This window comes from Synechococcus sp. M16.1, from assembly GCF_014279895.1.
Classification (GTDB): Bacteria; Cyanobacteriota; Cyanobacteriia; order PCC-6307; family Cyanobiaceae; genus Parasynechococcus.
In genome coordinates, this window is record NZ_CP047954.1 from 707,232 (window position 1) to 761,960 (window position 54,729).

Genomic DNA, 54,729 nt, shown 5'->3' on the forward strand with positions numbered 1-54,729 from the left:
AGAAGAAGACGCTGTCGGCACAGCTGTTGCGCACCAGCCAGCTGGCCAGCTCTTCCTGTTCCGGAATCCGATAGAGGTTGGACACATGCTGGAGCCGTCCCAGCTGCTTGCGCAGAGCCCGCTGCATGGCCCTGTCGCTGTGGCCCAGGGTGCAGGTGGCAATGCCAGCAACAGCATCCAGGTAGCGCCGCCCCTGGGTGTCCTTGACCCAGCAGCCCTTTCCCTTGGCCAAAGCCAAAGGGAAACGGCCGTAGGTGTTCATGACGGCGGAGGGATGGGAGCCGGGGGACTTGAACCCCCAAGACCAGTGGCCGGCTGATTTTGAGTCAGCTGCGTCTACCAATTCCGCCAGGCTCCCGCAAAGGGATTGTATTGATTGAAGGGCCCCTCTTCAGAGGATGTTGCGCTTCACCTCAGCGCCGGCCGCGCTGAGCTTGGCTTCGAGGTCGTCATAGCCCCGATCAAGGTGCTTCAGACCAGCCACTTCGGTGATTCCTTTGGCGGAGAGGCCAGCCAGCACCATGGCAGCGGCTGCACGGAGGTCGGTGCCGGTGACGGGCGCCGCGCTCAGCTGAGCCACGCCTTCAACGATGGCTGTGCTGCCCTTGAGCCGAATCGATGCCCCCATGCGCTGCAGCTCGGCCACATGTTGCAGCCGGTTTTCATAGATCTTCTCGCTGATCACGCTGGTGCCCTTCGCGGTGCACATCAGGGCCATGAACGGTGCCTGAAGATCGGTTGGAAACCCGGGAAACGGTTGGGTGGTGATGTCCACGGCAGTGATCTCGCCGGGGGTGATCGTCACGGCTCTCCCCTTGATCTCGATGGAGCAGCCGCAATCTCGAAGCTTTTGGATCACAGCGCTGAGATGCTCGGGAATCACGGGCTCCACCACCAGTGGTGAGCGCGTGATGGCGGCCGCCATCAGGAACGTTCCGGCTTCGATGCGATCCGGGATCACCGGATAGTTGGTGCAACCACGGAGCCGCTCCACCCCTTGAACGGTGATCACCGGGCCGCCAGCGCCGCTCACCTGGGCGCCCATGCTGTTGAGCAGGTTGGCCAGGTCCTGCACTTCAGGTTCCTGAGCAGCGTTTTCGATGGTGGAGACCCCATCGGCCAGCACCGCTGCCATCAGAATGGTTTCGGTGGCGCCAACGCTGGGGCAGTCGAGCACGATCTGAGCGCCTGTCAGGCGTTTTTTGCTGCCGGGCACTGAGGCCGTGACAATTCCGTGCTCCACGTTGACGACGGCGCCGAGGGCTTTGAGTCCGCGGATGTGTTCGACAACGGGACGAGCCCCGATGCGGCAACCCCCTGGAAGGGGGACCCGCGCATGTCCCAGGCGTCCGAGCAGGGGGCCAATACTGAAAAAACTGGCGCGAAGGCTGTTGACCAGCTCGTAGGGAGGTGCCGAGCCATTGAGCTCAGCGGAGGTGAGGCGAATGCAGTCCGACTGCCTGTCGACCTGAACCCCCAAAGCTTCAAGGATGGCGCTCATGCCATCGATGTCTGTGAGAGAGGGAATGTTGGTCAGCTCAATGGTCTCCTCACTCAGGAGGCTGGCTGTCATCAGCACCAGGGCGGAGTTCTTCGCACCGCTGACACGAAGTGTTCCCTTCAACGAATGTCCGCCGCTGACATTGAGGCGTTGCTTGAGACTCTCCTGAGACGCTTCTGCAACGGCCATCATTGATGAGCTGATCCCCTATGTCCGGATTTTGGCAACAGTCTTTGAGACCGTCTAGACGGCCGGCGTCCAAACTGGACAGTTTGTTGCGGGGCCGGGGCAGCCACTGATCGGCGATGCCCTATGTTCAACCGGTCGAACACGACACGCCAGCGGATGTGGCGGAATTGGTAGACGCGCTAGTTTCAGGTACTAGTGGTGGCAACATCGTGGGAGTTCAAGTCTCCCCATCCGCACTAACTTTGTCGGGTAGCAGCTCTCGACAACCATGATCGTTCTCAAGATCTCCAACGCTTCGGAAGTTGTTGCTTCCAAGGTTGGCAAGTTCCTTGAGCTGCTTACTCCTGATTCCATCGATCACACCACCGTTGAGGATCAAGTGATCAAAAAGATGATCGAAAACCTTGCGGCGGAGGGAATCAAGGGGGAGATCGCAGCCATCAACGGCCTTGAGTTGGATGGCGAAAATCTGAGCGTTCACAAAGGCCTGAACGTGCGCAAACACGCAGCGTTCTGAGTCGTTCTCTGGATTCCTCCTCTCCCCTGATCAGCAGCCGACGCAATCCCCTGGTCAAACGGCTGCGAACCCTGGCCACCCGTGCGGGGCGAGAGGCCGAGGGGGTGTTGCTTCTTGAGGGCACCCACCTGTTGCAGGAAGTTCTCAGGCAGGGCAACGCGCCCGAGGAAATCATCGCGACCGAAGCCTGGTTGCAAGGTCATTCGGCCTTTGCTGCACGTTGTTCCCAGACGCGGTGGCGGATCGTCACCGATGAGGTGTTGCGGGCTGCGCTCACAACGGTCACACCCGATGGTGTTGCCTGCCTGAGCCCCCTGGATCGACTGCCCACTGTCCCTCCAGAGCTGGATTTTCTCCTTGTCCTGGATCGGATTCAGGATCCTGGAAATCTGGGCACATTGCTGCGCACAGCCCTGGCGGCTGACGTCAACGCGGTCTGGATGGGAGCTGGTGTTGATCCCCTCGGCACGAAGGTGTTGCGGGCCTCTGCCGGTGCTCTGCTTCAGCTGCCGCATCAACGCTTTGGCCCGAGCGAAGCGATGGCGATTTCACAGCTTCAGCAGGAACTGAAGCGGCTGGTGGCCTTGGGTGTGCAGGTGGTGGCCACCCTTGTGCCCGATGCGACCAAGGCTGACCCCCCTATTCCCTACTGGGATCTCGACTGGACGCTGCCGACGGCGCTGGTGCTGGGAACCGAGGGTGCAGGTCTGCATCCGGACCTGCAGGCCTGCTGCACCCATGCCGTCACGCTCCCCCACAGCGCACGGGTGGAATCCCTGAATGTGGCGTCTGCCGCTGTTCCTCTCCTTCTGGAGCGGCGAAGAGCGACAATGACCGCCACATCGCAGCAGTTCGGGTGAGCGACGCCAGCTTCGACTTCGACGTCATTGTTATTGGAGCCGGCTACGGCGGCTTCGACGCTGCCAAACATGCCGCCGAACACGGCCTGAAGACGGCGATCGTTGAATCCCGCGATATGGGTGGCACCTGTGTGAACAGGGGCTGTGTTCCCTCCAAGGCGCTGCTGGCTGCCAGTGGAAAAGTGCGGGAACTGGCAGACGACAAGCACCTCGCGAGCTTCGGAATTCATGCTGCTCCTGTGCGGTTCGAGCGGCAGAAGATCGCCGATCACGCCAATCAGCTGGTTCAGACCATTCGCACCAACCTCACCAAAACCCTTGAGCGGGCAGGGGTGACGATCCTCCGAGGCCACGGCCGTCTGGAGGGCAGCCAGAAGGTGGGGCTACGGGAGCCCAGCGGGGTGGACAGGGTGCTGACCGCCAAGGATGTGATCATCGCCACAGGGTCTGATCCCTTTGTGCCGCCAGGCATCGAAACCGATGGCCGCACGGTGTTCACCAGCGACGAAGCCATCAACCTGGAATGGCTGCCCCGTTGGATCGCCATCATCGGCAGCGGTTACATCGGCCTTGAATTCGCTGATGTGTACACCGCCCTCGGTTGCGAGGTGACGATGATCGAGGCCATGGACAAGGTGATGCCCACCTTTGATCCCGACATCGCCAAGATCGCTGGGCGTCATCTGATTGATGGTCGCGATATCGATGCGCGTTCCGGTCTGCTGGCCCGCAAGGTCACCCCGGGTTGTCCCGTGCAGATCGAACTGGCTGATTTCAACAGCCGTGAACTGGTGGAGACCCTTGAGGTGGATGCCGTTCTGGTGGCCACAGGGCGTGTTCCCAGCAGCAAGGGCCTCAATCTGGAGTCGCTCAATGTGGAGACGAACCGTGGCTTTGTTCCGATCGACGACGCCATGCGCGTTCTGGTGAACGGCCAACCTGTTCCCCATCTCTGGGCCGTCGGCGACGTGACCGGCAAGCTGATGCTGGCCCACACGGCTGCTGCCCAAGGCACCGTTGCGGTGGACAACATCCTTGGCCATGGGCGCGAGATCGATTACCGCAGCATTCCGGCAGCCACCTTCACCCATCCCGAGATCAGCTCTGTTGGGCTGACCGAGGCGGATGCCAAAGCTTTGGCGGAGAAAGATGGCTTCCAGCTTGGTTCCGTTCGCAGCTACTTCAAGGCCAATTCCAAAGCTCTGGCTGAGCTGGACAGCGATGGCCTGATGAAGCTGCTGTTCAACAAAACCAGTGGTGAAGTGCTTGGCGCCCACATCTATGGACTACACGCCGCCGACCTTATCCAGGAGGTGGCCAATGCCGTTGCCCGGCGCCAGAGCGTGCGTCAGCTCGCCACCGAAGTGCACACCCACCCGACCCTCAGCGAGGTGGTGGAGGTCGCGTACAAGCAAGCTGCCGCCCAGCTGGCGGCCTGATCCCGTCCCAATTTTTCGTTCCAGTCTTTTCCCTCTTCCATGGAGATCCGCCGTCGTCCCCCCAACCCCAAGGTGCGGGTGGCCCATCTCGAATATGCGGTGCCCCACGACGACGAGGAACCGCGTCACATCCTGGAGAAGATTGTCTGGGAAAAAGATCGTGAGATCGATGCCGCCCGCGACAAGGTTCCCCTCGACAACCTGAAGCAGCAGATTGCCAAGCTTCCCCCCACCAAGGATTTCCTGGGGGCGCTTCAGGCGGCCGCCACGAAACCTGCGGTGATCGCTGAGGTGAAAAAAGCGAGCCCCAGCAAAGGGGTGATCCGTGAGAATTTCGACCCGGTGGCGATCGCCAAGGCCTATGCCGCTGGCGGTGCAAGCTGCCTCTCGGTGCTCACCGACAAAACCTTCTTCCAGGGTGGCTTTGATGTCCTGGTGCAGGTGCGTCAGGCCGTAGACCTGCCTCTGCTCTGCAAGGAGTTTGTGCTGAGCCCCTATCAGCTGTTCCAGGCCAGGGCGGCCGGGGCTGACGCGGTGCTGCTGATTGCTGCCATCCTTTCGGATCAGGATCTTCGTTATCTCAACAAGGCTGCGGCGGCTCTGGGCCTCACCGTGTTGGTGGAGGTTCACGACGCCACCGAAATGGACCGTGTGCTGAGCATTGGTGGCTTCCCCCTGATTGGAATCAACAACCGTGATCTCACCAGCTTCGAGACGGATCTGGCCACGACCGAACGGCTGCTGGTCGACTTCAACGATCGGTTGAAGCAACAGGGGGTGCTGCTGGTGAGTGAATCGGGTCTGTTCAGTCGGGCCGATCTCGACCGTGTGCAGGCCGCCGGTGCCGGGGCTGTGCTGGTGGGGGAAGCCCTGATGCGGCAGCCGGATGTTGAAGCTGGTCTGTTGCAGTTGATCCAGCCCGGTTAAGGCCGTTCCTCTTTCACTGCTGATGCACAATTGCAACATTCAGGCGGTTCTTTGTGCTGATTAGCGTTTTGACCGGTGTTGCAGCCGGGGCCGTTCATGTGGTGGGTGGTGCTGATCACCTGGTGGCAATGGCGCCCTTCTCACTGAGCAAGCCATGGGCCGCCTTTCGTCATGCCCTGGCTTGGGGCGTTGGTCATTCCACAGGAGTTGTGGTTCTGGCGTTGATCGCCATCGGTCTGAAAGACCTGGCCCATGTGGAGGCCATGTCGTCTTGGGCAGAATTCCTCGTGGGCGTGGCCCTGCTTGTGGTGGGTGCCCTGGCCGTGCGCACGGCGTTCGGGCTTGAACTGCACACCCATGAGCACCGCCACGATGGTGCCGCCGAGCATCGTCATCTCCATCTGCATGTGCGCGGCGCCAGCAACCACCGTCGCCACGTCCATGCCTCCTCGGGCCTGGGCTTGCTGCATGGACTGGCGGGGGCCAGTCACCTGCTGGCCGTGATCCCTGCTTTGGCCCTGCCGCCCCATGCCGCTGTGGGCTACCTCGTGGCTTACTTGCTTGGATCCATCGGCGCCATGGTGGCCGTTGTATCGGTTGTCTCGTTTCTCACCCTCCGCAGCGGTGCCCGGCTGATGCCCTTCCTCGTGGGCGGTACGGGTGCTCTCTCAATCATCACCGGGGCCATCTGGCTGCAGAAGACTTCACCGGCTCTGTTCTGATTCCCCGAGCGGGAGCCGGCCCACCACCTCACCAATCAACAGGTTGGCTGGCACCGCTCCGAGTTGGCGGCTGTCGGTGCTTTCAGCGGGGTTGTCTCCCAACAACCAAAGCCCTGTGCTGTCCATTCGGCTGAGGCGCTTGATTAGGCGCAGCCCGCTTCGCTTGGGATGCCAGGTCACGACCACGGATCCCAGGCTGGGTGCGGCCGTCTGTCCCAGCCGTCTGACTAGAACCCGGTCTCCCGGTTCAAGGCTGGGTTGCATCGATCGTCCTTCGATGCGCAGCAGCAGACGTCGCCCACAAAAAAGCAGCAACAGGTCGCGAAGACCTGCTGCTGCGATGGGGGGATTGGTTCTGTTTGAACTCAGGATGCGGTGACCCAGGCGTCGGAACGGCCCTTGGACTGCCAGAACATGCCGTGGATTTTTTCAACGGCGGCCATCAGTTCCTCAGCCTTGGCCTGATCGATGTTCACCTTGCAGGCGCTGCAGAGCTTGGCTGCTTTCCAGAAGGTGTCGTGCAGGTCGGGGAAGGTGGCCAGGTGATCGGGCTTGAAGTAGTCGGTCCAAAGGATCAACAGTTCTTTCTTGGTCTTCTGTGCTTCCTCTTCCTTGATGGCCACGTAGCGGCCGAAGGTGTTGTTGTAAGCAGCCAGGGCAGCGGCGTCACCAGCTGCGGGAGCTTCCATCGCCTTCAGCTTTTTGGTCATCGAAAGCACGGCTTCGGCTGCCACGCGAGCGGAAGCCGGGTCGTACACGCCACAAGGACCGTCGCAGTGGGCTTCTGCCACGGGGGCAGGGAGGGCACATGCAAGGGCGGAAAGGGCCGAGCGCAGCATCGGTTCAGAGCGGAATTGGCTTGAGATGAGCCTAGCTTCCGCTTACTTCCTCACGTCGAGCAGTTCCACCTCGAAGATCAAGGTTGCGTTGGGGGGAATCACACCACCGGCGCCACGGCTTCCGTAGGCGAGGTCGGAAGGGATCACCAGCTTGCGCTTGCCGCCCACTTTCATCCCGGCGACGCCTTCATCCCAACCCTTGATCACCCGGCCAGCCCCGAGGGGGAAGCTGAAGGGGGTTCCCCGGTCGTAGCTGGCATCGAACTGCTGCCCATCTTCCAGGGTGCCGCGGTAGTGCACCACCACCGTTTGGCCGGGGTTGGCCTCGTCGCCGCTGCCCACCTCCAGCTCGATAATTTTCAGACCACTGGCGGTGATGGTGGGGTCTGGTGCATCGAGGGGGCCGCCGAGGGCTGAGGCGTCGGCAGGAGCGGAATCGTTGGCCATGGCGAAAAGAGTCGGGTTGGGGTCGTCAGGGTCGAGTTCGAAGCTCAACGCCTTCTGGGGTTTCGAAGCCTCGCTGCGAACGGCAGCAGGCTGCGCCGGTGCTGCGGAAACGGTGGAGGGGGCCACGATCTGGCTGACCAGGGCCAGGAGCAGGCAGGCCACACAGACCGTTGTGCTGATGATGATGTCGCGCACGGAAAGGCTTCTGTTGCGCTGATTCTGACCCCCGGTCCGCGGCGTCGGCGTTCATTCAGGCCGGTTCATCTGCCGCAGCTGTTGCTCGAGGCGATCAATGCGGCCGCGCAGCTCATCCACTTCCTTCTGGCTTGGAACGCCGAAGTCCTGGAGAAGGTTGTCGCGGTTGCGTTCCAGGTTGCGCCCCATCTGCTGTTCCAGTTCGGGGGTTTCCCCGCGCAGGGCCTTGAGCACGTCGTCCACCAATGCGGACGCTTCGTTCGGATCCAGCCGGCCACTGCTCACCCAGTTCTGGGTGACGCCGCGCAGACGCTCAGCAACGAGGGTGGTGGTGCCCAGGCCGCGGAGCAGCAGTTGCTGAAGAGGATTCGCGGCATCCATGGCGACAGGTGGGCGGGTCCGATCCAGGATGCCTTTGGCCGGGACTGCTGACCATGGGCAATCACCAACTGCAGGCCGGATCGCGGGCCCTGTTGGGCGGCGTCCTGGCCGGCGTGGCTCCCTCCCTCGGCGGCCCCCTGCTGATGGTCCCTGCCCTGGCGCTGCTCTGGTCCGTGGTGGAGCGTCCCCGCTGGTCGGCGGCCTGGGGACTGCTGGCCGTTTTGATCAGCCACCGCTGGTTGCTGGCCCTGCATCCACTCACCTGGATGGGCGTTCCCGCCTGGCTCAGCCTGCCTGTGGCACTGGCCCTCTGGTTGGCCTGCGGGAGCCTTGCCGCTCTGCTCCTGGCCGGATGGTCTGTGCTGTCGCGGCGTCTGCCTCGCCGTTGGCCGCGTCCAGTGCGGCTGATGCTGCTGGCCGGGCTCTGGGCCCTGGCTGAACTGGTGCTGTCGGGGTCGCCGTTGTTCTGGATCGGCGTTGGCGGCACAACCCTTCCCTGGGACCGCCCCCTGGCGGGATTGGCCCGCTGGTTCGGTTCCGGAGGGCTGACCTGGCTGCAGTTGTGCTGGGGCTGCTGCCTGCTGGCGCTGTTCGAGCAACCCGCAGCCTGGCGTCGCTGGGGCCTGTTCGGATTGGCCAGTGTGCTTCTGGCCCATGGCTTGGGCAGCTGGCTGTTGTTGGCGCCGCCGCCGCCGGTCGGTTCCGTTGCTCTGGGGGTTTGGCAACCCGCTGTTCCCACGCGAGAAAAGTTCGATCTGGAGCGTCAACGGGCGCTTCCCCAAGCTCTGGTGGAGGCGATGCGTCAGCTGGAGCCCACCAGTCCGGCTGCTGTGGTGGCTCCGGAAGGAGCGCTGCCGGCGCGTTTTCAGCCGCCGGTTGAGGCTCCAGCGATTCCTTTGATCAGTGGCGGATTTCGTTGGGTGCGGGGTCAGCAACGCAGTTCTCTGTTGCTGTACGAGCCGCCCGACTGGTTTCCCGTGCCTCTGGCTGACAAGCACCGTCTGGTGCCGATCGGGGAATGGATTCCGCCCCTGCCCGCCGGGCTGAAGGCAGGACTGTCTGCGGTGGGTGGGTTGACCCCCGGTCCGGCCCCGAGAACGATGGCGGTGGTTGAACCCCCTGCGGCCGTCGCGATCTGCTACGAGATTGCCGATGGTGTGGCTCTGGCCCGTGCCGCTGCCGATGGCGCCACCTGGCTTCTGGCCATTGCCAATCTCGACCCCTATCCGCTGCAGCTGCAGAAGCAGTTCCTGGCCCTGGCGCAGTTACGGGCGATCGAGACAGGACGGGATCTGCTCAGCGTCGGCAACACAGGCCCCACGGCGCTGATTTCGGCCAACGGGTCGGTGCAGTGGTTGCTTGCACCTGAGGCTCCAGGCGTCGCTGAGGCCCTCGTTCAGGTGCGCCAGCGCGTCACGCCCTATTCCCGTTGGATCAGCCCCCCACCCAGAACGGTGTCGCCGTCGTAGAAGACCGCCGCCTGGCCTGGCGTGATCGAGAACTGCTCCTCCTCAAAGCTGAGGCGGCAGCGGTGGGGCCGCTGCCGCTGCTGATCGGCCTCAGTGGCCGGGAGGGGTGAAAGCTCCGCACGCACCGGCGCACTCCGGTAGCGCACTTGCACCTCAACGGTTCGTAGCGCCTCGATCGGGGCAATCGACACCCAGTTCACCGCACCCACCACGCAGCTGTCTCGGCCGGCTTCGGCCCGGGGTGCGACGACCACTCGATTCATCGCAGCATCAAGGCGGATGACGTGAAGCGGTTCGCGCCAGGCCACACCGAGCCCTTTGCGTTGGCCGATGGTGAAGTGTTCGATGCCGTCGTGCTCGCCCACAACAGTTCCGTCCGAAAGCACGATTTCCCCCTGCCGCGGGGGCAGATAGGCATCCAGGAACGCCCGCATCGATCCGTGGTGGTCGGCCAGGCAAAGATCCTGGCTTTCCGGTTTTTCTGCGGTGCGCAGACCGTGGCGGGCGGCTTCGAGCCTTGTGTCGGGTTTGGTCAGTTCCCCCAAGGGAAAAACGATGCGCCCCAGAACCTCCTGGGGCAGGTCGTAGAGGAAATAGCTCTGGTCCTTGCGGGTATCGAGGCCCCGCAACAGCTGATGGCGCCCTTGATCGCCGCCATGGCGGATCCGGGCGTAGTGGCCGGTGGCGATGCGGGGCAGCTTGCGCTCCTGCAGGGCCCAATCAAGCATCGGTCCGAATTTCACCGATCGATTGCACTGGGAGCAGGGCAATGGCGTGATCCCATCGCGATAACCATCCACCAGCCGTTGCACGATCTCCTGCTGGAACGTCTCCCGTGTGTCCACCACGTGATGGGGAATGCCGAGCTGCTCACAGATGCCGGCTGCATCCACCAGCCCCTCGGCGCAACAGGCCCCTTTCCCGCTCATCAGCCAGAGGGTCAGGCCTTCCACCTGCCAGCCCGCTTCCACCAGCAGTGCCGCCGTCAGGGAACTGTCGACGCCTCCAGAGAGACCAACGGCCACGCGGTGCTCCCCGGGCCATTGCCGCAGGCGCTCAAGAGCAGCCTCTCCAGCGCGGGTTGTGGTGGATCCAACGGCCATGGGCGGCGCAGGGAGTTCTCTCCATAGTGAGGTCCCGGCAACGCAACTGGTGTGGCCTCCCGCTGATTCTGATCATCTGCTCGTGGATGCCGCGTCCATGGCCGCCTGCGAACAGAGGTTGTTCGACAGCGGCATGCCTGTTGCGGCCTTGATGGAGAAGGTGGGGCTGGCCATGGCGGCTTGGCTGCTGGCGCGCCGGGATCTGCTGCGCCATGGCGTGGTTGTCCTGGTGGGGCCCGGTCACAACGGTGGCGATGGTTTGGTGGTGGCTCGGGAGTTGCACCTTGCTGGCGTTGAGGTGTCCTTGTGGTGTCCCCTGCCGATTCGCAAGCCCCTCACCGCTGAACATCTGCGCCATGGCGAGTGGCTTGGTCTGCAGCGCCTGGCTGACGAGCCCGAACCCGGCGGAGCCGCACTTTGGCTTGATGCGGTGTTCGGTCTCGGCCAGAGTCGGCCGCTGCCTGAGTTCTTGGCGGATTTGTTCCGGCGTCGGCAGCAGCTGCAGCCTGGGTCGTTGATCAGTCTGGATCTGCCGTCAGGCCTTTGTTCCGACCAAGGAACCGTGCTGGGCGAGCAGGCAGCCTGTGCCTCGGTCACCCTCAGCGTTGGCTGGATCAAGCGCGGGTTGTGTCTGGACCCGGCCCGTCCCTGGGTGGGTGCGCTGGTGCGGATCGATCTTGGCTTGCCGCCTTCGGTGATGAGCAACGCCGCTGCGGTCTTGCCGCGCCGCCTGCCGGTGACAGAGGCCTGCTCGGCCCCGTTACCGCCGCTGCCGCCCACGGCGATGAAGTACGAACGCGGCCGCTGCCTGGTGGTGGCGGGCAGTGATCGTTATCCCGGCGCAGCACATCTGGCGCTGCGGGGGGCCATGGCCAGTGGCTGCGGCTGTGTGCAGGCCGTTGTGCCGCCCCGTCTGCAATCCGGCTTGTGGCAGGTGTTGCCGGAGGTGATGCAACTGGAGGACGCGGTGATTCCAGAGCGGCTGGATGCGGTTTTGGTCGGTCCCGGTCTGGGGGAGTCCAGCCATTGGTGGAGCCAGTGGTCGGAGCAGATGCTCAGCGTCGCCGGTTTGCTGGTGCTCGATGCCGATGGCATCAACGGTCTGGCGGCCAGTCCGGAGGGGTGGCGTTGGTTGTTGAAGCGGCGGGGGCCCACCTGGCTCACGCCCCATGCGGCCGAGTTTGCGCGGTTGTTTCCAGACTGTGGAGCAGGTGACGCGCTGGTAAGGGCGATCTCCGCAGCCCGCTGCAGCGGTTGCTGCATTTTGCTGAAGGGGGCGCATTCGGTGCTGGCGGATCCATCGGGTGCAGCCGTGGTGCTGACCGGCACGACCCCACGGGTGGCCCGCACCGGCCTGGGTGACGTGCTGGCCGGTTTTGCCACCGGTTGGGGTGCCCAGGCGGTGGCAGCACAGCAGCAGCCTGGGCTGGAAAGCTTGACGGCCGCTGCGGCTTTGCACGGTTTGGCGGCCGTTCGTGCTCGCTCCAGTGATGCTTCTGCGATTGCGGATTGTTTGAAAATCAATACAGCGCGGTGTCAGAAAAAGCAAACAACGATGTTCAACGAAGTCTGAACAAATGATTCGTTTTGATTGCCTCGGCTGGCAGGTCTCAAAAGAGCTTTTCTTGGTTTTTAAATCTTTCGTAAATCTGAAATGTTGCGGTTTGCTGTTCTGAATCTGAAGGGTTGCTGAAAACACTTCGACATTCTTTCTGTTCGTAGGAAAGTCATCTCACTTCCGCAGCACCCAAGGTGTCCACAGCTTCCAAGCCGCTGGAGACGCAACGCCGGCGCAGCAGCGACCCCGTCAGTTGGTATCTCGCCACCATCGGCAGAATTCCACTCCTCACCCCAGCTGAAGAAATCGAGCTGGGCAATCAGGTACAGGCCATGATGGCCCTCACCGAAGACGGTTCCCGTGAGTTCGAGGATGGAGAACTCACCACGGCACAGCGCCGTCTTCTGAGGATCGGTCGCCGTGCCAAAGAGCGGATGATGAAGGCGAACCTTCGTCTTGTGGTCAGCGTTGCCAAGAAATATCAAGGCAAAGGTCTGGAATTGCTCGACCTGATTCAGGAGGGCTCCCTCGGCCTGGAACGTGCTGTCGAGAAGTTCGATCCCACCCGGGGGTACAAGTTCTCCACCTATGCCTTCTGGTGGATCCGCCAGAGCATGACCCGCGCCATTGCCTGTCAGTCGCGCACGATCCGGCTCCCTGTCCATCTCAGTGAGCGGCTCACCACGATCCGCAAGGTGAGTCTTGATCTCGCCCACAAGCTCGGCGCCATGCCCAGCCGTGTGGAGATTGCCGAAGCCATGGACATCCCCTTGGATGAGCTGGATTCGCTGCTGCGTCAGGCGCTCACCACCAGCAGCCTGGATGCTCCCGTCAACGGTGAGGAGGGGCGCAGCTTCCTTGGGGATCTGATCGCTGATTCATCCCTCGATGAACCGCTCGAGATCGTGGAACAGCGGATTCATCATGAGCAGCTGGGCCGCTGGTTGAGTCACCTCAGCGAACAGGAGCAGCACGTTCTGCGCATGCGCTTCGGGCTTGAGGGCAACGAGCGGCACACCCTGGCTGAAATCGGACGCCTGATGGAGGTGTCTCGCGAGCGGGTGCGTCAGGTTGAACTCAAGGCGCTGCGCAAGCTGCGGAACCTCACCCGCCGTCTCCCGAGCGGCATTTGAGCCGCCTCGCGAGATGTTGGTTTCAACGGATCCCGTTCGGTTTAATCAGTGTTCCGCCCAGATGTAGCGCGTGAGTTCTGCGGGATCTGGCTCGGGTGCCGAGAGGGCGAAGTCAACGCAGTCCTGAACGATGCCGTCGATCTCCTTTTCGATGGCGCGCAGCTCTTCGCTGTTCACCAGACCCGCTTGGGTCAGGTCCCGCTCGAGGGCTTTGAGGGGATCACGCTTGGCCCAGAACTGCTTTTCTTCCTCCGCCCGCAGTTCGTCCGGGTCGGCCAGGGAATGACCGCGGAAGCGATAGGTGAGGCACTCCAGCAAGGTCGGACCTTCACCCGCCCTGGCCCGTTCCACGGCGCGTTGGGCCGCTGCCCGCACCGCCAGAACGTCCATGCCATCCACTTCTTCTCCGGCCATGCCGAAGGAGCTGGCCTTGCGCCAGATCTCCGGGTCACTGGTGGCCCGGTCGTGGGCCATACCAATGGCCCACTTGTTGTTCTCGACCACGAAAATGATCGGCAGCTTCCACAGCTGCGCCATGTTCATGCACTCGAAGAACTGACCGTTGTTGCAGGTTCCATCGCCGAAGAACGCTGCTGTCACGGCGTTGCTGGAGGCATCACCGAGGGCGTCGCGCTTGTAGCGGCTGGTGAAGGCAGAGCCGAGTGCCACGGGAATGCCCTCAGCGATGAAGGCAAAGCCGCCAAGAAGGTGATGCTCCTTGGAGAACAGGTGCATTGAGCCGCCACGCCCCTTGCTGCAACCGGTCTCCTTGCCGAAGAGTTCGCTCATCACTTCGCGGGCCGGCACGCCGGCACTCAAGGCATGCACGTGGTCGCGGTAGGTGCTGCAGAACCAGTCGTGCTGACGCTTCATCGCACCGATCACACCGGTGCTCACCGCTTCCTGACCGTTGTAGAGGTGCACGAAGCCAAACATCTTGCCCCGGTAGTACATCTCGGCGCATTTGTCCTCGAAGCGCCGGCCCAGGGTCATGTCCCGGTACAGCTCCAGACCGGTCTCCCGGTCCACGCTGGCCCGTTGTGCCGTCACCAATTTGGAGAGCCGTTCGGCATGGGGACCAGCAGTCGCAGTGCCAATCGGAGCGGAATCGACAGCGAGGTCCTGACCCATGTCCACCTAAGGGATTGCAGTCAACTTTAAGGGCCAACCGACGAGCGATGGGCAAAACCCCTGACACTGACTAAGATCCGCGTCTCCTCGCAGCGGTGCTGTTGGATCTGCCCATCGATCATTTCCGACTTCTGGGCGTCAGTCCATCGGCAGCCCCAGAGGCTGTTCTGCGCCGCTTGGAAACCCGCTGTGACAGTCCTCCGGATCAGGGCTTCACCCACGAGGTTCTGCTCCAAAGGGCCGATCTGCTGCGCCGCTCCGCCGATCTGCTGACAGATCCCGCCGACAGGGCCGAGTACGAAGCAGCCCTGTTGCGCCTCAGTGAATCCCATCCCAACGGCACGGTGGGCTTGGACCTTCCCACCAGCAGTGAGGTGGCGGGCCTGATGCTGCTCTGGGAGGCCAATGGCGCTCTCGAGGCCTTTCAGCTGGCGCGGCAGGGTCTCCAGCCCCCTCAGGCTCCCGCCCTCGGCAGTGGCCGTGAAGCGGACCTGACGCTCCTGGCCGCCCTGGCCTGCCGCGATGCTGCTGTGGAGGAACAGGACCAACGGCGCTATGAGTCGGCGGCCCAACTTTTGATCGACGGCATTGAGCTGCAACAGCGGATGGGCAAGCTGCCCGACCAGCAGCGCCAGCTGGAAGACGCCCTGCAGGGGCTGACTCCTTTCAGAATTCTCGATCTGCTCAGCCGAGATCTTGGTGATCAGGATTCCCATCAACGGGGGTTGAAGCTGTTGGATGAGCTGGTCGTGGCCCGTGGTGGTCTCGAGGCGACCGATGCCTATGGCGTTCAGCCCGGCAGCCTCAACCAGGAGGATTTCGAATCGTTCTTCCAACAGATTCGCCGCTTCCTCACCGTTCAGGAGCAGATCGATCTGTTCAGCCGCTGGTTTGAGCGGGGCGCAGCTGATGCCGGTTTCCTCACAGTTCTGGCCCTCACCGCAGCAGGGTTCTCGCGGCGAAAGCCTGAATTTCTCGAGCAGGCTCGCGATCGGCTGCAGACGCTTGCCAATGCCGACCTCGATCCCATGCCGCTGCTTGGCTGCCTGGATCTGCTCTTGGGCAACGTCAAGGATGCGGATCGGCATTTCGCGCTTTTGCGTGATCCGGATCTGCAGGCCTGGTTTTTGAACCATCCTGGTGATCGGTTGGCCGCGCAATGCGAGTACTGCCGGGCCTGGCTTGAACGCGATGTCTTGCCGGGATATCGCGACGTCGATGCCTCTGGTGTTGATTTGGATGCCTGGTTTGCTGATCGTGACGTGCAGGGCTTTGTCGATCGTCTCGATCGCAAGGCGTCGCGCCAGATCGGTGCCGAAGAAATCACCCTGGCCTGGGCAACGGCAGGCGATGCATCCCTTGCGGCCTCGAGCGACGCAGCTGAATCAGATCAGGACGTTGACTCCGAAGACACGGATGCCATGCCTTTCTGGCAGCAACGTTTTTGGCAGCCAAGTTGGTTCCGCCCCGCTGCTGCCGCTGTTGCACTGGTCGGGATCACCGTTGCGGGTTTCGCCCTGCTTCGACGCAACTGGGATCCTGCGCCGCTGCTGCCGGAAATCGCTTCACTCTCCGCTGAGGAAGAGGAGGTTGAAGGTAAGCAGGAGCTCGATGCCGTTTCATCCACGGTGGATGACGAGCTCCTGGATGACGAGCCCATCGCGAGCCTGAAGCCCGACCTTGAGCCTTCAGCGCCCTCAGAACCACTACTCAGTAATGACCCCACGGAAGCCGAGCTTCAGGCTTTGCTCCAGGGATGGCTTGATGCCAAGGCGTTGATGCTCTCCGGTGAGCCGGCTGAACTTTCCGTCGTGGCGAGGGAGCCCCTGGTGAAGCGCGTGGAGCAGGAGCGGGACGCTGATAAAGCTGCAGGGCGATCCAAGTCGATTGATGCCTCCATCACCACCATCGAGGTGGTCGATCGCAGCCCTCAGAGGATCGAACTGCTGGCCCAGGTGGCCTACAGCGATCGCCTTCAGGCTGCTGACGGCACCGTGATTGATGAGACGGCACCGACTGATTTCATCGTCACCTATGTGCTCGGCAGAGATGGAACCCAATGGCGTTTGCACGACTACATCCCGGGCTCCTGAGTTGCTTGCCCGGGTTGCTTGACCGTCGCTTTTTACGATCACCACATTGATCCAGGGGCGTAACGCCGATGTTCGACGAGCTTTCAGCCCGTTTTGAGGATGCGGTCAAGGGGCTGCGTGGCCAAGACAGCATCAGCGAAACCAACGTCGATGGAGCCCTGAAGGACGTCCGTCGGGCCTTGCTGGAAGCTGACGTCAGCCTGCCGGTGGTGAAGGAGTTCGTGGCTGAGGTCCGCGACAAAGCCGTTGGTGCGGAGGTGGTGCGCGGGGTCAGCCCGGATCAGAAGTTCATCCAGGTGGTCCATGAACAGCTCGTGGAGGTCATGGGGGGCGATAACGCTCCTCTGGCCAAGGCAGCTGAAGCTCCCACCGTCGTTTTGATGGCCGGTCTTCAGGGTGCCGGTAAAACCACCGCAACGGCCAAGTTGGGCCTCCACCTCAAGGATCAGGGGCGACGAGCCCTGATGGTGGGCGCCGACGTTTACCGACCAGCCGCCATCGAGCAGTTGAAAACGCTCGGTGCTCAGATCGATGTGGAGGTGTTCAGCCTCGGTGCTGAGGCCAAACCGGAAGACATTGCAGCCGCTGGTCTGGCCAAGGCGAAAGAGGAAGGCTTCGACACGCTCCTGGTCGACACCGCCGGTCGCCTCCAGATCGACACCGAGATGATGGAGGAGATGGTGCGGATCCGCACCGCTGTGCAGCCCGATGAGGTGCTGCTTGTGGTGGATTCGATGATCGGTCAGGAAGCGGCCGAACTCACCCGCGCCTTCCACGACCAGGTGGGCATCACCGGAGCGGTGCTCACCAAGCTTGATGGTGATTCCCGCGGTGGTGCCGCCCTTTCGATCCGCAAGGTGAGCGGTCAGCCGATCAAGTTCATCGGCACCGGAGAGAAGGTGGAGGCCCTGCAGCCGTTCCATCCCGAACGGATGGCCAGCCGCATCCTCGGCATGGGTGATGTGCTGACGCTGGTGGAGAAGGCCCAGAAGGAGGTCGAACTCGCCGACGTCGAAAAGATGCAGAAGAAGCTGCAGGAGGCGACGTTTGATTTCTCGGACTTCGTGAAGCAGATGCGCTTGATCAAGCGCATGGGCTCGCTGGGGGGTCTGATGAAAATGATCCCGGGCATGAACAAGATCGATGACGGCATGCTCAAGCAGGGGGAGCAGCAGCTCAAGCGCATCGAGGCCATGATCGGCTCGATGACTCAGCAGGAGCGGGAAAATCCCGACCTCCTGGCGAGTCAACCCTCAAGGCGTCGCCGGATTGCCAGCGGCAGCGGCCATCAGGCCTCAGATGTGGACAAGGTGCTGGCCGACTTTCAGAAAATGCGCGGCTTCATGCAGCAGATGAGCCAGGGCAACATGCCCGGCATGGGAGGTATGCCCGGGATGGGTGGAATGCCTGGGATGCCCGGAATGGGTGGCATGCCGGGCATGGGCGGAATGCCAGGAATGCCTGGAATGGGTGGCATGCCCGGGGGTGGAGGTCGTCCCGGTCGCGGTGGACCACCGAAGCGGCAGCGACCCGCCAAGAAGAAGAAGGGCTTCGGGGATCTGTGAGGGCGGAACGGTATGGTGGTTGTTTGGCGGGCCTTTGGGCGTCGCCGGACCACCTCTTTTCCTTCATTCCAGGGCCACGATGATCAAGCTCCGCCTGAAGCGGTTTGGCAAGAAGCGGGAAGCGAGCTTCCGCCTCGTGGCCTGCAACAGCACCTCACGTCGGGACGGTCGTCCCCTGCAGGAGCTGGGCTTCTACAACCCGCGGACGAAGGAAACGCGCCTCGACACCGAGGCCATCCGTGAGCGTCTGGGTCAGGGTGCCCAACCCACCGATGTGGTTCGCACGCTGCTCGAGCGCGGCGGTCTTCTGGAAAAGACCGTGCGTCCTGCAGAGACCGTGGGCAAGGCCAAGCAAGCGGCCAAGCGTGAAGCTGATGCCAAGCAAGCCGCCAAGGAGGCTGCTGAGGCCAAGGCTGCAGCCGCTGAGGAGAAGGCTGCAGAAGCTGAAGCTTCTGATTCCGCAGAATCCGAATCCACCGAGGGCTGATCATTCCGGTGTCTGACGACGGCGAACGCGGCCGTTTCGTTCTCGACCTGCCTGATCCCGATGCTGCACTGGCCCTCGCCGGTGAAGCGGAAACAACCCTGCATCGCCTGGAAGCTCTGACAGGAGCCTCCATGGTGTTGCGGGGTCTTCAACTGGTGATCACCGGGCGGCCAACGCAGATTGAGAGGGCTGCTGCGGTTGTGGAATTGGTGCGCCCGATCTGGCAGGACGGCCAGTCGGTTTCACCTGTGGACCTTCAGTCGGCGCTGGGAGCCCTCAACACCGGCCGCGGCGATGACCATGCCGCCATGGGCGAGCAGGTGTTGGCGAAGAGCCAGAAGGGCAATCTGCTGCGCCCGCGCACCCTGCGCCAGAAGAAGTACGTGGATGCCATGGAGCGCCACGACCTCACCTTTGCCCTCGGTCCTGCCGGCACCGGCAAAACCTTTCTCGCCACTGTTCTCGCGGTTCGGATGCTCACCGAACGCAAGGTTGAGCGTTTGATTCTCACCCGGCCGGCTGTTGAAGCCGGGGAGCGCCTGGGCTTCCTGCCGGGCGACCTGCAGCAGAAGGTGGACCCCTATCTGCGTCCGCTCTACGACGCTTTGCACTCCCTGCTCGGAGCGGAGAAAACCACTGTGCTGTTGGAGAAGGGCGTGATCGAGGTCGCTCCCCTGGCTTACATGCGAGGCCGCACCCTGAGCGATGCCTTTGTGATCCTGGATGAGGCTCAGAACACCACGCCGGCTCAGATGCGCATGGTGCTCACCCGCCTGGGGGAGCGTTCGCGAATGGTGGTGACCGGAGACATCACCCAGGTGGATCTTCCGTCCACCGTGCAGAGCGGTTTGGTGGAGGCGTCCGAGGTGTTGGAGGGCGTTGAAGGGGTTGCGGTCTGCCGCCTCACCGCTGCGGATGTGGTGCGCCATCCCCTCGTGCAGCGGGTGGTGGAGGCCTATGCCCGCCGGGACGAACGCAAAACGCCCAAAGTTCAGCGTCGATAGGGAGATCCACACCCCAATCCCTTGTCACCGCTGGCAGGATGTGATGAGTCTTTGGTGACCTGGTCGACATGCCAGCAAGTAGCAATTTCCAGGAGGCGATCCGCGAGGCGCAATCGAGCGCCCTCGTCGGCCCCAACGTCGTCAATAAAGCGCTGCCCTACGTCGGCGGCGGCATGGTGCTCACCTCAATCGGGGTGATTGGTGGTCTCTCGATGATGGCCACACCGCTGTTCATGCCCCTGTTCTGGGTGGCTGTGATCGGCAACCTGGTGCTGTTCTTCGTGGCGCAGAACGTCGCCTTGAAGGGCAACAACGCCACAGCCTTGCCGCTGCTGTCGGTCTACAGCCTGATCACCGGGTTCACCCTGAGTGGCCTCGTGGCTTTGGCGGGGGCCGTTGCGGGTGTGGGTGCGGTCGGCACCGCCGCACTGGCCACCGGAATCACCTTCGTGATTGCCTCGATCGTTGGCCGTCGCATGAGCGATTCCGTTGGTCAGGCGCTCTCTGGAGTGGTGGGTCTTGGATTGATCGGCCTGATCCTGGCGATGGTCGTCCAGTTCATCGGCGGCATCTTTGCCCCTGCCATGTTCCATGGCACCAGCTTTGAGCTGATGATCGCCGGATTCGGCACCGTGCTCTTCGTGGGCGCCGCCTTCGTCGACTTTTACACGATGCCCCGCTCCTACCGGGATGACCAATACCTGGCAGGTGCCCTGAGCATGTACCTCACCTACATCAACCTCTTCATCTTCATCCTGCGCCTGATCATTGTGCTCAACGGTGGTGGTCGTCGCGACTGATCGTTCAGGCTGATCGTCGCGACTGATGATGCCAACGCAGTCGAATCAACCTTCGCCCCGGCCTGTCCGGGGCTTTTTTTATGGCTCAGCCCTCAGCCCTCAGCCCTCAGCCCTCAGCCACGGCATAGACGCTGTCTCCGATGGCTTGTTTCTGCTCGGCGTCGTACCCCCACTTCTCCAGGAAGGCGACGTCTTCACCGCGGTTGTCGAGTGCTGCGGCCAGCAGTTGCTCCAGGCGCTCTTTCACCTCCGCTGGTTCAAGCAGTCTGAGCAGTTCAATGCAACGGCTGCTGACCCGCTCCGAGCCGGCCTGCTGGGCCTCATCTCCCGTGCGCCGGTGATGCACAGCCATGGCGGTGCTCATGGCCAGATTGCGGACGCTCAGATCCACAACGCCAGCCCCGGCGCCCCGCAGTTGCCCCACGACGGCATCGGGCAAACGATCCATCAGCACGCTCTCGCCCGCCAGGCTCACCACGAAAAATCCCCGGGCACCATCGCGGCTGGCCACCATTTCACCGATGCGGTCGGCCAGCACCTCATCGCTGATCTCCTCGTTGTCCCACTGCTGCAGCCAAGCCGCTGTGATCTCCATGGCCTGCTGGAAGGTGGGCTGCTGATCCGCCATGGACCTTTTCAATTCCTGCCCTAAGGCTATGGGTCGATTCAACGGGCCGATCCAACGGGTCGATCCAATGGCGGCGCAGACTTAGAGCATGCATGCAACTCCCCTGCCAGAGGATTACCGCTCTGGCTTCATCGCACTGATCGGTCGCCCGAACGTGGGCAAATCCACGCTGGTGAATCAGCTGGTGGGGGAGAAAGTGGCCATCACATCGCCCGTGGCCCAGACCACCCGCAACCGCCTGCGGGCCATCCTCACCACGGAGGTGGCCCAGATGGTTCTGGTGGATACCCCTGGCATCCACAAACCCCACCACTTGCTGGGGGAACGGCTGGTGAAGAGTGCCCGCAGCGCCATCGGTGAAGTGGACCTGGTGGTGTTGCTGTTGGAGGGCTGCGAGCGCCCGGGGCGCGGTGATGCCTTCATCGTGAATCTGCTGCAGCAGCAGTCCCTGCCGGTGCTGGTGGCCCTGAACAAGTGGGACAAGCTGGCGGAGGAGCACCGCTCTGAAGCGGAAGAGGCCTATGCAGCCCTGCTGCAGGAGACGAATTGGCCGGTGCACCGCTGCAGCGCCCTGTCAGGCGATGGCTGCGCGGAGCTCACAGCAGCGATGGCGGCGCAGTTGCCCTTGGGGCCACAGCTGTATCCGCCCGAGATGGTGAGTGATCAACCGGAGCGGGTGCTGCTGGGTGAACTCATTCGTGAGCAGGTGCTTCTGCACACGCGGGAGGAGGTGCCCCACAGCGTTGCCGTCACCATTGATCGCGTTGAGGAGTTGCCGGCCAAGGGCAAGGGTGCGGGTCGCACGGCCGTGTTAGCCACGGTTCTGGTGGAACGGAAGAGTCAGAAGGGGATCCTGATCGGCAAAGGCGGGGCGATGCTCAAGACGATCGGCCAGGGGGCGCGGCTGCAGATGCAGGTGCTGATTGATGGCCCGGTGTATCTGGAGCTGTTCGTCAAGGTGGTGCCTGATTGGCGCAGCAAACCGGCCCGCTTGGCGGAGCTGGGTTACACGGGGGATCAATAACGAGAAATGCCTGCCCCACGGCTGAGAGGATGGGCGCATGAGTGAACAAGCCTTTCCCCCGGAAGACCCTGGCTCCTTTCTGAGCCTCTGCGACGGGGAGTGGATGAGCCTGCGCAGTTGCTTTGAGCTGGCTGCCGGTGGTGATGACGAGTGGCACAGCAGTGAACGGGGTGAACTCACCGTTCGCTGCGTGAGCGAGCAGGGGGCTCTCGGCCAACTGCAGGTGCAGGCCCCAGGTGGAACCAGCAGCACCCTCACCTTCGCCGCTGATGGACAGCTGATCCTCGATGGTGATTCCCCAGGCAACTGGAGGTTCTGGCCTGACGGCAGCATGGAGTTGAACCTCAGCCGGGCTGACGGCGTGCAGGTTCAGGAGCGGATCTGGTTCACGCGGGCCAACCTGCGCCTGCGCAGCACCACGGCGGTGGATGCCCAGGGAACACCGGTGCAGGGCAGTTTCTGCACGGACATCCGCAGGGTGTCCAAACCCGCGGCCTGAGGCGGCATGGCCCCCTACCGCCTTGATGTGGTGAGCCTGGCGCCGCAGGCGTTTGCTCCTCTGCTGGAGCTGGGGGTGATCGGTCGTGCCTTCAACGCGGGCATTGCCGAGTTGCATCTGCACAACCCCAGGGACTTCGCCACGGATCGCCATCGCAAGGTGGACGACGAGCCTTACGGGGGCGGTGCCGGCATGGTGCTCAAGCCCGAGCCGGTGTTCGCCGCGATGGAGGCGATTCCCCGCAGTCCCCGCAGCCGGGTGCTGTTGATGTCACCGCAGGGGCGTCCCCTGCAGCAGGCGGATCTGCAGCGTTGGTCCAGTGACCACGATCAACTGGTTTTGCTCTGCGGTCACTACGAGGGCTTCGACGAGCGGATTCGCGGCCTGGCCGATGAGGAGGTGTCGATGGGTGATTTCGTCCTCACCGGTGGTGAGCTGCCGGCGATGACGGTGATCAACGGTGTTGTGCGCCTGCTGCCCGGCACGGTGGGGACCGCCGATTCCCTGGTGGAGGAAAGCCACAGTGCACTCCTCCTGGAACACCCGCATTACACCCGCCCCGCCGACTTCCGCGGCATGACCGTTCCGGATGTGCTGCGCAGTGGCGACCACGGTGCCATCGCCCGGTGGCGCCAGGAGCAGCGGGAGCAGCGCACCCGCGAGCGGCGGCCCGATCTGTTTGCCCGCTGGCAGACCGCAACAATGGGTGCCCCTTCAGATCCCGTCATGGAGCTGCGCATCGGCAACGGATACGACATCCATCGGCTGGTGCCCGGACGGGCCCTCATCCTCGGGGGTGTGACCCTGGACCATCCCGATGGTCTTGGCCTGGATGGCCACAGCGATGCCGATGTGCTTGTGCATGCGGTGATGGATGCGCTGCTCGGGGCCCTCGCCCTCGGTGACATCGGCAAGTATTTCCCCCCCACCGATCCCCAATGGAAAGGGGCCGACAGCTTGAAGCTGCTGAATCAGGTGGTGAAGCTGGTGAAGGAGCGAGGCTGGTCGGTGGTGAACATCGATGCGGTGGTGATCGCTGAGCGCCCCAAGCTCAAGCCGCACATCACCGAGATGAGCAGCCGAATGGCGTCTGTGATCGGCATCGCCCCCGATGCCGTGGGTGTGAAGGCCACCACCAATGAAGGCTTGGGTCCGGAGGGACGGGAAGAGGGCATCAGTTGCCAGGCTGTGGCCCTGCTGCAGCGGAGCTGAACCGTGCATCGCCTCCGGTCTGTTCTGCTTAGGGTTATCGCACCTTGTTTGGCGCTGGTTCTCTTGTTGGGCGGGCTTTCGGAGACAGAGGTGCGGGCAGAGTGCGACCCGACACGTGGTGACTTGGTGGCTGTGGTGGAGCACCTGAGGCTGCAGGTCCCCCGGGAGAGCCGTGAGCAGTGGATGGCTGCGGAACGGGGCAGCTGGGAGCCCTGGCTGAAGCAACAGCCGGGTTTTCTGGGCCGTGATCTGTTCTGGGATCCGGCCACCGAAGAGGGAACGTTGCTGATTCGTTGGAGCAGTCGTAAGGCATGGAAATCGATTTCCATGGCCGAGGTGGAGACGGTTCAGGAGCGCTTCGAGACTTTGGCCCGCGAGCAAACAGGACAGCGCCAGGGCAACCCGTTCCCGCTGGTGTTTGAAGGGGAACTGTTGCCGCAGTGACCACGCCGGATGCTCGCCTCGATCTGCGGCGCCGTCAGCGGTTGGGCATGGTCGAGGCCGTGTGGGGGGAACACAAGACAGCCGATCAGATCATTGCCATCCTTGAAAGCTTTACCGCTGCAGGAGAACTGGGTCTGGTGACCCGGGTGGATCCCGAAAAGGCGGCACGGGTGTGTGAGGCGTTGCCGGCGGTGGAGCTGCATGCCGACGCTCGCTGCCTCACCCTGGGTGCACTGCCTCCTGTGCCTGCGTCACCGGCTGTGGTGGCGGTGCTCAGCGGAGGCAGCAGTGATCGCACGGTGGTGGCGGAGGTCAGCTTGGCCCTGCGTTGCCACGGCATCGGCGTGGATCCTGTGATGGATGTGGGGGTGGCTGGATTGCACCGCTTGCTGGATCAACTGCCCCGTCTGGCAACGGCGCGGATCCTGATCGCCTGCGCGGGAATGGAGGGTGCGTTGCCGACGGTGCTGGCTGGTCTGGTGCCGCAACCGGTGATCGGCGTCCCGGTTTCGGTTGGCTATGGAATCAGTGCAGGGGGACGAACCGCTTTGGAAGGCATGCTCGCCAGCTGTGCCCCAGGCTTGACTGTGGTCAATATCGACAACGGCTACGGCGCAGCCATGGCTGCATTGCGGATTCTTAGGGGCTGTGCCCCGGACGCTTCAAGCTGAGGCTTCAAGCCGCAGCGGAAGGATCGATCTGGCCGAGACGCTGCAGCTCAGCGCTGTTGTGATCGCACTCCACCTGCTGAAGCGCATGCACAAGAGCATCCAGATCAGCCTGCGCCAGCTCACCGTCCTGTTGCCATTGCATGGAGCGGGGGTCGGGAGCCAACGCTGTAGGTGCGCAATCTGATTAAGCCAGGCTAGGCCTGATCGCTGGGGAGAAATACTCAGAAAACCTGTAGATGAGCCAGAAGGGGTCTTGCGTCTCAGAGGTGTTGGAGGTTGGGGTAGGCCGTCACCAGGTCGTTGGCGCTCAGCACATCTCCGCGGCCTTCCGGTTGCCAGATCACTTCCAGGGCCATGAGTTCGCTTGAGGCTGTGGAACCAAGAATGCGCAGGGTCTGGCGCAGATCTTCTCCGGTGTCAGCTCCGGCGAGCTTGGCCGATGCCGTGGAGGCCACCAGCAAGGTCACAACGATGAATTCGTTGGTGGCATCCGCGTCTCCAGTGCTGTTGCTCGTGTCCGTCGCCCGCTGTCCGCCGACGTTGCTGGTGAGCTCAGCGTCCAGCTTGCTGCGCTCGTTCATCGAGAGGCGATTGAACGTCGATTCAGCTGAACTGAAGGGAACACTGCCGCTCTCAGCATTGGCGTAAACCCAGAGGTCCGGTTGGCGCAGCAGAGCCAGGGTTGTCTCCTGCAGCAGTCTTTGCAGACCGGCGGAACTGCTGGTGTCTGAGGAGGCGGCCAAGGAGCGCAGATCCTCCTGCAGGGATTTGGCACTGGCCAGCAGGCCCACCTGCACCTGAATCATGTTCACGTTGCGCGGCATGGCCGGCGCTGCAGCAGCACCACCGATCGAGGGGGCATTACCAACGCCACGAAGGGCGTTCACCAGCACGCCTGCGACCGCCATCAGGATCAGCAGACCAAACAGCCCGCCCCCACCGAAGCCGAAGATGGGGATGAGGAAGGGGAAGCCCATCCCGCCGCCGCGGTAGCCACCGCCGTAGCTGCCACCCCGGTAACTCCCGCCGGATCGCGGCATCGAAGGAGCGCGGAAACTGCCTCCTCCCATGCGCCCACCGCGGGCGGCATCAGCAGGCTGTGCCTGGAACAGGCAGAGCCCCACAATCACCAGCGGCAACAGGAGCGATGCGAGCAGTCGTCGGGATCGTGTCAACAGTCGGGGAGTGGCCACAGCAGCGCCCACAGCATTGATCAGGCGACTCTAGGAACCACCACCAACGATGGTGACGATCTCAAGGGTGTCGTCATCCTTCACCACGATGCTGTCCCAGCGGCTGCGGGGTGCGATCACACCGTTGTGCTCGGCCACCACCAGCTGGGGGTTGTTGGCCAGCAAGGCAACAACCGCCGCCAGGCTGGCGGGTTCCGGTGCTGGATCCAGCACGCGGGTTTCACCGTTGACCATCAGGGTGAGGGGCATGGCTCAGAACGTGGCGTGGTCCAGCTGCTGAAGCAGTTGCCGCGAGGCCAGACCGCTGTCATCTGCGTGCATGATCGCGCCGATCACGGCCGCGCGCTGGCCCCCTGCCGTGAGCAGGGCTGGCAGGTTGGCCGAGGTGATTCCACCGATGGCGAAGACGGGGCGTTGGCTGATCGCAGTGGCCTGCGCTAGGAGCTCCACACCAACAGGGTTCCGCTCGGGTTTGACGGCCGTGGAATGGATCGGGCCAAATCCGAGATAGTCGATTGGCTCCTGCTGAGCCTGATGAACCTGATCGATGCTGTGGGTGCTGCGGCCCAGCAGACGATCAACGCCCAACAGATCGCGGGCTACCTCGCTGGGCATGTCGTCCTGGCCGAGGTGCACCCCATCCGCATCCACCGCCAGGGCCAGGTCCACACGGTCATTGATGAAAAACAGCGCCCCGAAGCGGTTGCAGAGCTGCCTGAGCTGCTGAGCCTCCCGCAGGCGATCGCGGTCGTTCCCCGCTTTGCAGCGGTACTGCACCATCCCCACACCGTTCCGCAGGGCGGCTTCCACCCGATCGCTCAGGTCATCGCAGGGGGTTGTGATCAGGCAAAGGCGAGCGTCCTTGAGCTTGTTGCGTCGCCTTGCTCCCAGGGTGGCGTTGAGGCAGGTCACCTCCAGGTCGTAAAGCCCGTAGCGGATCGCTGCGGCTTCAGCGGCCAGCGCAGGATCGATGGTGCGGCCGTACTCCTCCAGCACCCGCAACGCCTCCTGCACCCGGGCGCAGTTGGCCGCCACCACGTGGTCGGGGCTGTGGCGATCGAGTTGGGCCGGATGCTCCAGTCCGGCGCCGGTGTCGGTGCTGGTGGAGCGGGCCTGCTTGTAGCTGTCGTGATGGAGTCGCCCCAGGCGTTGACGCCAGTCCTTGAGGCGCACCACCAGATCCTGTTGCTCCAGCCCGAAGCGGCACCAGTCTTCAACCACCCTCAGGCCTTCCCGGGCACGGTCGAGGTTGGCGTCGATCAGGCGTGCCACCCGTGGATCCAGTGATGTCTCGCTTGGGGTTGGATTCATGGCACCCTGTGGGCAACGGTTTCGGCGTCGGTCATGGAGAACGGTGGTTCTGAGAGCACCATGCACGTTCTGGTCTGGGGAATCGTCCTTCTCGGCGGCATCGGCGTGTTCATCGTCTGGGGGCTGGTGAATGCCTATCCGACCGTGGCCTGAGAGCCGGTCTGAAGAATCTCGCGGGCCTGGGCTGCGTCGCGGCCGATCTGGCTGCTGAGCTCCTCGAGGCCGCTGAATTTGGTCTGGCCGCGCAAGCGCTGCACCGGCTCGACGCCCAGCTGCCGGCCTTCCAGTTCCAGGCTCTGATCAAGCAGGTGCACCTCCACGGCTGAAGGGGACGTGGGATCGATCGTGGGTTGGGGCCCGAGGTTCATCACGGCTGGCAGCCGATCGCCATCCCCATCAAGTTGGGCCCAGGCGGCGTAGACGCCAAGTCCTGGCAAGGCCTTACGGCCATCCACCTGGAGATTGGCGGTGGGCCAGCCCAGTTCACGCCCCAGGCCTCGGCCCCGCACCACCCGTCCCTGAAAGCGATAGGCCCGACCCAGCAAGGCTTTGGCGGTGGTGAGGTCGGCCTGGTCGAGGGCCGCGCGGATGCGGCTGCTGCTCATCCGGCCCTCTTGGTCTTCAACGATCGGCACCACCTTCACCTCAACGCCGCTGCGAGCCGCCAGCCGCTCCAGCATCTCGGCGTCACCGCGCCGCTGATGACCGAAGCGGAAGTTGGTGCCCACGGCAATGCGCCGGGCCTGAAGTGTGTTCAGCAGCACGCTGGTGACGAAGTCCTCCGCACTCAGCTGAGCCAGCTCGCGGGTGAAGGGCACCAGCACGAGCTGCTGGATCCCCAGCGGTTCCAGCAGAGCGAGTTTTTCGCTGGGTAGATCCAGCCTCAGGCGTGCCTCCCCGAACAGCACCTCACGGGGATGGGGCCAGAAGCTCACCACCGAGGCAACGGCATCGTCCGGGCTGTCCTGGATGGCCTCGGCGATCACGCGGCGATGGCCGGCATGCAGGCCATCGAAACTCCCCAGCGCCAGGGCAGTGGGCCGACGGGCTTCCTCTGGAGAGCAGAGCGGAATCAAAGAGGTGCAGATGGGGCGCTTTGGTGGCAAGTTTGAACGACCGAGCACCAGGGCATGCCAGACCGCCTCGATTTCCAGAAGTTGTCGTTCGGCGTGCGTCGGATGGGATGGATCCGGTTCTGGATCCAGGTGGTTCTCGGCATCGTTGTGGTGGGCGTTCTGCTGTTCAACAACATCGGCGGCAGCCTGGCCCGCAATTCCGAACGTGCCGTGGGCCTGGGGCCTGGTCTTTCGCTCACATCCCTGGCCTTCCTCGTGCTGCTGTTCAGCCTCTGGCAGGGCTGGCTGATCGTTCGGACCGGTCGAGCCATCGACAGCGCGGCCCGTCCCAGTCGGGGCGAGGTGGCGCGGCTGATCAAACGGGGGCTGTTGGCGGATCTTCTGGGTCTCACCCTCGCCACCATCGGCTATCAGGCCCTCGCTGGCAGCCTGTTCGTGCAGGCCTCAATGCAGACTCCCGGAATTGCCATCGGCGGCCGCGGCATGGCCGACAACCTGGCGATCACCTCCCTGGAAATGCTGTCTGTGCTCAGCAACACCCAGGTGCTGTTCGCCCACCTGATCGGGGTGTTGTTCTCCCTTTGGTTGTTGCAGCGGGTTTATCGCACCAGTTGATCCTTGAGCTTGAGCTGCGGCAGTCCGCTGAGGGGGCCCCGCCAGAACAGGTCGGGCTGGATCGGTGTGAGTGAGGGGGAATTGGCGTGGATCTGAGCCACATCACTGGGCCAATCCCTTGGGCCTTCTCCGGCTGATTCCAGATCCTTCACGGCTTCTCCGGCCAGCCAGTAGTAGGCGCGACCACGGGGGTCTTCCCGACGGCTGAATTGCTCGTCGTAGCGCCGGATTGAGAGACGGGTCCAGCGCAGTGCTCCCATCTCCTCCCGGGCACAGGGGGGGATGTTGAGGTTGAGCAGCAGGTTGTCGGGCCACTGGTCGGCGATGGCCTGTTCACTCACCTCAAGGGCAAGGTCGGCGGCCGCCTGAAACTGACGCCACTGGAAGCAGGCGCTGCTCACCGCCAGGGAACGAATCCCCTCAAGGGTGCCTTCCATGGCTGCGGCAACGGTGCCGGAGCAGAACACATCGGTTCCCAGGTTGGGTCCGTGATTGATGCCGGAGAGCACCAGGTCTGGCTTCTCCTTCACCAGTTCGAACAGGGCCAGCTTCATGCAGTCGGCGGGGGTGCCACTGCAGGCCCAGGCGGTGACCCCTGGGGCGAACAGTTCATCGGCCCGCTCGGCGCGGATGGGGGTCTGCAGGGTGAGGCCATGGCCGGTGGCCGATCGTTCCTGATCCGGGCAGACCACCGTCACCTGGTGGCCGCGGGCTGCCGCTGCGGCGGCCAGGGTTCGGATGCCGTCGGCGAAGACCCCATCGTCATTGCTGATCAGGATCCGCAGCGGGGCCATGGGGTCATATGCACTGAGGTGAACCTAAGCGGCATGGCTGCTTACAGTCGGCAGCTGTCTGTTCCATCCCTGTGAGCGCACCGGTCACCCTGCAGCAGCTCACCGACCAACTCGATGCCCTCGAGCAGCAGGCCGCGGCGGAGATCGCCGAGGCGGTTGATGCCGCTGCGCTGGAGCAACTGCGGGTCGGGCTGCTGGGCAAGAAGGGCCGCATCTCCGGTGTGCTGGGAGCGATGGGCAAGTTGCCCGGTGAGGAGCGTCCCCTGGTGGGTCAGCGCGCCAACGTGCTGAAAACGCAGGTGCAGTCGCTGTTGGGAGAGCGGCTGCAGGCCGTGAAGCAGGCGGCCATGGCGGAGCGCATCGCCAGGGAAAGCCTCGATGTCACTGCCCCGGCTTCCGGGGTGCGGATGGGGCATCGCCATCCCCTGATCACCACCACTGAAGAGATCGTCGATCTGTTCCTGGGCCTTGGCTACAGCGTGGCCGAGGGGCCTGAGGTGGAGCGGGACCACTACAACTTCACTGCGCTGAACATCCCCGAGGACCATCCGGCCCGGGACATGCAGGACACCTTTTATCTCGGTGGTGACCTGCTGATGCGGACCCACACCTCCCCGGTGCAGATCCGTCACCTCGAAGAGAACCCGCCGCCGGTGCGGATCGTGGCTCCCGGACGGGTGTATCGCCGTGATGCCGTTGATGCCACCCACTCGCCGGTGTTCCACCAGGTGGAGGTGCTGGCCATTGATGAAGGGCTCGATTTCAGCCACCTGCGTGGCACGGTGATGGCCTTCCTCAAGGCCTTCTTCGGTGACCTGCCAGTGCGTTTCCGGGCCAGTTATTTCCCCTTCACCGAGCCCTCCGCCGAGGTGGATGTGCAGTGGCGCGGCCGCTGGCTGGAGGTGATGGGCTGCGGCATGGTGGATCCCGCCGTGCTGGAAGGGCTGGGCCTCGATCCGGAGCGCTACAGCGGTTTTGCCGCGGGCCTTGGGGTGGAGCGCTTCTGCATGGTGCGCCATGGCATTGACGACATCCGCCGGCTGTACACCAGCGATCTGCGCTTCCTCGAGCAGTTCTGATCGGGAACCTTCGTTACTGAGCGGCGTTCTGTTCTCGCGCGTCCCATAGGCTGAGGCTGACCTCTACCCGTCGTGGATCAGTGCCCCGGATCGGACTGATCGTCAATGACGGCAAGCCGCTGGCGGTGCAGACGGCCGACACGATTCAGCAGCGCCTGGAGGCTGCCGGCCATGCCGTGGAGCGGGCCAGCAGTTCCGGGGGAATGGTGGGCTTTGCCAACCCCGATCAGCACCTGCGCCTGCGCGGCTACAGCGCCTGTGTGCCCAAGGGCTTCGATCAATCGATGGTGTTGGCCATCGTGCTGGGGGGTGACGGCACGGTGCTTTCCGCCGCGCGGCAGACCGCCCCAGTGGGGATTCCGATTCTCACGATCAACACCGGCCACCTGGGATTTCTGGCCGAGGCCTATCTCGATGATCTGGATCGCGCCCTCGATGTGGTGCTCACCCAGCAATGGACGATCGAGGAACGCAGCAACCTCGTGGTGAGCGTGATGCGGGGTGATCAGCGCCGCTGGGAGGCGCTGTCTCTCAACGAGATGGCCCTGCACCGTGAGCCGCTCACGAGCATGTGCCACTTCGAGATCGCCATCGGCCGCCACGCCCCGGTGGATATTGCCGCTGATGGTGTGATCCTCTCCACGCCGACGGGTTCGACGGCCTACGCCCTCAGTTCCGGTGGGCCAGTGATCACGCCGGATTGTCCGGTGCTGCAACTCACCCCGATCGCGCCCCATTCCCTGGCCTCCCGCGCCCTGGTGTTCAGCGACCGTGAACCCGTCACGATTTTTCCAGCCACGCCGGAGCGGCTGATGATGGTGGTGGACGGCAGTGCCGGTTGCTACGTCTGGCCGGAAGATCGGGTGCTGATCCGCCGCAGCGATCACCCGGTGCGCTTTGTGCGCCTCGCCGACCATGAGTTCTTCCAGGTGCTGCGCAACAAATTGGGTTGGGGCCTGCCCCACATCGCCAAGCCCGAGCGGGAATGAACGCTGATCCCCTGTTGCTGTTGGCAGGCCCTTCGGCGGTGTCGCTGGCGCCCCGTCTGGCTGCATCGGGCTACGCCACCCTCGACTGGCTCAGTGCCGGGCCATCGGCCCATGCCCCTGAACCGGGTGAATCTCCAGTGGCCGCTGTTCTGGCGGCTGATCAGGCCGCATTGATTCAAGACCTGCGCAGCCGTTTCGGGGCCATGCCGATCCTGTTGGATCTGGAACGCGACAGCGTTGAGGCCCGCGCCGCATGCCTGGGAAGCGGTGCCGATGATTTCTGGCTTTCGGAGATCGGGCCCAGCGATCTGTTGTTGCGTCTGCGCCTGCACCGCACAATTCAACAGCGCTCGGGGCAGCGACCGCCGCTGCTTGAGCTGGACGATCTCAGTGTCGATCCCACCAACCGAACGGTGCGGCGGGGAGACCGTGTGGTGGCGTTGACGGCCCGGGAATTCATGCTGTTGCAGGTGCTCTTGCGGCGGCGCGGCCAGGTGTTGAGCCGCGAGCTGCTGCTTCAGGAGGTGTGGCAGGGGGAGCGTTCCAGCAGCAATGTTGTGGAGGTGTACGTGCGCTATCTGCGTCAGAAGCTGGAGGCTGGTGGTGAGCGTCGTTTGCTGCACACCGTGCGCGGCCGGGGCTACTGCCTCGGGCAGGTGTTGCCGGAGGCTTGAGCGGCCATGGATGCCCTGCCCCCTGAGCCACCGCCGCAGTGGCTGCCGGTTGGGGCCCGCTGGTGCGTGGCCCAGCAGCGTTGCATTGATCTCGAGGTGGCCCGCAGTCCGGAGCAGCAGCGGCTGGGCTTGATGCAGAGGCCGGCTCTGCCGCCCTTGCGCGGGATGTGGTTTCCCTTTGCCACCCCCCAGCCGCAGCGCTTCTGGATGTTCAACACCCTTGCGCCTCTGGACATGATCTTTGTGCGCGATGGGCGGGTGCTCGATCTGGTGCCTGCCGTTCCCACCTGTGCTGCCCTGCCCTGTCGCTCCTACGCCGCCGATGCCGATGGCAATGGACGGGCTGATTTTGTTGATGCGGTGATTGAGATCGGTGCCGGTGAGGCGCAGCGGCTTGGCATTGGCATCGGCGATCCGGTTCGGATCACCCCGCACAAGCCTTCGCCGTGAAGCCGGCTCAAGCCGGCTTCGTTCCCGTCACGATCAAGGTGGGGTTCATCGGAGCCAGGCGGGTGCCATCCCCCAGCGGTTGTCCCCGCCAGGCCTGCAGTTGCTGCACGCGCACGGCCAATCCAGCGTTCTCGAGCAGTGGCCGAACGCTGGCCAAGGCCTCGATGCTCGTCAGGGGGATCACCACTACACCGCCACACCGCAGCCGCGTCAGCACCTCCTGCAGCAGGCGCTCCCGTTGAGCGCCCCCGCCTCCGAGCAGAACCCGGTCGGGCTGGCTGAGCTGGCTCGGGAGCTCGCCGTTCAGCACCGTAGTGGCGTCGGCCTCCAGCACCGCCGCAGGGCTGACGCCGAGCCGTTGTGCATTGCGTTGAATCAGTTGCGCGCCACCGGCGCGGCGTTCCACCGCCAGCAGTTGCAGCCCTGGGCGCAAGCGCAGCGCCTCGAGACCAACGCTGCCGGTGCCGGCTCCCAGATCCCAGAGCACGCCCTGTGGCGGCAAGGCGAGTTCGGCCAGCAGTTGGATGCGCACCTCCCGCTTGGTCATCAATCCGGGGTGATCGCTGTGCTGCAGGTAGAGCCCGTCATCGAGCCCGAACAACGGCAGCTGATGCGGATCCGGTGCGGGGGGTTCGCGGGCGATCAGCAGTGCAATCAGCAGTGGCTGCAGATCTGTTGGTAGTGCGGCGTGTGGGGCGATCAGCTGCACCCGTTCATCGGGGTGGCCGAGGTTTTCGCAGAGCCACAGGTCTGTGCTGGCCTCCAGCCCGCTGCTGCGCAATATCTGCTGCACGGTGATGGCGCCCCCCTGGTTCGGATCCGTCAGCACCGCCAGGGCTGCGGGTCGCTTCTGCAGGGTGCTGGCCAGGATTTCGGGGTCCCGTCCGTGCAGGCTCACCCAGTCGGCGTCCTGCCAGGGGCGCCCGATGCGGGAGAAGGCCAGCTGCAGCGATGTGGGGGCGGGATGAAACCGCAGCCGCTCTGCCCCGATGCGGTCGCAAAGGATGCGCCCCAGGCCGAACCAGAGCGGATCGCCGCTGGCCAGCACCACTACAGGCTTTTCCGCAGGCCTGGATTGCATGCTTTCCACCAGAGCCCGCGGGTCATCGCTGCTGAGCAGCTCGGGCTTGGCGTCCCCCAGCCAGTCCTGCAGAGCAGCTTGCAACCGCTGCGGTGCTGCAATCACGGTGGCCGCCCGCAGCAGCGTCTGCTGTGGAGCGGGCAACGAGGCGGGTGCCCCGGCGTCGGTGCCGATCACATCGATCATCCCGTCATTCTGGTGTGAGGGTTTGTGGGGCCATGGCAGGGGGTGATCTGCTGGTGGATCGCTTGGTGGCTGGGGGCTTCCTGCGTCCTGCGGTGCTGCTTCGAGGCTTGCAGCTGCGTCGCCCGGCCCTCTCCTGCTGGAGGGTGGGCCTTTTGATGGGACTCAGTGGCCTGCTGGTGGAGCCCCTGGCTTGGCTGCAGTCGTGGCTGTGGGCTCGCCGCTTGCGGAAGGCGGAACTGCCGGACGATCCGATTGTGGTGATTGGTCACTGGCGCAGTGGCACCACCTATCTGCATCAGTTGCTGGCCTGTGACCCCACGCTGGCCACGGCGCGCAATTCGCTCACCACGGCGCCGCAGGTGGCCTTGCTGCTCAAACCCTGGATTCGCTGGGCACTCCAAGCGTGGATGACGCGGAAGCGGCCGATCGACGCGGTGCCCTGGGGTCCGAATGACCCCCAGGAGGATGAGCTCGGTCTGGCCCGACTCAGCATCGACACCAACATGGCGGGCATGGCCTTCCCCCTGGCCTATCCCTGGTTTTTCCGGCGCAATGTTCTGGGTTCCTCCGCTGCCTTCGAGCGGCAGTGGCTGCACTTCAGCAAGCTCACCTGGCTCCATGACGGCCAGGGGAAGGCGGGACTGCTGATCAAGAACAGCGCCCATTCCGCCCGGGTGGAGTTGGTGCTGCGCCACTTCCCCAGGGCGCGCTTTGTGCTCCTGCGGCGTAATCGGCAGGATTCGATCCGCTCGCTGGTTCAGGTGAAGCAGCGGTTGGGTTCACTGGTGGGGCTTCAGCCCCTGCCCGATGCCGTCACCCAGGTGGAGGAAACGGTCGCTGCCCATCGCAAGCTGCTTGAGGCCTTTGAGGCGTCTCGGCACCGGATTCCTGCGGGGCAGTTGGTTGAATTGCCTTATGAGGAGTTGATCCGCCACCCCCTCGCTGCGCTGAAACGGATCTATGACGAACTCGGGCTCAGCAGCTGGCCAGTGGCGCAGGCCCCGCTGTCGGCTCGGATTGCCCAGGCCCGCAGCTACACCGCTGATCCGGTGACCCTGCCCTTGGCGGTGGAACAGCGCCTGAACGACCTGATGGAGGAGGCATGACCCCAGCCCACGATCGTCGCCAACGCTTGCACGAGCTTGTGATTGCCTTGATTGCTCAGCAGGACGATCTGCCCCTGCTCGATCCCGATCAGCCCGACCTGGAGGGGACGGCCCCCGGCCGTTGGCTGGATCAGAACCGCCGCAGCCTGCATCGCTATCAAGCCTTGGTCCGCACGGCGGTCACTTTGGACGCCCTTCTGGATGCCGAAGACAATCCCTCACCACTGTCTGCAGGTTGATGTCTGCGGGCTGATGTCTGCAGGCTGATCGCAACGGCTGGCTGATCGCGTCAAACCTGGCAATCTGGGGCGACTTTCGGCCCCTGCATGGCTTCGTTCGGTTGGTCCGCTCTGAACTCCCTGCTGGGTCGCGGCAAGCAAGCCAAGGGCTGGCAGCCACCGGAGGCCTCCTGGAGCCGACCCTTCGGCCTGGGCTGGGACAAGCCCTACACGGTTCGCTATGCCAGCAACCTCGACGACGGCCCCAACCACGGCATGCCGCTGGGGGGCTTCGGAGCTGGCTGCTTCGGGCGGGCACCCGACGGCAACATCAACCTCTGGCACCTCGATGGCGGCGAGCACTGGTTTGGTGTGCTTCCCGATTGCCAGTTCTCTCTGTTTGAAGGGAATGGTCGCGGCAAGCGTGCCCACGCCCTGGCGGTTCAGCCGGATCGGGATGCTTCGCGGCCGGAAGCTGGCCAGCCGCTGAAGGCCTGGGAGTGGTACCCGGCCAGCACGCCGGATCGCAGCACCGGCACCTATTCCGCCCGTTACCCCCTCAGCTGGACCAGCTATGAGGGCGTGTATGACGCCGAGGTGCGTTGTGAGGCCTTCAGCCCGATCCTGCCCGGTGATTACCAGCGCACCAGCTACCCGGTGGCGGTGTTCGTCTGGACGCTGCGCAATCCCACGGATCAGCCTCTGGATTTGTCGTTGCTGCTGAGTTGGCGCAACACCACCGGCTGGTTCACCAACACCGATGCCTCGGCGGAGGTTCACTTCCGCGATGACGGCAGCCCCGAGCACAACTACGCCCCGGCCATCGGCAGCACCGCCGGCCAGCGCAACCGTTGCATTGATGATGGCTCCCTGAAGGGAGTGGTGCTGGAGGGGAACGTCTCCAATCCCGTTGCCGAAGGTGAGGGCCAGTGGTGCATTGCCACAGCCGAGCAGCCCGGTGTGACGATCCAGCGCTGCAGTCGTTGGAATCCCAGCGGTGATGGGCGTGAGCTGTGGGACAGCTTCAGTGCTGATGGCTCCATCCCTGAAAGCAACAACGACCGACGCAGTGGATCCGACGATCCCCTCAGTGCTGCGCTGGCGGTGCAGTGTCAGCTGGCCCCCGGACAGAGTATTGAGATTCCGCTGGTGATCAGCTGGGATCTGCCTGTGACGGCTTTTGCCACCGGCAGCCAGGCGCTGCGCCGCTACACCGATTTCTTCGCTGCGGATGCCAACCAGGCGGTTGCCATTGCCGCTGAAGCGCTGCGTGACTGGCGCAGTTGGCGACAGCAGATCGAGGCCTGGCAGCAGCCGGTGCTGCAACGCCAGGACCTGCCGGAACCGCTGCGGATGGCTCTGTTCAATGAGCTCTACGACCTCTGCAGTGGCGGCAGTCTCTGGAGTGCGGCATCACCGGAGGATCCCTACGGTCGTTTCGGCGTTCTCGAGTGCCTCGACTATGCCTGGTACGAAAGTCTTGACGTTCGTCTCTACGGATCCCTGGCCCTGCTGCAGCTCTGGCCGGAACTCGATAAGGCCGTGCTGCGCAGCTTTGCCCGGGCGATTCCGGCCGCAGATGCCACCCTGCGCCCGATCGGTTGGTACTTCACCCAGGGCAAGGGCCGGGTGGAGGCTGACCGCAAGGTGAAAGGAGCCACCCCCCACGACCTCGGGGCTCCCAACGAGATCCCCTGGGATGCGACCAACTACACCGCCTATCAAGACTGCAATCTCTGGAAAGACCTTGGCAGTGATTTTGTGCTGCAGGTGTGGCGCACGTTCAAGCTCGCCCCCAGTGGTGAAGACATCCGCTTCCTCGCCGATTGCTGGCCGGCGGCCGTGGAGGCGCTGCGCTACCTGAAGACGTTCGACGTGAACAACGATGGCCTGCCCGACAACGGCGGTGCTCCGGATCAGACCTTCGACGACTGGCCCCTCAAAGGGGTGAGTGCCTACTGCGGTGCCCTCTGGATTGCTGCGCTTGAGGCAGCCCTGGCCATTGCCCAGATGCTTCAGCTCAGTACCGGGCTGGATACCTCCGCTGAGCAAAGGGAATTCAGCGGTTGGCTGGAGCAATCCCGGGGCAATTTCGACAAGCTGCTCTGGAACGGCGAGTACTACGACATTGATGCCGAGAGCGTCACGCCGGTGGTGATGGCCGATCAACTCTGCGGCGATTTCTACGCACGGCTCCTGGGCCTGCCGCCGGTGGTGAGCGACAACAACAGCCGCAGCACCTTGAAGGCGGTGAAGGAGGCCTGCTTCGAGGCTTTCGATGGAGGATCCCTCGGTGTGGCCAATGGTCTTCGTCGCGATGGCACGCCGTTGGATCCCAATGGCACCCACCCGCTCGAGGTGTGGACGGGAATCAACTTCGGGATCGCCAGTTATTACCGCTTGATGGGAGACAAGCAGACGGCGCAAGCGATCTGCTCAGCGGTTGTCGAGCAGGTGTATTCCGGTGGTCTGCAGTTCCGCACCCCTGAGGCGATCACTGCGGTGAACACCTTCCGGGCCTGTCACTACCTCAGGGCCATGGCCATCTGGGGGCTCTGGGCCACGGAGACCGACTGGATGCTCATCCCCGGAGCGGATGCCCGTTGAAGCGTGGCGCTGGGGGATTCACCGAACTGGTTGCGGTAATCCCTGGCGAGGTGATTACGGCTCTGGAAGCCGTAATGGCAGGCAATTTCATGAACGGTGCTGCCGCCAATGGTCTGCTGCACCTCCGGGGAGCTGAGGGCGTGATGCACCTGGCTGAGCCGGATCTGTTTCAGCAACGCCATGGGGCCGGTGCCGAAGCTCTGGCGGCTGTGGTGAACGATCGAAGACCGCGAGGCGAAGATCGTGGCGCTGAGATCGTTGAGCGTGATCGCTTGGCCGGTGTTCTTGAACCCCAAGCCACCAGATCCTTCATCAGTCCTGCCCCCCACACCCAGTTCACCACTGGCTGTTCCCTGCAGCTGATGGGGTGACAACGCTTCCAGCACCGCCACTTCCACCAGATCCTCCTGGCCCCCTCCCATCAGCTGGGCCTGGATCAAGCTGCTGATCTCTGCAAACCGTTGGGGGTGGACGTTGGCGGAGTTGGACCTGTGGATCACCTCGAGCGTCTGGTGATCACCGGTGGCGGTGGCGAGCTGTTCAAATCGTGTCTGGGAGACGAGGGCAACCTGGATGTGGTCCCCTGCCGGAAGCTGAACAAAAGCGTCGCTCAGGCCGGCATGAAAACCATGCAGTGAGCCGGGTTGTGTTCCCTTCCCACGAACCACCGGCAGCTGATCGGTGGTGCTCCAGCTGAGGGGAAAGACCCCAGGGCGTCGGTTGCCCTGAAGCAGCAGGTCTTGATTGGTCTGGATGGATAAAACCGGCAGCTGCCGTGAACCATCCAGCTGGAAGCTCCCTTTGAGCCGGCCCCGGCTCAATTAGGCGACATCCATTTCAAAGCCCACCGCCTGCAGGCTGTTGCTGAGGCCCGGACCAGAGTGGAATGCAACCTCCATGGGCTGATTGTTGGCGTGAATCGCCTTCTGTGCAGGTTTGTTGTGAGAATTCATTCACTCACCTCCTGCCCATGCGCCGTTTGTTCTGCTGTTTGTTGGCTGCTCTGGGGCTGCTGCTGCTCACGCCAGGTCTGGCATGGGCCCAGGTTCATCAGCACGAAAACGAGGATGGCGTCGCCATGGTCCGTTCGCTGGAGAGCCTCAGGGACCTCGATTACGACAGCTGGCAGGCGGTGGCCTACCGCGAAGGCCCTCCGGGCCAGCCGGTGGTGCTGCGCGTGGTGGGCTATCCCGGGAAACTGCGGCTCGATCATCCGGTGAGCCTCCAGGTGTTGGCGGGTCGGCGCGAGTGGCAGCTGGACGACATCACCCTGGCCAATCCGGTGCTGGCCACCGATGGGCGCGACGCAGCGGCTGAATTTGCCCTCGATCCTCTGCTGGACGATCTCAGCAACAACCGACCGCTGCGTTTGGCGTTGCCAGGTGTCTTCACCGAGTTGCCGATCCCTCCCTACGTCGTCGGTGAATGGCGCTCCCTGCAGGACCTGCCCCTCAGCTGATGTGGGAGCTCTGGATGCGGCGGGCCCTGGCCCTGGCTGCCCTTGCTGAAGGTCACACCAGCCCCAACCCCCTCGTGGGGGCCGTGGTTCTTGATCGCGAAGGGCGCCTTGTGGGCGAAGGCTTCCATTCGCGGGCCGGAGATGCCCATGCCGAGGTGGGTGCCTTGCGGCAAGCCGGTGATGCGGCCCGGGGTGGAACCCTCGTGGTCACCCTTGAACCCTGCTGCCACCACGGCCGCACGCCCCCCTGCAGTGAGGCGGTGCTGCGCGCGGGTATTGGCCGCGTTGTGATCGCCCTGGAGGATCCCGATCCCCGGGTGGATGGGGGCGGCATCCGTCAGCTGAGGCAGGCGGGGCTGGAGGTGATCAGTGGTGTGCTGCGCGAGGAGGCCCGCCAGCAGAACCGGGCTTTTCTGCACCGCGTTCGCACCGGCCGTCCGTTTGGGGTTCTGAAGTGGGCCATGAGCCTGGATGGCCGCACTGCTTTGCCCAATGGCGCCAGCCAATGGATCAGCGGTCCACCCGCCCGCGATTGGGTGCATCAGCTGCGCAGTGGCATGGATGCCGTGGTGGTTGGGGGCGGCACGGTTCGCGGCGATGATCCGCTGCTCACCAGCAGGGGCCGGCGTTCACCGGAGCCGCTGCGGGTGGTGTTGAGCCGCAGTTTGGATCTGCCGGATCGTGCCCAGCTCTGGGACACCGCGGTGGCACCGACCCTCGTGGCCCATGGCCCCGATGCCGACCTCCGGCGTTTGCCATCCGGGCCTGAGGCACTGGGGCTTTCGGCCTGTGAACCGCAGCAGCTGATGGAGGCCCTGGCGGAACGGGGGTGCAACCAGGTGCTTTGGGAATGCGGCCCTGAGCTGGCGGCTGCGGCGATCCAGCAGGGCTGCGTGCAGGAGATTGCAGCGGTGGTGGCTCCGAAGCTGATGGGGGGCATGGCGGCCCGCACCCCCCTTGGAGATCTGAACTTCAGCGCCATGGATCAGGTGCTGCAGGGGCAGTGGCATCAGAGCGAGCCCATGGGCAACGACTGGTTGCTGCGTTGGCGCAGCGGCAGCTGAGCTCAGCGCTCCCGGCTCTGCCGATCGAGGCTGCTGGCGAAGCGGCCGATCAGCACCCCCATCACGGCAGCGAGGTACAGCGGTCCGGCAACGCTGGTGGCCACACTCACCATCCGTGACAGGGGGAGCATCGGGCTGATGTCCCCGAAGCCGACGGTAGTGAGGCAAACGAAGGCGTAGTAGTTGATTGCCGAAAACAGGCGGGCGCTGGCCAGGACGCTCGAATCGCCGACGTTGGCCATCTCCAGGGGTTGAAAGCTGCCCGGCTGGATGGTTTCCAGAGCACTCATCACCAGGCCGGCGGCGAGGCCGATGTGCAGGTATCCCGCAGTGGCACCCATCAGCAGCGCTTCGGTGACGCGTTTTGTGCTGGCGAAGCGGGTTACCAGGCGGATCACACTCCAGCCCACCAGCACGCTCCAGCTCAGGGCCAGCGGCATGCCGCTGTAGATCAGCTCCAGGGGCGTGAGCAGCCAGAGCCACATGGTCACCAAGGCCATCAGCCCCAGACCCCGATACAGCGCATCACTCCAGTTCGGAGCGTTGCTGCTCCCCACCATCACTTGGGTGAGCAGCAAGGCAATCAGGCTGTAGCCGATGTAGGTCGCCCACACCAAGCGGGGAAAGGCGAAGCCCACGGTGGCAATCACAGTGCAGAGCAACAGCAGCTTCAGCTGGGTGTCATCACGCCGCAGGAGCCGCTGAACCAGTCCCACCAGCACCTTGGCCATTGTCGCTGCCCCCAGATTCGGAAGTGAGCTGCGACTGTCAAGCCTTACTCAATCGAGCAAGGAGAGCTGCTGGTGCTTGTTGGCGGGGACCGCAGTTGGCTTGAGTGCTCTGCAATCCCATGGCTCCGCTGGCGCTGGCGTGAGCATCGGCTCGAGGGCGCGTCGGTGAGCTCCATCACCCGGTTCCAGCCAGATGCTCTCCAACCCCTCGGGGATGATCACCGGCATCCGATCGTGCAATGGGGCCACCAGGCTGTTGGGCTGCGTGGTGATCACGCAGCAGGTCTCCACTTCACTGCCATCGGGGCCGATCCAGCGGTCCCAGACACCGGCCAGCCAGAACAGTTGCCGGTCTTTGCGCTGGATCAGGTGCCCCTTTTCAAAAAAGCCGGTGCTCGGCAGAAGGCAGCGGTGATGACGCCATGGCCCGCGAAAGGAGGCTTTCTCCGCGATGGTTTCGGCGCGGGCATTGATCGGTCGCGGCGCCTGCAGCGGGTCCTTGACCCAGCCCGGCAGGAGGCCCCAGAGCATGTGGGAGAGACGGTCTTCACCGTGCTCACGCCGCACAGCCAGCACCGGTTCTTGGGGGCGGATCAGCTCGCGGGGGGCGTAATGCTCCAGCCAGGCGCAGTCCTCCGGCCGCAACCAGCTGCGCAGCAGCTGCTGCAATTCCGCGCGAGGCGTGTCGAGGCAGTAGCGACCACACATGGGCAGAAGCTAGGCGCCGTTCGGTTCTCACACCCGTTGATTGCCAGAGATCCCTCGTAGCGTGTCGGAACTCTCAGGCCATCCATGCCGATCCGCCAGGACGACAACCAGCCGAACCGTCGCTTCGGGATCATCAACCTGGTGCTGATTGGCTTCGGGGTGTTGCTGCTGGCCAGCAGCTTCCTCCCCAGCAATGGCATGCAGCAGGTGCCGCGGGTGCCCTACTCCCTGTTCATTGATCAGGTGAATGACGGTGCGGTGAAGCGGGCCTTCATCACGCAAGACCAGATTCGCTACGAGCTGAGCGATCCCGAGGAGGGCACGCCTCCGGTGCTGGCCACCACGCCGATCTTCGACATGGATCTGCCCCAACGCCTCGAGACCAAGGGCGTTGAGTTCGCGGCAGCTCCCCCGAAGAAGCCGAACATCTTCACCACCATCCTCAGCTGGGTGGTGCCGCCCCTGATCTTCATCCTGGTGCTGCAGTTTTTTGCTCGCCGCTCGATGGGCGGTGGTGCTCAGGGGGCGTTGAGCTTCACCAAGAGCAAGGCCAAGGTGTACGTGCCCGATGAGGAGTCGCGGATCACCTTCGCCGATGTGGCGGGCGTGGATGAGGCGAAGCAGGAACTCACCGAGATCGTCGACTTCCTCAAGCGCCCTGAGCGCTATGCCGAGATCGGTGCGCGTATTCCTAAAGGTGTGCTGCTTGTCGGCCCTCCCGGCACCGGTAAGACCCTGCTGTCCAAGGCCGTGGCCGGCGAAGCCGAGGTGCCCTTCTTCATCATTTCCGGATCGGAGTTCGTGGAACTCTTCGTTGGTGCCGGTGCCGCTCGCGTGCGCGACCTGTTTGAAGAAGCAAAGAAAAAAGCGCCCTGCATCATCTTCATCGACGAACTGGACGCCATCGGCAAGAGCCGTTCAGGCTCCATGGGCGTTGTCGGCGGCAACGACGAACGGGAGCAGACCCTCAACCAGCTGCTCACTGAGATGGATGGCTTTACCGCCCAGGACAAGCCGGTGATCGTTCTGGCGGCCACCAACCAGCCCGAGGTGCTCGATGCAGCCCTGCTGCGTCCCGGTCGTTTCGACCGGCAAGTGCTCGTGGACCGTCCGGACCTCTCCGGCCGCAAGACCATCCTCGAGATCTACGCCAAAAAGGTGAAGCTCGCTGCAGGTGTTGACCTCGACAGCGTCGCCCAGGCCACCAGTGGTTTTGCCGGCGCTGATCTCGCCAACCTGGTGAATGAAGCTGCCCTGCTCGCAGCGCGTGCCCAGCGCACCAGCGTTGAGCAGCAGGACCTCGGTGAAGCGATCGAGCGGGTTGTGGCCGGTCTGGAGAAGAAGAGCCGCGTCCTTCAGGACGATGAAAAGAAGGTGGTGGCGTATCACGAGGTGGGCCACGCGATCGTGGGCCATCTCATGCCTGGCGGCAGCAAGGTGGCCAAGATCTCGATCGTGCCCCGTGGCATGAGCGCCCTGGGCTACACCCTGCAGCTGCCCACCGAAGAGCGCTTCCTCAATTCCAAGGAGGAACTCCAGGGCCAGATCGCCACGCTTCTCGGTGGTCGCTCGGCTGAGGAGATCGTCTTCGGCAAGATCACAACGGGTGCTGCCAATGATCTGCAGCGGGCCACCGATCTGGCTGAGCAGATGGTGGGCACCTATGGCATGAGCGACACCCTGGGGCCCTTGGCCTACGACAAGCAGGGCGGTGGCCGTTTCCTTGGCGGGGGCAACAACCCACGCCGCTCGGTGAGTGATGCCACGGCTCAGGCCATTGATAAGGAGGTGCGTGGGCTGGTGGACCAGGCCCATGACGACGCCCTCGCGATCCTGCGGGAGAACATGGCGCTGCTCGAGACGATCGCCCAGAAGATCCTCGAAAAAGAGGTGATCGAGGGGGATGACCTCAAGCAGATGCTCGAGGCGAGTGTGCTGCCGTCCGGTGTGACCGCTTGACGGCAGCGGGGCTCATCCCCGATAACAGTCCTTTGAACCGTCGCGATGGCTACCGCTTCTGCGGGCGTTGCTGCTGTCCTCTCTCCACTGTGCGGACGTGACTTCCTTTCCTCGGCGGATTGTTCCGCCGAGGAAACAGCAGCGTTGCTGGATCTGGCTGCACAACTGAAGAGCGGCGATCGTCGGATCGATCTCGGCAACCGTGTGCTGGGTCTGATCTTCAGCAAGGCTTCCACCCGAACCCGTGTGAGTTTTCAGGTGGCCATGGCCCGCCTCGGCGGACAGACGGTGGATCTCAATCCTTCCGTCACCCAGCTCGGCCGCGGCGAGCCGCTGGAAGACACGGCCCGGGTTCTCAGCCGTTACTGCGATGTGCTGGCGATTCGCACCTTCGCTCAGCAGGAACTGGTCGACTACGCACACTGGGCCTCGGTGCCGGTGATCAATGCCCTCACCGATCTGGAGCATCCCTGTCAGGCCCTGGCCGACTTCCTCACCATGCAGGAAGCCCATGGCCCCCTTCCTGGTCAGACCCTGGCTTATGTGGGCGACGGCAACAACGTGGCCCATTCCCTGATGCTCTGCGGCGCTCTGCTAGGGGTGAATGTGCGGATCGGCTGCCCCGAGGGCTTCGAGCCCTTGCCGGGTGTGCTTGAGCAGGCCCAATCTTTGGCCCAGCACGGTGCCTCGATTGAGGTGGTGACTGACCCCAGTGAGGCGGTGGCGGGTGCCCAGGCCGTTTACACCGACGTTTGGGCCTCCATGGGCCAAGAGGCCGAACAGGCGCAGCGGGAGCAGGCCTTTGCAGGATTCTGTGTGGATCAAGCCCTGATGGAGCAGGCGGCAGCCGATGCGATCGTTCTGCACTGCCTGCCGGCCCACCGCGGTGAGGAGATCAGCGCCGAGGTGATGGAGGGCACGGCAAGCCGCATCTTTGATCAGGCGGAAAACCGCCTGCATGCGCAGCAGTCTCTGTTGGCGGTGTTGATGGGTGGTCTGTGACGGTGATCCACCGCTGGTTGGTGCCGTTGATGGTCACCGCCCATGCGGTGGCAGCGTCAGCGGATCAGGCCACCGACAAACAACAGCAGAGCACCATCGCCCGATGGACGGCCGAGAAAATCTGTGAAATGGGTGTGGATGCTTTTTACGCCTTGCCGGATCCTGAGCTCAAAACCATGTTTGAGCGCGACACCTCGATGCGTTACGAGGATGTTCCCAACGCACCAACCGATCAGGAAAAGTCCCGTATTACCGGGCAATTGATGGGATATCTGATGGCGGCCTGTCCGCAACAGCTTGAGAACTACAAAAACCGCTGAAGAGCATCGCGATGCGTAAGGAACGCTGCTGGGTTTGGTTCAAAGGTGGCCTCTCGGAGGAGGGGCACTGGATGTCGGGCTGGGTGGCCAGCACAACCGAGCAGCCGGGGCTGCTGATTGAGCATCCCGGCTATGTCTCCTGCCGGGTTCCGGAATGGCGTGTGGTGTTTAAGGAGCCCAAAGACCTGAACCTGGCGCCGAGCATTCCTGAAGCTGCGGTGTGGAAGCTGGTTTGAGTGAGCCTGCGCTTGCGGCACACGGCAAGGAACGGTACAAATGTATTGCCCGAACCTTTTCTTGCGGTGACCCGTGCCCCCCAGGAGCCCCTCACCACTGCTCAGCAAGAGCTTTACGACTGGCTGGCGGACTACATCGGCACCCATCGCCACAGCCCTTCGATTCGCCAGATGATGCAGGCGATGGGACTGCGCTCTCCTGCGCCGATCCAGAGCAGGTTGCGCCATCTTCAGCAGAAGGGATGGATTACCTGGCAGGAAGGCCAGGCGCGGACCTTGCAGCTCCTTGGAGACATGGTCGGTGCCGCCGGGATTCCCGTGCTGGGCGCCGTTGCCGCCGGTGGCCTGGTGACGGCTTTCGATGATGTTCAGGAGCATCTCGACCTGGCGCCGGTGCTGGAGACCCGTGGCCTGTTTGCCCTGACGGTGAATGGTGACTCGATGGTCGACTCCCACATCGCCGATGGGGATGTGGTGTTGATGGAGCCGGTGCAGGATCCGCAGCGGTTGCGCAACGGCACGGTGGTGAGTGCTCTGGTGGCCGGCAGTGGCACCACGCTTAAGCATTTCCATCGCCAGGGGGCGACGGTGGTGCTGGAAGCTGCCAACCCCGCTTATCAACCGATTGAGCTTCCCGCCGAACAGGTGGAGGTGCAGGGTCGCTTGGTTGCCGTCTGGCGCCAGGTCTGAGGCTCCCGCGGTGTAAGCTGTTTCACGACAACGGCGGCTCTGAAGCTTCCACGTCGATATGGGGCCATAGCTCAGCTGGTAGAGCACCTGCATGGCATGCAGGGGGTCAGGAGTTCGAGTCTCCTTGGCTCCATTCTTAAGAAAAGCCAGTCCAGCACTGGCATCTGAGCGGTCCACTCGGGCCGCTTTTTTAATGAAAAACGGCTAAATATCATTTTTTGTGCGCCAAAGTGTGCGCCAATCTTGCGGGGAAGGTGTTGAGCGGTGCTAGTGCCAAAAACGCGCTGTGTATCCATTTGAACGACGCAGGGGTTGACACTCCCCTATAAAGGATCTGTAGCAACCGCTACATAACGTTCACTCCTTTCGAAGGGGCGCAGACACTCCAAGCCACGGAACGGGGACTTGGAATTTTCTGAGGAACTAACCATGACTGCTCTTCTCTACAGAGGTCACTCCTACGAAGCTCAAGCAGCTTCACCCAAAGCTTGTGTCGAGCTGACCTACCGCCGCGAGCACTACAACACCTGCCGCGAAGAAGTCGCTCAAAATGCTCATCCGAGCCTGACCTACCGAGGCGCGTCCTACACCAAGTGATCAAGGCTTGATCAGAAGATCCCTAGCCCCTGCCCTCGGTGGGGGTTTCTTTTTGCCTGGAGTTGGCATCCTTGGCTGAGCAGTCAGGCTCTGATGGCACGGATCGGCAACAAAAAAGCGTTCACCGTCCACCTAAGCGATGAGATGGCGGCAATGCTTGATCTCAAGCGGAAGGAGTGGTGCCTAAGAAGTCGCGGTGAAGTCATAGAGCGCCTTTTGGGTTGGATGGTCGAGTCCTCAGAGTCGGACTCGTAGCCGTTGTGAAGTTGCGCTGGTGGTGATTGAGGAGACATGAGCTACTTCAAGTGCCCTCACTGCAACTTTGATCCCGGTGCCCATGCTTGGTCGGGTATGGCCCGGGCGAGGCATAAATGGGAGGCGCACCAAATCCCTAGTAGCGCAACCTTCAACTCCAGAACCCACTACTACCCAGATAAAGAGACTTGGGATGAGTACCAGTCGAAGCTGAGGGTGGCGAGGCTCTACCCAGTGCTCTCGCTTCTTAAACAGTGGATTAAAGGGATTCCCGAGAATCTCCACTTGTCGAAGTCACAGCTGCTCTGGCTCACCTTGGGCATCGGTCTAGTCCTTGGATACGCCTTGGCGCTTCTGTTCCATCGCTGAAGCTCTGGCATCAATCAGAGCCACCAACGCTGAACGCAAATGCAGCTGGCGGGATGCGCTGGTGATGACCGCCAAGGGAAATGGCTTCGCCGGCGGAGTGACGTAAGGAAGGTCGAAAAGAGAGAGAAATTCAGGTAGGGGTGAGTGCTGATGAAAAGAACTGATTCGTCTTGGTCACGGGTCTAGTGACAGGAGCGCCTGAGGTCCTTAAATTCCACTCACACCAGATACAGTGTCCAAACGCTTCATAAGCTCCATGCCGGCACCACTACAGTGGGTTTCGACTCCGGCACTTGGTCAGGGCCGTGCCAGTGGGGGAAGCACTGCGGCCGAGCTGTTTGAGTCAGGAAGTAGTCAGAAGCGCAGGTCCCTTCTCGAGACACTCGTAAGAGAGATCTGCCAGAACAGCTGCGATCAAAGGATCGGCTCTGAGAGGGCATCTGTCTATTTCGATCTGCTGCTGCTGAACGGTGAAGAGCGTGATGCATTTCTAAGGGCTGCGGACTGGGGTGGTTTGAAACCGCACATGGGTGCGGTAACTGGCCTCAGTGGTGCTGCGCTCACCCTCAGAGCGGGGCTCGAGGCGATGGAAGCCGACACGCTCGTCTGCCTGCGCATCAGCGACAGCGGCACCGAAGGTCTTTCGGGAGATGACTGGGACGAGAGCGGCAACTTCCGCCGCCTCTGTATTCAGAATTTCTCCACCGGCAATGACGCCGGGCGTGGTGGAAGCTTCGGACTAGGCAAGGCGGTGAGCTGGATGCATTCGCGCCTGCTCACGGTTCTGTTCTCCTCACGCGTGCATGGCCGGGAACAGGAAGGCTTGAGGCTGTTCGGGCGAAGCGAGATCCCGGCCCATGACATCGAAGGAGCTTCATTCCTTGATGGTGCCTATCTCGGCTCACCGGGTCTTCGCGACGGAATCGATGTGGCTTTGTCCGACTGGAGAACTGAGGAAACATGCGTCGATTTGAAGCTTGAAAGAGCAGGGCTCAGCGGAAGCGGGACGACACTTCTTATTCCCGCGTTCCATGAACCAGATCGGGAGGACACAGGGGCACTTGGCATTCGGGATCCGGAAGATCTCTGCGCAGACCTGACCGATGCCGCAGCGAAATGGTTCTGGCCAGCGATCAGCTGGGGACGCCTAGAAGTGCAAGCCCGTGTCTTTCGCAGTGGCGATGCAAATCCAAGCCACGTAAGCCGTGCCGAAGTGAACGGCATTTGGGCACCTTTTCTCGCCGCCAGTCGGACCGAACCTGGAACCGCTGCTGCCCTCGACCCCGGAGACTCCGCAGCCCTGGATCTGACAAGTTTTCCCCTCCCCCGGAGAATCCACCCAGAGGACCGGCCAGACCTGCTTCACAAGCCTGCTGAGACCACCATCCGTCTGGGTGTGACGAGGGTTAGTCCCACCGAAGGCTGCCTGCCTTGTCGATCCACCATTGCTCTGATCCGTGGGGCCGGAATGGTCGTCGACTATGTCGACGGAAATCGCTTGAACGACGGCGGCGCTTATTGCGCAGCTGCAATGGTGGGAAATGCCATTCAGCACATACCGGCTTCCGCCGCCATGGATGCTCAGAGCGCAGTGCCGGCGGATGTGGAGGAGTACTTCCGGGCTGCGGAGCCAGTCACGCATGACGACTGGCTTCCGACCACCCGCCGACTGAGGGAGAGCTACGACTGGCGTGGGTCGGCAGGACGACTGAGGGGCCTGCGCTCTGAGCTGCGGCAGTTGGTGATCCAGAAACTTCTGATTGCAGATGAACCGTCACCGGATGAAGGCCCGGAACTGCTTGCACGGATGCTCAATCTCGGCCGGGGGATCAGCCCGACTTCTGAGACAAAACGCGGCGAGCGACCGCGGTTGGAAATTGTTCTGGACCGCGATGGATGCTGTTTTGATCCATCACGGAAAGGATGGTCACTTCAGGGTGAGCTGATCCGTCATGGCAATGGCGAAGCGAGCGCTACCGCAGGACTCAGCTTCAGCAGCTTGGCCGATTCCGGTAAAGGGGAAGCCTGGAGAATCAGCGACATCGAACTGATGGGCTCCGTTAAAGAGGTGAGCCTGGATGATTCCGATGCAAGGCGCTTCGTCTTCTCGGTGAGTTCAGAGTTCCGCACACTCCCGTTCCGCTGTCTGGTCAAGCCTCCAACGGGTGTTGACCCGGCACTTGCCGGTTTCCGGCAGGGGGGTTGATTCATGGAATTCCTTCCCTGGAAGACAGTCGACTTGGACGGTGCATTCCGCGTTACAGCTCCAGAAAGTATTTCTGAAGAGGTGATTCAGGAGGTGAGCAATGCGGTCACCTTCCGTTTCAGCGGAGAGACGAAATCCATCCGTCTGGAGATTCTCCTGACACCACCATGGGGTTGGGAAGAGTGTTTCCCTGCAGTTGAACAGGAGCAGCCTCCTGCTCGTTTCATCTGCCGGCTGATCAGTAGATCGACCGGTCGAAGGATCGTGGTGCCACTTGAGGATGACGGCCTCGGTCTGTGGTTCGCCGAGCATGATTTCTCAGCCCTTCTTGATGGGGAGGAAATCCGAGCCGAGGCTCTTCTGGTCCGGACGGAAGCAGCTGAAGAACTCTGCGATGGGTTTGCCGACAAGAAGGGGCAGATCGTTGGCCGCAGCTGCATTCATACAATCCGCTTCACAAGCAGAAGTGCGAAAAGCGAAGCCCTGTTTCAGCTGCGCTGGACTGACTTTCCAAGTGGAGCGAGCCAGCAGCTCTGGCGGCTCCAGGCCGGTGAACCCCCGGTGCTTGAACTCAACGCGAAAGTTTCAGCACCCCTGCGGAGACTGCTGATGAGCCGCGGCAGGCGCCGCAACGGGCCGGCTCTGCAGCGTGATGCTGTGTTCATGGCGATCTGCTCAGGCGTATGGCCTCTGCTTGTCTCCGGTGCACTTGCCGATCTTCAGCGCATCGTGGATCAGGACCGGAGCATCGATCCCGAAGAGGCGATCGCATCGATGAACAGCTGGCAGAGCAGGTTGCTCGGTCTGTTCGCTCCAGGGCTTACCGGCGCTGATCTGCCGGCCCACAGCGCCCTTCCCTTGCTCGTGCGTGAACTCCATAGCCCGGGAGGATTTATGCGCCTGATGCTGCGGATGCCGGCACTGATTCAGGAAGAGACACGTCTGGTGACACTTGCCGAGGCGATGGCCGACGCCCAGCAGGTTCATCCAGCGGCAGAGGCTGAGGCGGCCATCGAAGCGGAGGCGGCATGAGCAACGATCTGTTCCGGCTCGTCCATCCGGTGAGTGAACAGGGGCTTGTGGAAGCGCTTCGCGATCCCCATCTGCTGGAGGTGAAACCGGTGGATGCCGAGGTGGACCTCTCGGGTTTCGATGCCGCGCTTGAGCAACTGCTCAGCAGTGATGTGCGCGAGTCCGCGATGGACGGTGCTCTGGTGGAGCCACTGCACAGAGCCCTGCGGCACCTGCCGGAATCGGTGACCACCGACATGCGCGTCTGGCACTGGTTCTGCCTTGTTCGCCATCACGATTTGGTGTGGAGGCGATGGAGGGGAAGCGCACCCGCCGATCCTGAGGACGGATTCCTCAGCGGGAAAGGGCATCGACCAGTGCCGGCGGTTCGTTTTCTGGGCACAGCCTCGATCAACGGCCACGGCCGCAACACCTTCGCCCGTCTGTTTTTCGCAGCACAGCGACTGATCGGATCCGAAGGCGAGGACTACGACCTCGTCAGGCGCCTGTTCACCAGCCAAGAACTGCATCTCGGCATCAGTGACCGGGAATACGGTTTGCTCCCGGCGGTGAACCGTGTACTCACGAGCGAGCTGGCAGATCTGCCTGATCTGCGGGTGCGTGCGGGGGTCCGCCGCCTGAACGGCCTCGGAGGATCGATCTGTCTCGACCTACTGGACGAAGGCGAGATCGCCGGACTGATCCGAAGCAACGACGAGGAGCAAAGCGCCTAATGGTGAAAAGCCTGATCCCTGATGATCCGCATCGGTTGAAGGCTGTGAAAGGGCCCGAACAGGTTCTCGAGCCGAATCAAACCAGCTGCAGCCTTGATGAACTACCCGGCTACATGCGATCGATCGCAGCGGATACCCCGCTTGCGGTGGATTTGTTTAGCGGTGCCGGAGGCTTGAGCCTTGGCCTGCACCGTGCCGGCTTCGAGGTGGTGCTGGCTTGCGACATCCGGCCTGACTCAATAGCGACCCACCGTCATCACTTCGGCGGCTGCTCTGAACAGTGCGATTTAAGTGACCCAGAGGTGCTGGCGCAACTCTGCCGCCAACTCAACGCCGGTGGGGAGGTGGCACTGGTAGCTGGAGGCCCACCCTGTCAGCCCTTCTCCCGGAACATCCGCTGGAGGAAGCACGACGATGACGTGTTTGATCAGCACCAAGAGCTGAACGAGGGCCGCCGCGAACTGTGGGAATCGTTTCTCACCGTTGTTGAGGGCGTCATGCCGCGTGCCTTCTTGATGGAGAACGTTCCTGACATCGCCCAGACAGGTGACCAAGAGGTGTTCCGAGGAATCGTCAGCCGCGCGGAAGCTGCTGGCTACCGCGTGCATGCCCGTCTTGTTCATGCCTGGGAATACGGCGTTCCGCAGCTCCGGCCGCGGCTGTTCATTGCGGGCACCCGTCTGCCTGATTTGAAAGGAAACAGCTACTGCTCGCCATTGGTGTGGCCTGAACCCACCTGTAGTTCTCTTGAAGAAGCAGTCAGCTTGGACGACGCCATCGGCGACCTGCCAGCACTGGAGGGCGACTGGTGGGAGCAATGGAGCGAGACCAGCAAATACCACGGCCCAAACAACGCCTACCAGAAGCTGATGCGCAATTGGCTGCCCGTTCAGAGGGATGCTTTGTATGACCACATAACCCGCAAGGTGCGGGGCGATGACCTAGAGACCTTCCAGCTAATGCGAGATACCGGGCTCCGATATCACGAGCTGAGTGAGGAACAACGCCGCTACGCCGTAACCAGTCGTGCGAAGAGAGAAGGGAAGCTGCTGGATAAAAAGGACAAGGAGAATAGCTTCAGCAATAAATACAACATCCTCAAGGCGAAGGAGCCGTGCCTGACCGTCACGGCTCACATGGCGAAGGACGGCTACTGGTACATCCATCACCAACAGAACCGGACCCTCTCGATCCGGGAGGCAGCACGGGTGCAGTCGTTCCCCGATGGCTTCCGTTTCCACGGCACGCCTTCGAACCGTTTCCACCAAGTGGGGGAAGCAGTGGCCCCGTTAGTCGGGGAAGCACTTGGCAGGGCAATGCTCGATGCGATTAACCGACGAACCGAAGAAGACCTTTGGCGATCACCGGAGCCGATCAGGCAGGAACTCCTCGACTGGTATCGCGATGAAGGTGTCGTAGCACTGCAGCCATGGGCACGGCAGAAGGAAAACGGAGTGTTGATTCCTGAGGAGATGAAGGCATGGAGAGTGTTCCTCGGTGAACTCCTCATAAACCAGCTGCCTGCCGAGCGGCAGATGCAGTTTTGGGAACGGGTGCTGAAGCGATGGCCAACTTATGAGACGTTCCTTGCAGACGCCGAACCGAATCGACGTCGAACCTTTCGCAGCCTTCACCTCGAGAAAAATGAAAACCTGCTCCAGCAGGTAGCCATCCAGCTGAAGGAAGGACTCGAATGGAGGGAGTGGGTCCGTACTGATTTAAAGGGCTTAGGTCGAGATCGGATACGGCAATGCTTGGCGATGGTCGGCATCACGACTGATCGGAGCTGCAGCATTGGTCTGGGTCGGATGGTGGGTCGGATCAACGGCAGCGAAGAATCGGAACAGCTGCTCTCACGTCAGCGGCGCGAACTGAACCTGGGTCTCCTATTGGGGGGGGATCAAGACGGCCGCATCTACCGGGCCGCCGTTGCAGTTGCAGAGCGCTGGTGCCAGCCGGAGGCACTGTGCGAAGGCGGTCTATCGGTCAACAGCGATCAGTGTCCTCTATGCATCAACAGATGTTGCGGGTTTGCTCAGGAGGAAAGAGAAAATCTAAAAGCAGGTTAAGAAAAATTATTTACGCTCGAATATCGCTTTGATGAAACGTTTTTCGATAGAAATTATTATTGATTCTCCAGTTCAAATCCTGGCCCTAAATAATTAGACAACTCAGATGCTTTTAGCTCAGGAGCATGAAAAGTTACTGCTAAACGTTTGAACAGTTTGCCAAGGCGAACGGTGCTATCTCGACCAGTACCCTTGTCAGGCTTTGGCACAGTTGCTGTACCTGCCTTAGCGAAACCGTCGGGCATTGCATATTTCATCACAAGGTATTCATGAATTTCCTTATTAGAAACACAATCTTGTCTTGAACGAATGGATTCAATTATATTTCCTTGTTGGTGAATGTTTTTGCTGAAATAAATTTTGGCAGAATCTCTATATTGTTTGTATAAGCGATATGGCTCTCTCACGGAATGACGGTGAGCAATAGGTTGCCACCCTAACTTTTTTTTATAATCCCCTATGATAGGAATGTAGTGCTCCATTCTTGATACTTTGGAGAAATTCTTCGTTAATTGTTCTAAGTAGACACAGGACAACCAAGACCACATGTATGGTTGATTGATTTCTCTCCCAATAAAATCTGATTCGTCAATCAATTCAACCAAATACTTGCCTAGCTGAAAACGATTCGAAAAACGTCTATTAAGCTCGATTTCTATTTCAGAAATCTGTTCGATATTTTCTTCTGAAAAAAGATCAAAGTCTTGGAGAAGTCTTTCGTCTTTTTTTGTTCGAAATAGAGCAATCCTGTCCCAAATATGCTGAAGATATTCAGGCTTAAACCTTGAAACTGGGAAAGAGATTTTATTCATTAGTCATCATCTCCCATTACTGATTCCCATAGTTGCTTATCGTATCCAAATCTTCGGATCCATTGATCAATAATACTAGGTAGGACCTCAGAATCAAAATTAAGCTCGTCTATTAGTGTAATTCGACCAGATTGAGCATGGAAATGACCAGGCGCCAGCTCATGTGCGAGAGCAAGCCACTTTTGTGCCCAATCTTGGTCAGAGCGAATAGCCGAAGAGATTATTTGTTCGATCGCAAATGGCCAAAATGAACAAGCAAAAATTGGATCATTTAATGCCATATTCTTAAT

60 protein-coding genes and 3 tRNA genes (2 of these 63 running past the window's edge) are annotated in these 54,729 nt (G+C 62.4%); 40 read left to right on the plus strand and 23 right to left on the minus strand.

The window, feature by feature from the left end:
* The 3 genes from SynM161_RS03930 to murA form a co-directional block, all read right to left on the minus strand.
* Positions 1 to 262, minus strand: the beginning of a protein-coding gene (locus tag SynM161_RS03930) for an aspartate aminotransferase family protein (RefSeq protein ID WP_186542039.1). Its footprint begins 920 nt before the window's first position; only the first 262 of its 1,182 coding nucleotides appear in the window; the start codon lies at positions 260 to 262; its stop codon lies beyond the left edge, outside the window.
* 13 nt (positions 263 to 275) lie between these two features.
* Positions 276 to 358: transfer RNA gene (locus tag SynM161_RS03935), tRNA-Leu, on the minus strand.
* A gap of 33 nt (positions 359 to 391) precedes the next feature.
* On the minus strand, positions 392 to 1,693 hold the full coding sequence (gene murA, locus SynM161_RS03940; RefSeq protein ID WP_186542040.1) for a UDP-N-acetylglucosamine 1-carboxyvinyltransferase: 1,302 nt from the start codon (positions 1,691 to 1,693) through the stop codon (positions 392 to 394).
* 149 nt (positions 1,694 to 1,842) lie between these two features.
* Between murA and SynM161_RS03945 the strand changes: the two genes are divergently transcribed.
* The 6 genes from SynM161_RS03945 (at position 1,843) to SynM161_RS03970 (ending at position 6,155) form a co-directional block, all read left to right on the plus strand.
* Positions 1,843 to 1,926 (plus strand) — tRNA-Leu (locus SynM161_RS03945).
* A gap of 32 nt (positions 1,927 to 1,958) precedes the next feature.
* The gene (locus tag SynM161_RS03950) at positions 1,959 to 2,207 is read left to right on the plus strand and encodes a hypothetical protein (RefSeq protein WP_114988434.1); all 249 of its coding nucleotides are present in this window, start codon (positions 1,959 to 1,961) and stop codon (positions 2,205 to 2,207) included.
* Positions 2,208 to 2,233: 26 nt separating this feature from the next.
* On the plus strand, positions 2,234 to 3,067 hold the full coding sequence (locus SynM161_RS03955) for an RNA methyltransferase (protein ID WP_186542479.1): 834 nt from the start codon (positions 2,234 to 2,236) through the stop codon (positions 3,065 to 3,067).
* Positions 3,064 to 4,506 (plus strand): dihydrolipoyl dehydrogenase, encoded by a 1,443-nt coding sequence (lpdA, locus tag SynM161_RS03960; RefSeq protein WP_186542041.1) that lies wholly within the window; start codon positions 3,064 to 3,066, stop codon positions 4,504 to 4,506. Before SynM161_RS03955 ends, lpdA begins: the two co-directional genes overlap by 4 nt.
* 39 nt (positions 4,507 to 4,545) lie before the next feature.
* On the plus strand, positions 4,546 to 5,433 hold the full coding sequence (trpC, locus tag SynM161_RS03965) for an indole-3-glycerol phosphate synthase TrpC (protein ID WP_186542042.1): 888 nt from the start codon (positions 4,546 to 4,548) through the stop codon (positions 5,431 to 5,433).
* A 53-nt stretch (positions 5,434 to 5,486) separates the two neighbouring features.
* Entirely contained in the window at positions 5,487 to 6,155 is a 669-nt protein-coding gene (locus SynM161_RS03970) for a hydantoin utilization protein A (RefSeq protein ID WP_186542043.1), read from the plus strand.
* Here SynM161_RS03970 and sodX read toward each other — a convergent pair.
* From sodX to SynM161_RS03990, 4 genes are read right to left on the minus strand one after another with little or no spacing between them, the layout of a single operon-like run.
* Entirely contained in the window at positions 6,138 to 6,470 is a 333-nt protein-coding gene (gene sodX / locus SynM161_RS03975) for a nickel-type superoxide dismutase maturation protease (protein ID WP_186542044.1), read from the minus strand. The genes SynM161_RS03970 and sodX overlap by 18 nt on opposite strands.
* A 50-nt stretch (positions 6,471 to 6,520) precedes the next feature.
* The gene (sodN, locus tag SynM161_RS03980) at positions 6,521 to 6,994 is read right to left on the minus strand and encodes a superoxide dismutase, Ni (RefSeq protein WP_114988428.1); all 474 of its coding nucleotides are present in this window, start codon (positions 6,992 to 6,994) and stop codon (positions 6,521 to 6,523) included.
* Positions 6,995 to 7,036: 42 nt separating this feature from the next.
* Entirely contained in the window at positions 7,037 to 7,636 is a 600-nt protein-coding gene (locus SynM161_RS03985) for an FKBP-type peptidyl-prolyl cis-trans isomerase (RefSeq protein WP_186542045.1), read from the minus strand.
* Between the two features lie 51 nt (positions 7,637 to 7,687).
* The gene (locus SynM161_RS03990; RefSeq protein ID WP_006850663.1) at positions 7,688 to 8,017 is read right to left on the minus strand and encodes a phasin family protein; all 330 of its coding nucleotides are present in this window, start codon (positions 8,015 to 8,017) and stop codon (positions 7,688 to 7,690) included.
* A gap of 53 nt (positions 8,018 to 8,070) precedes the next feature.
* Here SynM161_RS03990 and SynM161_RS03995 point away from each other — a divergent pair, with 53 nt between their 5' ends.
* Positions 8,071 to 9,486, plus strand: a complete 1,416-nt coding sequence (locus SynM161_RS03995; protein WP_186542046.1) for an apolipoprotein N-acyltransferase — start codon at positions 8,071 to 8,073, stop codon at positions 9,484 to 9,486.
* On the opposite strand, the gene mnmA is transcribed toward SynM161_RS03995, so the two are convergent.
* A complete protein-coding gene (mnmA, locus tag SynM161_RS04000) occupies positions 9,438 to 10,589 on the minus strand; it encodes a tRNA 2-thiouridine(34) synthase MnmA (protein ID WP_186542047.1) in 1,152 nt (383 codons plus the stop codon). The two genes, SynM161_RS03995 and mnmA, sit on opposite strands and share 49 nt — an antisense overlap.
* A 49-nt stretch (positions 10,590 to 10,638) precedes the next feature.
* Between mnmA and SynM161_RS04005 the strand changes: the two genes are divergently transcribed.
* Positions 10,639 to 12,162 carry an NAD(P)H-hydrate dehydratase gene (locus tag SynM161_RS04005; protein ID WP_186542048.1) on the plus strand — a complete coding sequence of 508 codons (1,524 nt, stop codon included), beginning with the start codon at positions 10,639 to 10,641 and terminating at the stop codon, positions 12,160 to 12,162.
* A gap of 179 nt (positions 12,163 to 12,341) precedes the next feature.
* Positions 12,342 to 13,280 carry an RpoD/SigA family RNA polymerase sigma factor gene (locus SynM161_RS04010; protein ID WP_114988423.1) on the plus strand — a complete coding sequence of 313 codons (939 nt, stop codon included), beginning with the start codon at positions 12,342 to 12,344 and terminating at the stop codon, positions 13,278 to 13,280.
* A 45-nt stretch (positions 13,281 to 13,325) separates the two neighbouring features.
* Here SynM161_RS04010 and pdhA read toward each other — a convergent pair whose 3' ends face one another.
* Positions 13,326 to 14,411 carry a pyruvate dehydrogenase (acetyl-transferring) E1 component subunit alpha gene (pdhA, locus tag SynM161_RS04015; protein ID WP_186542049.1) on the minus strand — a complete coding sequence of 362 codons (1,086 nt, stop codon included), beginning with the start codon at positions 14,409 to 14,411 and terminating at the stop codon, positions 13,326 to 13,328.
* 101 nt (positions 14,412 to 14,512) lie between these two features.
* On the opposite strand from pdhA, the gene SynM161_RS04020 reads away from it, so the two are divergent.
* The 5 genes from SynM161_RS04020 (at position 14,513) to SynM161_RS04040 (ending at position 20,360) form a co-directional block, all read left to right on the plus strand.
* On the plus strand, positions 14,513 to 16,504 hold the full coding sequence (locus SynM161_RS04020) for an IMS domain-containing protein (RefSeq protein WP_186542050.1): 1,992 nt from the start codon (positions 14,513 to 14,515) through the stop codon (positions 16,502 to 16,504).
* Positions 16,505 to 16,572: 68 nt separating this feature from the next.
* Positions 16,573 to 18,069: a signal recognition particle protein gene (gene ffh, locus SynM161_RS04025; RefSeq protein ID WP_186542051.1), complete on the plus strand. Its 1,497-nt coding sequence runs from the start codon at positions 16,573 to 16,575 to the stop codon at positions 18,067 to 18,069.
* Between the two features lie 79 nt (positions 18,070 to 18,148).
* Positions 18,149 to 18,556 (plus strand): 30S ribosomal protein S16, encoded by a 408-nt coding sequence (rpsP, locus tag SynM161_RS04030; RefSeq protein ID WP_115133001.1) that lies wholly within the window; start codon positions 18,149 to 18,151, stop codon positions 18,554 to 18,556.
* An 8-nt stretch (positions 18,557 to 18,564) separates the two neighbouring features.
* Positions 18,565 to 19,560, plus strand: a complete 996-nt coding sequence (locus SynM161_RS04035; protein WP_186495699.1) for a PhoH family protein — start codon at positions 18,565 to 18,567, stop codon at positions 19,558 to 19,560.
* A gap of 68 nt (positions 19,561 to 19,628) precedes the next feature.
* Complete coding sequence (locus SynM161_RS04040) at positions 19,629 to 20,360, plus strand: Bax inhibitor-1 family protein (protein WP_114988417.1); 732 nt, start codon at positions 19,629 to 19,631, stop codon at positions 20,358 to 20,360.
* 106 nt (positions 20,361 to 20,466) lie between these two features.
* Here the strand turns inward: SynM161_RS04040 and SynM161_RS04045 are convergent, their stop codons facing one another.
* Entirely contained in the window at positions 20,467 to 20,988 is a 522-nt protein-coding gene (locus SynM161_RS04045) for a hypothetical protein (RefSeq protein WP_186542052.1), read from the minus strand.
* Between the two features lie 88 nt (positions 20,989 to 21,076).
* On the opposite strand from SynM161_RS04045, the gene era reads away from it, so the two are divergent.
* The 5 genes from era to larB all read left to right on the plus strand — a co-directional run bounded on the left by era (position 21,077) and on the right by larB (position 24,838).
* Positions 21,077 to 22,012: a GTPase Era gene (gene era / locus SynM161_RS04050; protein WP_115081983.1), complete on the plus strand. Its 936-nt coding sequence runs from the start codon at positions 21,077 to 21,079 to the stop codon at positions 22,010 to 22,012.
* Between the two features lie 37 nt (positions 22,013 to 22,049).
* On the plus strand, positions 22,050 to 22,511 hold the full coding sequence (locus SynM161_RS04055) for a phycobiliprotein lyase (protein WP_115081985.1): 462 nt from the start codon (positions 22,050 to 22,052) through the stop codon (positions 22,509 to 22,511).
* Positions 22,512 to 22,517: 6 nt separating this feature from the next.
* A complete protein-coding gene (gene trmD, locus SynM161_RS04060; protein WP_186542053.1) occupies positions 22,518 to 23,723 on the plus strand; it encodes a tRNA (guanosine(37)-N1)-methyltransferase TrmD in 1,206 nt (401 codons plus the stop codon).
* A gap of 63 nt (positions 23,724 to 23,786) precedes the next feature.
* Positions 23,787 to 24,167 carry a TIGR03792 family protein gene (locus SynM161_RS04065; protein ID WP_370593136.1) on the plus strand — a complete coding sequence of 127 codons (381 nt, stop codon included), beginning with the start codon at positions 23,787 to 23,789 and terminating at the stop codon, positions 24,165 to 24,167.
* Positions 24,164 to 24,838, plus strand: a complete 675-nt coding sequence (larB, locus tag SynM161_RS04070; RefSeq protein WP_186542055.1) for a nickel pincer cofactor biosynthesis protein LarB — start codon at positions 24,164 to 24,166, stop codon at positions 24,836 to 24,838. Before SynM161_RS04065 ends, larB begins: the two co-directional genes overlap by 4 nt.
* Before the next feature lie 4 nt (positions 24,839 to 24,842).
* Here larB and SynM161_RS04075 read toward each other — a convergent pair whose 3' ends face one another.
* From SynM161_RS04075 to SynM161_RS04095, 5 genes are all read right to left on the minus strand, one after another.
* Positions 24,843 to 25,001 (minus strand): hypothetical protein, encoded by a 159-nt coding sequence (locus SynM161_RS04075; RefSeq protein ID WP_156782983.1) that lies wholly within the window; start codon positions 24,999 to 25,001, stop codon positions 24,843 to 24,845.
* A 97-nt stretch (positions 25,002 to 25,098) separates the two neighbouring features.
* Complete coding sequence (locus SynM161_RS04080) at positions 25,099 to 26,043, minus strand: DUF1517 domain-containing protein (RefSeq protein WP_186542056.1); 945 nt, start codon at positions 26,041 to 26,043, stop codon at positions 25,099 to 25,101.
* 18 nt (positions 26,044 to 26,061) lie between these two features.
* Positions 26,062 to 26,280 (minus strand): sulfur carrier protein ThiS, encoded by a 219-nt coding sequence (gene thiS / locus SynM161_RS04085; RefSeq protein WP_186542057.1) that lies wholly within the window; start codon positions 26,278 to 26,280, stop codon positions 26,062 to 26,064.
* 3 nt (positions 26,281 to 26,283) lie between these two features.
* Complete coding sequence (locus SynM161_RS04090) at positions 26,284 to 27,342, minus strand: thiamine phosphate synthase (protein WP_186542058.1); 1,059 nt, start codon at positions 27,340 to 27,342, stop codon at positions 26,284 to 26,286.
* A gap of 134 nt (positions 27,343 to 27,476) precedes the next feature.
* On the minus strand, positions 27,477 to 28,418 hold the full coding sequence (locus SynM161_RS04095; RefSeq protein WP_115161449.1) for a bifunctional riboflavin kinase/FAD synthetase: 942 nt from the start codon (positions 28,416 to 28,418) through the stop codon (positions 27,477 to 27,479).
* A gap of 54 nt (positions 28,419 to 28,472) precedes the next feature.
* On the opposite strand from SynM161_RS04095, the gene SynM161_RS04100 reads away from it, so the two are divergent.
* Positions 28,473 to 29,033: a DUF3611 family protein gene (locus tag SynM161_RS04100; RefSeq protein WP_186542059.1), complete on the plus strand. Its 561-nt coding sequence runs from the start codon at positions 28,473 to 28,475 to the stop codon at positions 29,031 to 29,033.
* Here the strand turns inward: SynM161_RS04100 and surE are convergent.
* Positions 29,018 to 29,827, minus strand: coding sequence for a 5'/3'-nucleotidase SurE (gene surE, locus SynM161_RS04105; RefSeq protein ID WP_186542060.1), 810 nt, complete (start codon positions 29,825 to 29,827; stop codon positions 29,018 to 29,020). The genes SynM161_RS04100 and surE overlap by 16 nt on opposite strands.
* 71 nt (positions 29,828 to 29,898) lie before the next feature.
* On the opposite strand from surE, the gene pheS reads away from it, so the two are divergent.
* From pheS to SynM161_RS04125, 4 genes are all read left to right on the plus strand, one after another.
* The gene (gene pheS / locus SynM161_RS04110) at positions 29,899 to 30,906 is read left to right on the plus strand and encodes a phenylalanine--tRNA ligase subunit alpha (protein WP_186542061.1); all 1,008 of its coding nucleotides are present in this window, start codon (positions 29,899 to 29,901) and stop codon (positions 30,904 to 30,906) included.
* Positions 30,907 to 30,986: 80 nt separating this feature from the next.
* Positions 30,987 to 31,895 (plus strand): NAD(+) kinase, encoded by a 909-nt coding sequence (locus SynM161_RS04115; protein ID WP_006851915.1) that lies wholly within the window; start codon positions 30,987 to 30,989, stop codon positions 31,893 to 31,895.
* Complete coding sequence (locus tag SynM161_RS04120; RefSeq protein WP_186542062.1) at positions 31,892 to 32,569, plus strand: response regulator transcription factor; 678 nt, start codon at positions 31,892 to 31,894, stop codon at positions 32,567 to 32,569. The genes SynM161_RS04115 and SynM161_RS04120 overlap by 4 nt, the downstream gene beginning before the upstream one ends.
* 6 nt (positions 32,570 to 32,575) lie before the next feature.
* Positions 32,576 to 33,019 carry a DUF192 domain-containing protein gene (locus SynM161_RS04125; protein WP_186542063.1) on the plus strand — a complete coding sequence of 148 codons (444 nt, stop codon included), beginning with the start codon at positions 32,576 to 32,578 and terminating at the stop codon, positions 33,017 to 33,019.
* Positions 33,020 to 33,026: 7 nt separating this feature from the next.
* Here SynM161_RS04125 and cbiE read toward each other — a convergent pair whose 3' ends face one another.
* Positions 33,027 to 34,286 (minus strand): precorrin-6y C5,15-methyltransferase (decarboxylating) subunit CbiE, encoded by a 1,260-nt coding sequence (cbiE, locus tag SynM161_RS04130; RefSeq protein WP_186542064.1) that lies wholly within the window; start codon positions 34,284 to 34,286, stop codon positions 33,027 to 33,029.
* Between the two features lie 32 nt (positions 34,287 to 34,318).
* On the opposite strand from cbiE, the gene SynM161_RS04135 reads away from it, so the two are divergent.
* The 3 genes from SynM161_RS04135 to SynM161_RS04145 all read left to right on the plus strand — a co-directional run bounded on the left by SynM161_RS04135 (position 34,319) and on the right by SynM161_RS04145 (position 38,217).
* On the plus strand, positions 34,319 to 35,392 hold the full coding sequence (locus tag SynM161_RS04135; protein ID WP_186542065.1) for a sulfotransferase: 1,074 nt from the start codon (positions 34,319 to 34,321) through the stop codon (positions 35,390 to 35,392).
* A complete protein-coding gene (locus SynM161_RS04140) occupies positions 35,389 to 35,631 on the plus strand; it encodes a hypothetical protein (protein ID WP_114988399.1) in 243 nt (80 codons plus the stop codon). Before SynM161_RS04135 ends, SynM161_RS04140 begins: the two co-directional genes overlap by 4 nt.
* 87 nt (positions 35,632 to 35,718) lie before the next feature.
* Complete coding sequence (locus SynM161_RS04145; protein ID WP_186542066.1) at positions 35,719 to 38,217, plus strand: GH116 family glycosyl hydrolase; 2,499 nt, start codon at positions 35,719 to 35,721, stop codon at positions 38,215 to 38,217.
* Here the strand turns inward: SynM161_RS04145 and SynM161_RS04150 are convergent.
* Positions 38,136 to 39,038 carry a helix-turn-helix transcriptional regulator gene (locus tag SynM161_RS04150; RefSeq protein ID WP_186542067.1) on the minus strand — a complete coding sequence of 301 codons (903 nt, stop codon included), beginning with the start codon at positions 39,036 to 39,038 and terminating at the stop codon, positions 38,136 to 38,138. The two genes, SynM161_RS04145 and SynM161_RS04150, sit on opposite strands and share 82 nt — an antisense overlap.
* Positions 39,039 to 39,170: a hypothetical protein gene (locus SynM161_RS11995; RefSeq protein ID WP_255441921.1), complete on the minus strand. Its 132-nt coding sequence runs from the start codon at positions 39,168 to 39,170 to the stop codon at positions 39,039 to 39,041.
* 17 nt (positions 39,171 to 39,187) lie between these two features.
* On the opposite strand from SynM161_RS11995, the gene SynM161_RS04155 reads away from it, so the two are divergent.
* Both SynM161_RS04155 and ribD read left to right on the plus strand, forming a co-directional pair.
* Positions 39,188 to 39,676: a DUF3122 domain-containing protein gene (locus tag SynM161_RS04155; protein ID WP_186542068.1), complete on the plus strand. Its 489-nt coding sequence runs from the start codon at positions 39,188 to 39,190 to the stop codon at positions 39,674 to 39,676.
* Positions 39,676 to 40,740 carry a bifunctional diaminohydroxyphosphoribosylaminopyrimidine deaminase/5-amino-6-(5-phosphoribosylamino)uracil reductase RibD gene (gene ribD / locus SynM161_RS04160; protein WP_186542069.1) on the plus strand — a complete coding sequence of 355 codons (1,065 nt, stop codon included), beginning with the start codon at positions 39,676 to 39,678 and terminating at the stop codon, positions 40,738 to 40,740. The genes SynM161_RS04155 and ribD overlap by 1 nt, the downstream gene beginning before the upstream one ends.
* 2 nt (positions 40,741 to 40,742) lie before the next feature.
* Here the strand turns inward: ribD and SynM161_RS04165 are convergent, their stop codons facing one another.
* Both SynM161_RS04165 and SynM161_RS04170 read right to left on the minus strand, forming a co-directional pair.
* Positions 40,743 to 41,471 (minus strand): potassium channel family protein, encoded by a 729-nt coding sequence (locus SynM161_RS04165; protein WP_186542070.1) that lies wholly within the window; start codon positions 41,469 to 41,471, stop codon positions 40,743 to 40,745.
* 48 nt (positions 41,472 to 41,519) lie between these two features.
* Positions 41,520 to 42,179 (minus strand): SOS response-associated peptidase, encoded by a 660-nt coding sequence (locus SynM161_RS04170; protein WP_186542071.1) that lies wholly within the window; start codon positions 42,177 to 42,179, stop codon positions 41,520 to 41,522.
* 84 nt (positions 42,180 to 42,263) lie between these two features.
* On the opposite strand from SynM161_RS04170, the gene ftsH reads away from it, so the two are divergent.
* The 11 genes from ftsH to SynM161_RS04230 all read left to right on the plus strand — a co-directional run bounded on the left by ftsH (position 42,264) and on the right by SynM161_RS04230 (position 53,627).
* A complete protein-coding gene (ftsH, locus tag SynM161_RS04175) occupies positions 42,264 to 44,138 on the plus strand; it encodes an ATP-dependent zinc metalloprotease FtsH (RefSeq protein WP_006851758.1) in 1,875 nt (624 codons plus the stop codon).
* Between the two features lie 45 nt (positions 44,139 to 44,183).
* Complete coding sequence (gene argF / locus SynM161_RS04180; protein ID WP_186542072.1) at positions 44,184 to 45,140, plus strand: ornithine carbamoyltransferase; 957 nt, start codon at positions 44,184 to 44,186, stop codon at positions 45,138 to 45,140.
* On the plus strand, positions 45,137 to 45,460 hold the full coding sequence (locus tag SynM161_RS04185; RefSeq protein ID WP_255441922.1) for a hypothetical protein: 324 nt from the start codon (positions 45,137 to 45,139) through the stop codon (positions 45,458 to 45,460). Before argF ends, SynM161_RS04185 begins: the two co-directional genes overlap by 4 nt.
* Positions 45,461 to 45,471: 11 nt before the next feature.
* Positions 45,472 to 45,696 carry a hypothetical protein gene (locus SynM161_RS04190; protein ID WP_011363914.1) on the plus strand — a complete coding sequence of 75 codons (225 nt, stop codon included), beginning with the start codon at positions 45,472 to 45,474 and terminating at the stop codon, positions 45,694 to 45,696.
* Positions 45,697 to 45,762: 66 nt separating this feature from the next.
* A complete protein-coding gene (gene lexA / locus SynM161_RS04195; protein WP_186494920.1) occupies positions 45,763 to 46,386 on the plus strand; it encodes a transcriptional repressor LexA in 624 nt (207 codons plus the stop codon).
* Between the two features lie 60 nt (positions 46,387 to 46,446).
* Positions 46,447 to 46,519: transfer RNA gene (locus SynM161_RS04200), tRNA-Ala, on the plus strand.
* 296 nt (positions 46,520 to 46,815) lie between these two features.
* Positions 46,816 to 46,983 (plus strand): DUF4278 domain-containing protein, encoded by a 168-nt coding sequence (locus SynM161_RS04205; protein WP_186542073.1) that lies wholly within the window; start codon positions 46,816 to 46,818, stop codon positions 46,981 to 46,983.
* 880 nt (positions 46,984 to 47,863) lie between these two features.
* On the plus strand, positions 47,864 to 49,813 hold the full coding sequence (locus SynM161_RS04215; RefSeq protein ID WP_186542075.1) for a hypothetical protein: 1,950 nt from the start codon (positions 47,864 to 47,866) through the stop codon (positions 49,811 to 49,813).
* 3 nt (positions 49,814 to 49,816) lie between these two features.
* The gene (locus SynM161_RS04220; RefSeq protein ID WP_186542076.1) at positions 49,817 to 50,845 is read left to right on the plus strand and encodes a hypothetical protein; all 1,029 of its coding nucleotides are present in this window, start codon (positions 49,817 to 49,819) and stop codon (positions 50,843 to 50,845) included.
* Positions 50,842 to 51,558 carry a DUF6339 family protein gene (locus tag SynM161_RS04225; protein WP_186542077.1) on the plus strand — a complete coding sequence of 239 codons (717 nt, stop codon included), beginning with the start codon at positions 50,842 to 50,844 and terminating at the stop codon, positions 51,556 to 51,558. Before SynM161_RS04220 ends, SynM161_RS04225 begins: the two co-directional genes overlap by 4 nt.
* Positions 51,559 to 51,671: 113 nt before the next feature.
* Positions 51,672 to 53,627, plus strand: coding sequence for a DNA cytosine methyltransferase (locus SynM161_RS04230; RefSeq protein WP_255441982.1), 1,956 nt, complete (start codon positions 51,672 to 51,674; stop codon positions 53,625 to 53,627).
* A gap of 56 nt (positions 53,628 to 53,683) precedes the next feature.
* On the opposite strand, the gene SynM161_RS04235 is transcribed toward SynM161_RS04230, so the two are convergent.
* A complete protein-coding gene (locus SynM161_RS04235) occupies positions 53,684 to 54,439 on the minus strand; it encodes a hypothetical protein (RefSeq protein WP_186542078.1) in 756 nt (251 codons plus the stop codon).
* Positions 54,439 to 54,729, minus strand: partial view of a hypothetical protein gene (locus SynM161_RS04240; RefSeq protein ID WP_186542079.1) — the 3' end only. The gene runs 519 nt beyond the window's last position; 291 of the gene's 810 nt are visible here — the last part of the coding sequence; its start codon lies beyond the right edge, outside the window; it ends in the stop codon at positions 54,439 to 54,441. Before SynM161_RS04240 ends, SynM161_RS04235 begins: the two co-directional genes overlap by 1 nt.

Bases quoted from the DNA above. Each gene is read 5' to 3' on its own strand.
- SynM161_RS04225 (WP_186542077.1), top strand. From the start codon at position 50,842: ATGAGCAACGATCTGTTCCGGCTCGTCCATCCGGTGAGTGAACAGGGG.
- SynM161_RS04055 (WP_115081985.1), top strand. From the start codon at position 22,050: ATGAGTGAACAAGCCTTTCCCCCGGAAGACCCTGGCTCCTTTCTGAGC.
- SynM161_RS04140 (WP_114988399.1), top strand. From the start codon at position 35,389: ATGACCCCAGCCCACGATCGTCGCCAACGCTTGCACGAGCTTGTGATT.
- SynM161_RS04155 (WP_186542068.1), top strand. From the start codon at position 39,188: ATGCGCCGTTTGTTCTGCTGTTTGTTGGCTGCTCTGGGGCTGCTGCTG.
- SynM161_RS04205 (WP_186542073.1), top strand. From the start codon at position 46,816: ATGACTGCTCTTCTCTACAGAGGTCACTCCTACGAAGCTCAAGCAGCT.
- ribD (WP_186542069.1), top strand. From the start codon at position 39,676: ATGTGGGAGCTCTGGATGCGGCGGGCCCTGGCCCTGGCTGCCCTTGCT.
- SynM161_RS04125 (WP_186542063.1), top strand. From the start codon at position 32,576: ATGGATGCCCTGCCCCCTGAGCCACCGCCGCAGTGGCTGCCGGTTGGG.
- SynM161_RS04090 (WP_186542058.1), bottom strand. From the start codon at position 27,342: ATGAATCCAACCCCAAGCGAGACATCACTGGATCCACGGGTGGCACGC.
- SynM161_RS04220 (WP_186542076.1), top strand. From the start codon at position 49,817: ATGGAATTCCTTCCCTGGAAGACAGTCGACTTGGACGGTGCATTCCGC.
- murA (WP_186542040.1), bottom strand. From the start codon at position 1,693: ATGATGGCCGTTGCAGAAGCGTCTCAGGAGAGTCTCAAGCAACGCCTC.
- SynM161_RS11995 (WP_255441921.1), bottom strand. From the start codon at position 39,170: ATGAATTCTCACAACAAACCTGCACAGAAGGCGATTCACGCCAACAAT.
- SynM161_RS03995 (WP_186542046.1), top strand. From the start codon at position 8,071: ATGGGCAATCACCAACTGCAGGCCGGATCGCGGGCCCTGTTGGGCGGC.
- surE (WP_186542060.1), bottom strand. From the start codon at position 29,827: ATGGCCCCGCTGCGGATCCTGATCAGCAATGACGATGGGGTCTTCGCC.
- SynM161_RS04145 (WP_186542066.1), top strand. From the start codon at position 35,719: ATGGCTTCGTTCGGTTGGTCCGCTCTGAACTCCCTGCTGGGTCGCGGC.
- cbiE (WP_186542064.1), bottom strand. From the start codon at position 34,286: ATGATCGATGTGATCGGCACCGACGCCGGGGCACCCGCCTCGTTGCCC.
- SynM161_RS04165 (WP_186542070.1), bottom strand. From the start codon at position 41,471: ATGGCCAAGGTGCTGGTGGGACTGGTTCAGCGGCTCCTGCGGCGTGAT.
- trpC (WP_186542042.1), top strand. From the start codon at position 4,546: ATGGAGATCCGCCGTCGTCCCCCCAACCCCAAGGTGCGGGTGGCCCAT.
- SynM161_RS04120 (WP_186542062.1), top strand. From the start codon at position 31,892: ATGAACGCTGATCCCCTGTTGCTGTTGGCAGGCCCTTCGGCGGTGTCG.
- SynM161_RS03950 (WP_114988434.1), top strand. From the start codon at position 1,959: ATGATCGTTCTCAAGATCTCCAACGCTTCGGAAGTTGTTGCTTCCAAG.
- thiS (WP_186542057.1), bottom strand. From the start codon at position 26,280: ATGCCCCTCACCCTGATGGTCAACGGTGAAACCCGCGTGCTGGATCCA.
- era (WP_115081983.1), top strand. From the start codon at position 21,077: ATGCATGCAACTCCCCTGCCAGAGGATTACCGCTCTGGCTTCATCGCA.
- SynM161_RS04100 (WP_186542059.1), top strand. From the start codon at position 28,473: ATGCCAGACCGCCTCGATTTCCAGAAGTTGTCGTTCGGCGTGCGTCGG.
- ffh (WP_186542051.1), top strand. From the start codon at position 16,573: ATGTTCGACGAGCTTTCAGCCCGTTTTGAGGATGCGGTCAAGGGGCTG.
- mnmA (WP_186542047.1), bottom strand. From the start codon at position 10,589: ATGGCCGTTGGATCCACCACAACCCGCGCTGGAGAGGCTGCTCTTGAG.
- SynM161_RS04040 (WP_114988417.1), top strand. From the start codon at position 19,629: ATGCCAGCAAGTAGCAATTTCCAGGAGGCGATCCGCGAGGCGCAATCG.
- SynM161_RS04135 (WP_186542065.1), top strand. From the start codon at position 34,319: ATGGCAGGGGGTGATCTGCTGGTGGATCGCTTGGTGGCTGGGGGCTTC.
- SynM161_RS03990 (WP_006850663.1), bottom strand. From the start codon at position 8,017: ATGGATGCCGCGAATCCTCTTCAGCAACTGCTGCTCCGCGGCCTGGGC.
- SynM161_RS04190 (WP_011363914.1), top strand. From the start codon at position 45,472: ATGCGTAAGGAACGCTGCTGGGTTTGGTTCAAAGGTGGCCTCTCGGAG.
- ftsH (WP_006851758.1), top strand. From the start codon at position 42,264: ATGCCGATCCGCCAGGACGACAACCAGCCGAACCGTCGCTTCGGGATC.
- rpsP (WP_115133001.1), top strand. From the start codon at position 18,149: ATGATCAAGCTCCGCCTGAAGCGGTTTGGCAAGAAGCGGGAAGCGAGC.
- sodN (WP_114988428.1), bottom strand. From the start codon at position 6,994: ATGCTGCGCTCGGCCCTTTCCGCCCTTGCATGTGCCCTCCCTGCCCCC.
- trmD (WP_186542053.1), top strand. From the start codon at position 22,518: ATGGCCCCCTACCGCCTTGATGTGGTGAGCCTGGCGCCGCAGGCGTTT.
- SynM161_RS04235 (WP_186542078.1), bottom strand. From the start codon at position 54,439: ATGAATAAAATCTCTTTCCCAGTTTCAAGGTTTAAGCCTGAATATCTT.
- SynM161_RS04215 (WP_186542075.1), top strand. From the start codon at position 47,864: ATGCCGGCACCACTACAGTGGGTTTCGACTCCGGCACTTGGTCAGGGC.
- SynM161_RS04045 (WP_186542052.1), bottom strand. From the start codon at position 20,988: ATGGCGGATCAGCAGCCCACCTTCCAGCAGGCCATGGAGATCACAGCG.
- SynM161_RS04230 (WP_255441982.1), top strand. From the start codon at position 51,672: ATGCGATCGATCGCAGCGGATACCCCGCTTGCGGTGGATTTGTTTAGC.
- SynM161_RS04170 (WP_186542071.1), bottom strand. From the start codon at position 42,179: ATGTGTGGTCGCTACTGCCTCGACACGCCTCGCGCGGAATTGCAGCAG.
- pdhA (WP_186542049.1), bottom strand. From the start codon at position 14,411: ATGGGTCAGGACCTCGCTGTCGATTCCGCTCCGATTGGCACTGCGACT.
- argF (WP_186542072.1), top strand. From the start codon at position 44,184: ATGGCTACCGCTTCTGCGGGCGTTGCTGCTGTCCTCTCTCCACTGTGC.